The organism is Pseudomonas sp. BRG-100 (assembly GCF_000737955.1).
Classification (GTDB): domain Bacteria; phylum Pseudomonadota; class Gammaproteobacteria; order Pseudomonadales; family Pseudomonadaceae; genus Aquipseudomonas; species Aquipseudomonas synxantha_A.
In genome coordinates, this window is sequence record NZ_JPRX01000001.1 from 992,197 (window position 1) to 1,049,867 (window position 57,671).

The following is a 57,671-nucleotide window of genomic DNA, read 5'->3' on the forward strand; positions in this document are numbered from 1 at the left end:
CGAACGACACCGGGCGTTTTTTATGCTTGCCGGTTTAGAACGCGCCCATGTAATCGCGCTTGCCCACTTCCACACCGTTATGACGCAGCAGAGCGTAAGCGGTGGTGACGTGGAAGAAGAACTGCGGCAGGCCGTAGGTCAGCAGGTAGGACTGGCCGCTGAAGCGCTTCTCTTTCGGGGTGCCTGGGCGGGTGACGATCTCGATACCTTCCTTGCCGTCGATCTGCTCGGGCTTGATGGTGTCGACAAACGCCAGGACCTTGGCAATCAGCGCTTGCAGGTCGGCGAAGGTGACTTCAGTGTCTTCGTACTTGGGCACTTCGATCTCGGCCAGGCGTGCCGACACGCCTTTGGCGAAGTCGACGGCGATCTGTACCTGGCGCACCAGTGGGAACATATCCGGGAACAGGCGCGCTTGCAGCAGGGCATTGGGCTCGATGTTCTTTGCAGTAGCGTGGGCTTCGGCTTTGTTCAGCACATCGCTCAATGCGTTGAGCATTTGCTTGAAGACTGGGATAGAAGCGGCGTACAGGGAAATAGTCATGTCAGTCTCACGATAATGGCAGGGTTGGAACCAGCGGCGATTATAGCCATGCCCGGCGCTTGTCTTTTATTTTTTGAGGATTACGCTGGTGACCTTCACTGCATAGGGAACGCGCGATGACCGCCGAACATGACACCGACACCCCTGAGCCGCGCCTGAACAGCACGGAAATCCGCATCCTCGGCTGCCTGATCGAAAAACAGGCGACCCACCCGGAAACCTACCCCCTGACGCTCAACGCTCTGGTGCTGGCCTGCAATCAGAAAACCAGCCGTGAGCCGGTGATGAACCTCAGCCAGGGCCAGGTCGGCCAAAGCCTGCGCGCGCTGGAGGGCCAAGGCTTTACCCGCCTGGTGATGGGTAGCCGTGCCGACCGCTGGGAACACCGTGTGGACAAGGCGTTGGAACTGGTGCCGGCCCAAGTGATCTTGACCGGGTTGCTGTTTCTGCGGGGGCCGCAGACGGTCAACGAGTTGCTGACCCGTAGCGGGCGTATGCATGACTTTGAAGATGCCGAGCAGGTCGTTCACCAGCTGGAACGCCTGATTGCCCGAGGGTTGGCGGTATTGGTGCCGCGCCAGGCGGGCCAGCGGGAAGATCGGTATACCCACGCGCTGGGGGATCCGGCGGATATTGAAGCGATCATGACCGCGCGAGGCAATCCAGTAGAGCGTAGCGCGGGGGCTGTTTCGGTGGAACGGATCGAAGAGCTGGAAGCGCGGATTGCCGCACTGGAAGAACGGCTGGCGCAGTTGGAACAGGCATAACGCAGATAAACATGTGGGAGCTGGCTTGCCTGCGATAGTGGTGCATCAGTTAAGAATCCATTGACTGACACACCTTATTCGCGAGCAAGCCCCACAGTGGATTTGTGTAAGTCTTTAGCTTCGGGCGAAGGCCACTGCCGCCTGGAACTGCTCCTGCGTTGGGCGCACGCCTGTATAAAGCACAAACTGCTCCAACGCCTGGATCGCGATCACTTCCAACCCGGTAATCACCCGCTTGCCCTTGGCACGCCCATGCACGATCAGGGGCGTTTCAGCCGGGATCGCCACCACATCAAAAACAGTTTCTGCCTGATCAATCGCGTCGGCATCGAACGCCAATGCATCCGCCTCGGCCCCGCCTGTCATACCAATGGGCGTCACATTGATCAGCATTTGTGGACGCAGGTCGCCCAGGTCCGCCTGCCACTCATACCCCAGGTTGCTGGCCAATGCCCGGCCCGCCACCTCATTGCGCGCTACGATCACACCGTTGGCATAACCGCCATCACGCAAGGCGCTGGCCACCGCCTTGGCCATGCCGCCGCTGCCACGCAGGGCGAAGGTGGAATCTTTCGGCACGGCGTGCTTCTTCAGCAGTTGCTCGACAGCAATGTAATCGGTGTTGTAAGCCTTGAGATGACCGTTGGTGTTGACGATGGTGTTCAGCGAGTCAATGGCTTGAACCGAATCGTCGAGTTCGTCCACCAGCGCGATGGCCGCCTCCTTGAACGGCATGGAAACCCCACAACCCCGCACGCCCAAGGCTCGGATGCCACCGATCGCGCCGGCTAAATCCTGGCTGCTGAAGGCTTTATAGTAGAAATTCAGCCCCAGCTGTTCATACAGATGGTTATGAAAACGCAGGCCAAAGTTCCCAGGGCGCGCCGACAGCGACATGCACAGCTGGGTGTCCTTGTTGGGATGCATCTGCATGGGTAACTCCTTTAAGTAAGCAAATCGGTACAGACCTTACACAACCTTTACCTACTGGCCGTGCTGTTTTTTTGAAATACGTTGTCTTAAAAGTATCCCCGCGACAATCCTTGGGTCTATTGATTGCAGACCACAAGCGCAGGGGCTAACCGAGGAATGACCATGATGCGTAAAATCCCCAGAATCGCCTTGCTTATCGGCGCACTTGCGATGGCCGGCCAAGCCTCCGCCCACGGTGGTGGTTGGGGTGGCCCGGCAGTGTTGGGTGCACTTGTGGGCGCGGCAGTCGTCGGCTCCGTGGTTGCCAGCCAGCCTCGTGAGGTCTATGTGCAACAGCCGGTGTATGTGCAACCGCAGCCAGTGTATGCCGCCCCACCGCCGGTCTATTACGCGCCGCCACCACCGGTGTACGTGCAGCAGCAGGTTTACTATCGCCCGGCGCCGGTCTACTACGGGCCTCCCCGTGGCTATTATGGCCCGCCTCGCGGCTACTACGGCCCTCCCCACGGCTACTACCGGCACGGTTGGTAAGTTTCAATTGACTTGAGTGGAACAGGCCTCGCCCACATGCGGGGCCTTTTTTTGCCTGGAACGTCCGGTTTAATCCTGCCAATGTCGCTATGACGACAATCCCACAGTACAAGAGTCGCATATCCTCTTGATCGGCCCAGGCGTGCGCTGTCATGGTTGCGTCATAAAACAGTCTCACTATCGACCCGGTCCACCAATAACAATTAAGGACGAACGAACATGCCCACCCAGAATCCGCACCGCACCGCCGGCCTCTGCACGTCCAGCAAGGTCTACAGCGCCTTGACCGAGCTCAAGCACCTTGAAGGCCATCGCAGCGCGAAGTTCCTGGCGCTGTTGGCTGAAAACCTGGTGCGCAAGGGGCTGCTCAGTGAACACGAAGTGGTGAACATGCTCGACCAGGTGGTGGATTAACGCCTGGCGTTGATGTCGACTATCGAGCCAGGTGATTTTTCCTGTATAGCGACACCCCTTAAGGTGACCTCCATAGCGATTGGAGGTCCTTATGCCCACTGTTCAAATCATGTCTGTCATCGGTAGCGCCGTTCCCACCCCTCTGCGCAAGCTCGGCTTGCTTGCCTGCTGGTACGTGGTACGTGATGGCGAGCCTATCAGCGGCCCGCTCACTTCGTTGTCTGACGCCGAAACACAACGCCGGCTGGCGACCGACTTCAGGCTCCAGGCCTGAGACCTAAGGCAAGGGCAACTTGACCCGCGGCTTGGTTTCGGCGAACAACGCCCAGCACGACATGAACAAGGCCGCCACCAGCGGCCCGATCACGAAGCCGTTGAGGCCAAACACCGACAAGCCGCCCAGGGTCGAGATCAGGATCAGGTAGTCCGGCATCTTGGTATCTTTGCCCACCAGGACCGGACGCAGCACGTTGTCCACCAGGCCAATCACGAATACGCCAAAAAGCCCCAGCACCACGCCCTGCCAGATGGCGCCGCTCAACAGGAAATAAACGGCCACTGGCGCCCAGACAATCCCTGCGCCCACCGCCGGCAGCAAGGACAGGAACGCCATCAGTACCGCCCAGAGCAACGCACTGGGGATATCCAGGAACCAGAAGATCAAACCACCCAGCGCACCCTGGGTCACGGCCACCAGTACGTTGCCCTTGACCGTGGCCCGCACCACCCGGTTGAACTTGAGTTGCAGGCGGCGCTTTTGCGGCTCGGCCAATGGCACCGCGGTGCGCACCTTGCGCACCAGCTCGGGGCCATCGCGCAGCAGGAAGAACAGCAGGTACAGCATGATGAAAAAGCTCACCAGGAAATCAAAGGTGCCCTGGCCGAAGCTGAACGCCTGGGAAGCGAAGAACTGACTGCCCTGCATCGCCCCCTTGACCACCTTTTCGCGCAGCCCTTCCAGGTTGCCCATGCCAAAGCGATCGAGCAGTTGCTGGAAGTACGGCGGCAGGAAGTTCTTGAATTGCTCGATATAACCGGCCACGTCGAGCTTGCCGCTTTCGACGTTTTTATACAGCGTGGCCCCCTCTTGAACCAGCAACGCACTGGTAATGATCACGGGCAGAATCGCGATCACCAGGCACACCATCAAAGTGGTCAGGGAGGTCAGGTTGCGGTTCCAACTGAAGCGCTGCTGCAGGCGGCGCTGCATCGGCGCGAAGATGATGCCGAGGATCACTGCCCAGAACACCGCGCCATAGAACGGCAGCAATATCCAGATAAAGGCGATGGTCACCAGCGCCAGCAATAGCAGCAGGGTTTTGAATTGCAGGTTGGTTTGATTCATGTCCGGTCCATATGAGAAAAGCCGGGCCGGTGTCAGCCCTGTTGCTTAGTCCGCGGCGAAACCTGGGAGTGCCCTTGTTTATCGAACAAGCATAGATCGGCTTGTTTAGACCTGGGTCAATAAACCGTGACCGCCCGTGCACTACCCTCGCGCCTTTTTGCGACCCACGCCCATGCCCCCGATGATTGCCCCCGAACTGCTCGCTCCCGCCGGCACCCTGAAAAACATGCGCTACGCCTTCGCCTACGGTGCCGATGCGGTTTACGCCGGCCAGCCACGCTACAGCCTGCGCGTGCGCAACAACGAATTCGACCACGCCAACCTCGCCCTCGGCATCCAGGAAGCCCATGCGCAAGGCAAGCGTTTCTATGTGGTGGTGAACATTGCGCCACACAACGCCAAGCTCAAGACCTTCCTCAAGGACCTGGCGCCGGTGATCGCCATGGGCCCGGATGCGCTGATCATGTCCGACCCTGGGCTAATCATGCTGGTGCGCCAGCATTTCGCGCAGATGCCGATTCATCTGTCGGTACAAGCCAACACGGTGAACTGGGCCAGCGTGCAATTCTGGCAGCAACAAGGCATTGGCCGGGTGATCCTGTCGCGGGAACTGTCCCTGGAAGAAATCGGCGAGATCCGCCAGCACGTACCGACCATGGAACTGGAGGTGTTCGTACATGGCGCCCTGTGCATGGCCTATTCCGGGCGCTGCCTGCTGTCGGGCTACATGAACAAGCGCGACGCCAACCAAGGCACCTGCACCAATGCCTGCCGCTGGAAATACCAGGCAACGCCGGCAGTGGAGAACGCGACCGGCGACATCGTCCAGCACCATCAGCCGACGCTGGGGGTCGGCACACCCACCGACCAGGTATTCCTGTTACAGGAAGCCAACCGTCCCGATGAGCAAATGCCGGCCTTTGAAGACGAACATGGCACGTACATCATGAACGCCAAAGACTTGCGCGCCGTGCAGCACGTGGAGCGCCTGGCGCAGATGGGCGTGCACTCATTGAAGATCGAGGGCCGCACCAAATCCCATTTCTATTGCGCACGCACCACCCAGGTGTATCGCCAGGCGATCGACGACGCGGTGGCCGGGCGCGCGTTTGATCGCGGCTTGATGACCAATCTGGAGTCCCTGGCCCAGCGCGGCTACACCGAAGGTTTCCTGCGTCGGCATGTGCACGACGAATACCAGAACTACCAGAACGGCAGCTCGGTGTCCGAGCGCCAGCAGTTTGTTGGGGAATTGACCGGCGAACGCCGCGGGGAGTTGGCCGAGGTCAAGGTGAAGAATCGCTTTGCCGCGGGCGATCACCTGGAATTGATGACGCCCGCCGGCAACTTTCACTTTGACTTGGCCACCTTGCACAACGCCAAGGGGCAAGCCATTGAGGTGGCGCCGGGGGATGGGCACACGGTGTATGTGCCCTTGCCGGTCGAGATGGACCTGCGTTTTGGCCTACTGATGCGCGATTTGTAGAACCTCAGATCCTGAATTGACCGACCAATTGCCCCAACCGCTGGCCCAGGTCCGCGAGGCTGCGCGAGGTCTGGGCGCCGAGCTGGGTTTCATCCGCTACGCTGTCCACCGCCACGGCAATCTGATGCACGCTGCGGTTGATCTCTTCGGCCACAGCAGTCTGCTCTTCGGCGGCGCTGGCGATCTGCGCGTTCATCGAGTTAATGGTACCGATCAGCTGGGCCATGGTATCGAGGGACGCCCCGGCTTCGTTGGCTTGGGCCGAGGTGCCTTCGCCCGCATCGCTGGAGCGGCGCATCGCGTCAACGGCGGCTTCGGTGCCCTTTTGCAGGCGATCGATCATGCCCTGGATTTCCTGGGTGCTGCTTTGCGTACGGCTGGCCAGGGCGCGCACTTCATCGGCGACCACGGCAAACCCACGGCCGGCCTCCCCGGCCCGCGCAGCCTCGATGGCCGCATTGAGCGCCAGCAGGTTGGTTTGTTCGGCAATCGAGCGAATCACACCGAGCACACTGACAATCGACGACACATCCTGCTGCAGGCTGTCCAGGGACACACCGCTGCTGCGGATATCGTTCACCAGCGCGTGAATCTGCGCGATGCTGCCGTCCACCACGCGTTTGGCGGCCTGGCCCTCGGCGTCGGTCTGTTGCGCGGCGACCGCAGCGCCCTGGGCACTGCGCGCCACTTCATGGGCCGCGGACGACATCTGGTTGATCGCGGTGGCCACCTGGTCGGTCTCGTGACGCTGGCGTTCCATGGCCTGCTCGGAGCGCTGGGCCTGGTCGGACACCTGGCTCACCAGCCCGGTGAGCTGGGCGGTCATTTCGGTGATCTGGCGCACCAGGCCGTGGATTTTAACGACAAATCGGTTGAACGCGCCGGCCAGGTCGCCCAGTTCATCCTGGCTGGTGATGGCCAGGCGGCGGGTCAGGTCGCCTTCACCGGCAGCGATGTCGTCGAGGTTGGCTTTCATCAGGCTCAGCGGGCGCAGGATGGTATTGGCGACTAACATGCCCACCGCCGCAATCACCAGCAACACCACCACAGCCACGCCAAGGATGCTCAGCAGCACGCCTTGCATACGCTGCTCGACCTTGTCCTGGACCACCGCCACCTGGGCCTCGATACCGTCCAGGTTCACAGAGGTGCCGATAACCATGTCCCATTTGGGCAGGTATTCGGTGTAGCCGAGCTTGGGTACCAGTTCGGTCTGGCCGGGTTGGGTCGAGCTGTATTGCAAGTAGTGGGTGCCGTCCTTGCCGACCTTGACCAGGTCGCGATTGACGTAGACACCGTTGGGGTCACGGTTGTCCTTGAAGCTTTTGCCTACGCCGTCCGGGCTGTTGCCCTTGAACAGGCGGATGGTTTCGGAGTCGTAGCCGAAGAAATAACCGTCTTTGCCGTAGCGGGTGTTGGACAGCAACTTGACCACCTGCGCCCGCGCCGTGCTCTCGCCGGGAGCAGCTGCGTCGTAGAGCGGCTTGATGGTGGTCATGGCCACTTCGACATAACCTTGCAAAGTGGCCTTGGCGTCGTCGAGCAGGCGCTGGCGGGTTTCATCCACTTCGTTGCGGGCCTGGCCCTGCAGAATCCACACGGTGGTGAGGCTGATGACCACGGCAAACAGCAACACCGGCACAACGGCAAGGGCCAGGACTTTGGCCTTCAAACTCAGACGCATGGCTTTTCTCTCTTGTTAGTGGCGACTTGAGAGGTTAACGGCCAAGTAAGTGATTTCTGTAGGAGCGAGCTTGTGTGGCGAGGGAGCTTGCTCACTCGCCACAGTGGAGGTGTGCAGTGCTTGCGTCAGAGCGTCATTGCAGCCAGCCAGCCAAACGCCAGCAACGGGATGTTGTAGTGCAGGAAAGTCGGCACCACGGTGTCCCAGATATGGTGGTGCTGACCGTCGATATTCAGGCCGGAGGTGGGGCCGAGGGTGGAGTCCGAGGCGGGCGAGCCGGCATCGCCCAATGCACCGGCGGTGCCGACGATGCACACGATGGCCAACGGGCTGAAGCCCAGTTGTACGCACAGCGGCACGAAAATCGCGGCAAGGATCGGCACCGTGGAAAACGACGAGCCGATGCCCATGGTGACCAACAGCCCCACCAACAACATCAGCAACGCCCCTACCCCGCGGCTATGGCCGATAAACGCCGCCGAGGCTTCCACCAGTGAGCGTACGTCACCGGTGGCCTTGAGCACTTCGGCAAAGCCTGACGAGGCGATCATGATGAAGCCGATCATCGCCATCATCTTCATGCCTTCGGTGAACAGGTCATCGGTGTCGCTCCAGCGCACGATGCCCGACACCGAGAAGATCAAAAACCCGGCCAGGGCGCCGATAATCATCGAGTCCAGCCACAGCTGAATGATGAACGCCGCGGCAATCGCCAGGCCTGCCACCAGCAGGGTCAGCGGGTTGTACTGCACCGCCACTTGCTCGACGCGCTCGATTTTTTCCAGGTCGTACACGCGCTTTTTGCGGTAGCTGACAAACACCGCCACCAGCAGGCCGACCACCATGCCCAGTGCCGGCAGGCCCATGGCATGGGTGACGTTGACCTGGCTGATATCCACGCCACTCTTGGCCACGTTGGCCAACAGGATCTGGTTGAGGAAGATATTGCCGAAGCCCACCGGCAGGAACATGTACGGCGTGATCAGGCCGAAGGTCATCACGCAGGCAATCAGGCGGCGGTCCAGTTGCAGCTTGGTCAGCACGTACAACAGCGGCGGTACCAGCAACGGAATGAACGCAATATGGATCGGCAGGATGTTCTGCGAGGCAATCGCCACCACCCACAACAGGCCGATCAACAGCCATTTGACGTGGCTGCCGCCGCTGGCTTCCTGGCGGTCCACCAGCAGCAAGGCTTTGTCTGCCAGCGCATGGGCCAGGCCGGACTTGGCAATGGCCACCGCGAAAGCGCCCAGCAGTGCGTAAGACAAGGCGACGGTTGCACCACCGCCCAGACCGCCGTTGAAGGCTTTGAGCGTGGCGTCGATCCCCAGGCCACCGGTCAAGCCGCCCACCAGGGCACCAACGATGATGGCGATGACCACATGCACGCGGGACAGGCTGAGCACCAGCATGGTGCCGACCGCGGCGATGACTGCGTTAATCATGGTTACCTCAAGCAAAAACATAAAAGACAGGCATGCCCGCGCACGGCCCATGGGAACAGCTGCCGGCGTGCAGGCTTGAAAGAGGTCTTATTAGAGGGCGCGCACTTTGCAGCAGGCAGGCGCTCATGTCAAAAAACGACGCCGCTTTGAGGTTTAAATGGGGCGTTTGAATAAAGAACCACGGGCGCCGGCCGATAAACTGTTTCCATGTGCTTTCAGGTAAGGATGTCCCGATGTCGCTCAGGCAGCTCTCCATTCAATGGAAAATCACCCTGCTGGCGGGCCTGTGCCTGCTTGGGATCGTGACCCTGCTGGTGGGTCTGTCGCTGTATCGCATGGCGCAGAGCTCGGAGCAGGTCAAGGCGTCCAGCATGAAGATGCTCGACGAAGCCGCCCAGGCGCGCATTGAGGCCCAAGGTGAAGTGCAGGCGCTGGGCATTCGCCAGCAGTTCATGGATGCCTACCAATACGGCCATGGGTTTTCCCGCCAGGTACTGTTTTTGCGCGAACAGGCGGAGAAACGCTTTCTCGATGCCTTCGACACCCGTGAAGACCTGACCCGCCAGGTCAAGGCCGCCTTACAGGCCAACCCCGACCTGCTGGGTTTGTCCCTGGTATTCGAAGCCAATGCGCTGGATGGCAAAGACGAGCTATTCGCCAACCAGGCGGAACTGGGCAGTAATGACAAAGGCCGGTTCGCCCTGTATTGGTCGCAACCAACGCCGGGCAAGATCACCTCAATGGCGCTGCCTGAAAGCGACATGACCGACACCTCCATTAGCCCAAGCGGTGAAAAAGCCAACGCCTGGTTCACCTGCCCGCGCACGACCCTCAAGCCGTGTGTGATCGAACCCTATTTCTATGTGATCGACGGCCAGAACGTGCTGATGACCAGCATCGTGTTCCCGCTGATGGTCAATGGCAAAGTCATTGCGTCACTGTCGGTGGACATCAACCTCAACAGCTTGCAGGCCGTGAGCCAACAGGCCAGCCAGAAGCTGTACGACGGCCAGACCCAAGTCAGCATCCTCAGCCCCACCGGCTTGCTGGCCGGCTACAGCCCGGATGCCAGCAAACTCAGCCAGCGCCTGGAGCAGGTCGACACCGCCAGCGGTGCGCAGTTGGTCAGTGCCTTGGCCAACAGCACCCAGACCCACAGCCTGCGCACCGACCAGCAACTCAAGGTGCTGGCGCCGTTTGCGCCGATCCCAGGGGGCAAGTCGTGGGGCGTATTGCTGGATGTACCGGGAAAAGTTCTGGTAGCCCCCGCCGAGGCGCTGAAAACCCAGCTGGACGCTGACAATGCCAAGGGCACCCTGCTGGAACTGGGCCTGGGCCTGCTGGCCGCTGTGGTTGGCTTGGTGCTGGTGTGGCTGATGGCGCGCAGTGTGACTCGGCCGATCCTTGGCGTGGCGCATATGCTCGAAGACATCGCCAGCGGCGAAGGCGACCTGACCCGGCGCCTGGCTTACAGCAAACAGGACGAACTGGGCCAATTGGCTGGCTGGTTCAACCGTTTCCTCGACAAGCTGCAACCGATCATTGCCGAGGTAAAGCGCTCGGTGCAGGACGCCCGCGGCACCGCCGACCAGTCCGCCGAGATTGCTACGCAGACCAGTGCCGGCATGGAACAGCAGTATCGCCAGGTGGATCAGGTGGCCACCGCGTCCCATGAAATGAGTGCCACTGCCCAGGACGTCGCCCGCAGTGCCGCTCAGGCGGCCCAAGCTGCGAAGGATGCCGACCAGGCGACGCGCGAAGGCTTGACCGTCATAGACCGCACCACCGCCAACATTGGTGACCTGGCCGCCGATATGAGCACCGCCATGACCCAGGTGGAAGGCTTGGCCGCTAACAGCGAGAAGATCGGCTCGGTGCTCGAAGTGATTCGTGGCATCGCCGAGCAGACCAACCTGTTGGCGCTCAACGCCGCTATCGAAGCCGCCCGTGCCGGCGAGGCCGGGCGAGGTTTTGCGGTGGTCGCCGACGAAGTGCGCAACCTGGCACGACGCACCCAGGAGTCGGTGGAAGAAACCCGCCTGGTGATCGAACAATTGCAAAACGGTACTACCGACGTGGTCAGCTCCATGGGCAACAGCTATCGCCAGGCCCAAGGCAGCGTCGAACAAGTCGGCCAGGCCGTCACGGCCTTGCGCCAGATTGGCGACGCCGTCACGGTGATCAGCGACATGAACCTGCAAATCGCCAGCGCCGCCGAAGAGCAAAGCGCGGTGGCCGAAGAGATCAACAACAACGTGGCGACCATTCGCGATGTAACCGAGTCGCTGTCGGAACAGGCCAATGAATCGGCGCGGGTCAGCCAGGCGTTGAACAGCCTGGCCAACCAGCAGCAGGGGTTGATGGATCAGTTTCGGGTCTGAATGCAGCCAGGCTTTTCTGTGGGAGCCGGGCTTGCCCGCGATGCAACACCTCGGTATTTCAGGCAAACCGAGTCGATGCTATCGCAGGCAAGCCAGCTCCCACATTTTTGAACTGGGGTGGGTCAGTGCTAGCGGCGTGGTAGCTCGATCAATACCTTGAGCCCACCCAGCTCACTTTCCTGCAACTGCAACACCCCGCCCCACACCTCAACGATGTCCCGCACGATCCCCAATCCCAGGCCATGGCCGACCCTCTGCTCATCCAGGCGTGCGCCGCGACTGAATACCTGGTCGCGCTGGGCCTGAGGAATGCCCGGACCGTCGTCCTCCACCGCTAACACGTAGCCCCGGGGCGTCTCGCTGACGCTCAAGCGCACCTCGGCATCCGCCCACTTGCAGGCGTTGTCCAACAGGTTGCCCAGCAGTTCCAACAGGTCTTCACGGTCCCAGGGCAAATGCAGACCCGGCGCGACATGATAGGCGAGGTCCAAGTGCTCACCATGGATCATGCGCAGGGTGGCCAACAAACCGGGTAGTTCTTTTTCACAGTCAAACAGTGCACCCGGCAGCGCATCGCCCGCCAGGCGGGCACGGTTAAGCTCGCGATTGAGGCGCTGCTGCACCTGTTCCAACTGCTCGCGCAACAACTGGCTCAACTGCGGATGATCCTTGAGCGCATCACTGGAGGCTGCGCTCAACAGCACCGCCATAGGGGTTTTCAGCGCATGGCCCAGGTTGCCGAGGGCATTGCGTGAGCGCTTGAGGCTGTCTTCAGTGTGGGCCAGCAAATGGTTGATTTGCGCTACCAGCGGTTCCAGTTCCTGCGGCACCTGAGTGTCGAGTTGGGAGCGCTGGCCTTGCTGCAGTTGGGCGATCTGGTTGCGCGCCGTCTCCAGCGGGCGCAAGGCGCGACGCACGGTGACCCGTTGCAGCACCAGCACCAGCAGCAGCGCCACCACCCCCACCACCAGGCCCACCTGACGCATCAGGCGAAAGCTTTCCCGCACGGGTGTGTAGTCCTGCGCCACGCTGATGGAAATCAACTTGCCAAAGCGCTTGTAGTCCGAGCGCAACACCAACAACTGTTGACCTTCCGGGCCCAATTGCAGGTTGCCCTTGAGCCCCGCCTCCGGGAGCCTGGGCAGCTCCTGATCCCACAGTGAACGGGAGCGCCAATGGACATCGGCAAAGTCGATACGAAAATAATGCCCGGAGAACGGCCGCTGATAAGCCGGCGACAGGCGCTGTTCATCCAACTGGACGCCGTTGGGCCCGCGCACCAGCGCCACCAGCAGGTTCTCGCTGTCGTTGCGCAAGCCCGCCTCCAGGTAGCGCTGCAAGCCTGCTTCGAACAGCAAGAGGCTGGTCTGCGCCAGTACCACGCCGACGATCACCATCACGCTGATCAACCCCAGGCTCAGGCGCCGCTGGATCGACTTCATGCCGGGGTGGCGCCAAACCGGTAGCCCTGGCCGCGCCGGGTTTCGATCACACTGCGCCCCAGTTTGCGGCGCAGATGGTTGACATGGACCTCCAGTACATTGGAGTCACGCTCGGTCTCGCCGTCATATAAATGCTCGGCCAGATGGCTTTTGGACAGAATCTGTTCGGGGTGCAGCATGAAATAGCGCAGCAAGCGAAACTCAGCGGCCGTCAGTTGGATCTCGGCGCCATCGCGCAGTACACACTGGCGACCTTCATCCAGATGCAGGCCGGCGGCTTGCAGCGTTGGCTGGTTGGCTTGGCCGTGGGAGCGGCGTAACAGCGCCTGGATGCGCAAGTACAGTTCTTCGGGGTGAAAGGGTTTGCTCAGGTAATCATCGGCTCCGGCCTTGAGCCCTTCGATACGCTCGGCCCAGGAATCGCGGGCGGTGAGGATCAGTACCGGGATGGCCAGCGCGGCGGCGCGCCATTGCGCCAGCACCTCAAGCCCGGGCAAGCCAGGCAGGCCAAGGTCGAGGATGATCAGGTCATACGGCTCGCTGCGCCCTTGATACACGGCGTCGCGGCCATCGGCCAGCCAGTCGACCGCATAGCCCTGGCGCTGCAGGCCGGCCAGCAGTTCGTCGGCCAGGGGCACGTTGTCTTCCACCAGAAGCAGGCGCATCAGTCTTCCTCATCTTTGATCAACACACCATTGGTCGCGTCCAGCTTGATCTCGCGTACCACGCCTTCGGTAGTCACCAATTCCACTTCATAGGCGTATTGCCCGTGTTTCTTTTCCAGCTCGGCCTCCAGCAGCCGCGAGCCGGGATAACGCGCCATGGCTTGGTGCAGCAGCTGTTCCAGCGGCAGAATCACGCCCTGCTGGCGCAGGGCCAGGGCTTCATCCTGGTTGAGGTCGCGGGCCGCCAGGCTGGAGCAAAAAATCATGAGCACCAGCGCCACTCGACTGCCGACGCGTAAATTTACCTTCATTACGTATCCTGATGATTCTTGAGAACCTGCCCGGTGAGCGCGTTCAATTCAACGTCCCATTCAATGCCGTCGGCATCTTGCAGCTCCACTTCGTAGACGTACTTGCCGTATTCCTCATCCAGGTCGGTGTCCAGTAGCGTCGAACCGGGGTGAAGGGCCAGGGCCGTGGCTTCCAATTGATCGAAAGCGACAATAGTAACAGTGGCGGGCACGATCAGTGGCTTGTCAGGGTCCGCCGCGGCGGCCTGGGTCGCCGTAACGATGATGATAGCGGCGGCGCCCAGAACAGTGAGGCGCTTCATGATAAGTCTCCGTTACATGATGTTTTCCTACGCCGGTCACGGTACCTGTCGCAACTTAACTGAAACTGAATTGCCACCATGGCAATTTCCAAGCGGACCGTTTTCCCCACTGCCAGCGAGATTTTCTATAATGCTCCGCTTGCCTCAACAGAGACCGGTATGACTGCCATCCATATCAAGTTCCCTGCCTTGACCCTCAAGGCAGGCAAACGTGCGTTCAGCCACATTCGCGAACAGGGACTTGCGCCTGCCGACGTGGGTATCCTCCCCGGTGCGGCCGGTGGCCCCAAGGCCCTGGGTATCCAAGGGCTGGACTTGGCGCTGTTCGGTGACTGGTTGCCGCGCGCACCAAGGGAACGCGCGCTGATCGGCGCCTCCATTGGTTCGTGGCGGTTTGCCAGCGCCTGCCTGCCCGACCCGGTGCAAGGCTTGCTGGACCTGGGCCGCTTGTATAACGAGCAGCGCTTTGCCAAGGGCGTGACCATGGCCGAAGTCAGTCAGAGCTGCCAACGGATGCTCGATGACCTGCTGGCCGGCCGTGATGCGCGGGTGCTGGACAACCCCGACTACCGGCTGAACATCATGGTGGTCAAGAGCCACGGGCTGCTTGCCGATGACCACCGTGGGCGGCTGGGGCTGGGCTTGTCGTCGGTAATTGCCGATAACCTGCGGGGCCGCGCCCGGCTGTCGCGGCATTTCGAGCGGCTGATCATCCACGACCCGCGCCAGGCGCCGCCGGTACATCCGCTCAAGGACTTTGCCTCGCGCTTCATCGACCTGGAACTGGGCAACCTGCGCCAGGCGCTACTGGCATCCGGCTCAATCCCCATGGTCATGCAAGGCGTGCGCGACCTGCCCGGCGCCGGGGCCGGCACCTACCGCGACGGCGGCCTGCTGGACTACCACCTCGACCTGCCCTATCACGGCGATGACATCGTGCTGTACCCGCACTTCACCGACCGAGTCATCCCCGGCTGGTTTGATAAGGGCCTGCCGTGGCGACGCAGCAACCCGCAAGGCTTGCAGGATGTATTGTTGCTGGCGCCATCCAGGGACTATCTGGCCCGCCTGCCCCACGGCAAACTGCCAGACCGCAGTGACTTCAAGCGCTTTATGGGCGACGACCTGAGCCGCAACAAATATTGGCAAACCGCGATGAGCGAGAGCCGGCGGCTGGGGGATGAGTTCCTGGCATTGGCAGATAACGGTAAATTGGGCGAACACTTGCAAGCCCTTTGACCCCATGGGGCCTGCTGGCGAGGGGCGGTATGCGCAAGGGTTGATCAAACTGTTAAACTCGCCGCCTGCCAGACACCTGACCGAGCTGAAAACACTGTGGAAATCTTCAAGGAATTTACATTCGAATCCGCCCACCGCCTGCCCCACGTACCGGAAGGCCATAAATGCGGGCGCCTGCATGGGCATTCGTTCAAGGTGGCCATCCACCTGAGCGGCGACCTGGATCCCCATACCGGCTGGATTCGCGACTTCTCGGAGATCAAGGCGATTTTCAAGCCGCTCTATGAGCGCCTCGACCACAACTACCTCAATGACATCCCCGGCCTGGAAAACCCCACCAGCGAAGTGCTGGCCAAGTGGATCTGGAATGAATTGAAACCTCTGCTGCCGGAGCTCAGTGCAATCCGCATCCATGAGACTTGCACCAGCGGCTGCATCTATCGCGGCGAGTAAGCGGTAGCGTGTCGAAAACCACCTGCGGGTGGTTTTTTTTGGAAATGCCTACAGGAGAACGTGATGGAAAACACCTGGCTGGCCCACGCCAAGCGCTTGCAGGCACTGGCTTCCACGGGGCTGCATTTCTGCACCGACGATTTCGAGCGCGAACGTCTGGAAGAAATTGCCCTGATCGCCCACACCATGCTGGCGCAATTGGGCAACGTGCCGCTGGAGCGTATCAACGGCCTGGTCTCGGATTTTGCCCAGAGATATTCGACGCCGATGATCGATGTACGCGGTGCAGTGATCGAAGGTGAGCGGATTTTGCTGGTACGGGAGTCGACGGATGGCTGCTGGGCATTACCTGGTGGTTATGCCGACATCGGTTTGTCGGCGGCCGAGAACATTGTCAAGGAAATCCGCGAAGAAGCCGGGCTGACGGTCACCGCAAGGGCGTTATACAGCGTGACGCACAAAGCCAAGGGCTTGTACCGGCCGGATGTGAGGGATTTCTACAAGTTGTACTTCCTGTGTGACCGGGTAGACCAACTCGCGCCCATGGCAGGTTTTGAAACCACCGAAGTCGGTTTTTTCACACTGGATGATCTGCCGCCCCTGTCTCGCGGGCGCACGATTGAAAGTGATCTTGAGGCGGCCTTTGCGTTTCATCGGGGTGAGACCACGCAGACGCTGTTCGACTGAGCCAGTTTGGCTCACCGCTGCACTGCTTCTGCACCGGATTGGGCTGGGGTAACTTGAAGGGGCTTGCTTGCGCTAGCTGATATCTACCCGCCTCTGCGTTGGCACGCACGATGCAAACGAGCTGCGTCACTACTCAGGGAGCAGCCCCCATGACGCAGCAACCACCTGGCAACGATTACCCCCTCAGCGAAGTCCCCCTGCATGCGCGCAAAGGCCTTGCGTCCACGGCCATGGTGTTGCTGGGTTTTACCTTTTTTACCGCAACCATGTTTGCCGGCGGCAAGCTGGGGGTGGCGTTCAGTTTCATCGACATGCTCGGCGTCGTGGCCCTGGGTAACCTGTTGTTGGGTATCTATGCCGCAGGCCTGGGTTACATCGCGTTCAAGAGCGGCCTGAATTCGGTGTTGATGGGGCGTTTCTGTTTTGGCGAAGTGGGCAGCAAGCTCAGCGACTTGATCCTCGGTTTTACCCAGATCGGCTGGTATGCCTGGGGCACTGCCACGGCGGCCGTAGTATTGGGCAAATATTTCCAACTGAGCTCAGGCAGTGTGCTGGGGCTGATGATGGTGTTTGGCTTATTGTTCTGCGCCACCGCCTATGTGGGGTATCGCGGGCTGGAAATCCTGTCCTGGATCGCAGTGCCTGCAATGGGGTTATTGTTGATCCTGTCGATGTGGGTCGCCACGGTGAAGGTCGGCGGGCTACCGGGGCTGCTGGCGGTGGTGCCGACCGCAGAGTTGGACTTGTCCACGGCGATTACCCTGGTGTTCGGCACCTTCGTCAGCGGTGCGACCCAGGCCACCAACTGGACGCGGTTTTCGCGCTCGGCCAAGGTCGCGGTGCTGGCCAGCCTGATCGGCTTTTTTATCGGCAATGGCCTGATGGTGCTGATCGGCGCCTATGGCGCCATCGTCTATCAGCAACCGGATGTGGTAGAGGTTTTACTGTTGCAAGGTTTCGCCATGGCCGCGATGGCGATGTTGCTGCTCAATATCTGGAGCACCCAGGACAACACCATCTACAACTTCGCCGTCGCCGGTTGCAACCTGCTGCGCACCCAGCGCCGCAAAACGGTGACCCTGGCCGGTGCAGTAATCGGCACCCTGCTCGCCTTGCTTGGCATGTACGACCTGCTGGTGCCCTACCTGATCCTGCTGGGCACCGTGATCCCGCCCATTGGCGGGGTGATCATGGCGGACTTCTTCTATCGTTATGGGGGCCAATACCCGCGCCTGGCGGATGCTCGCCTGCCGGCATTCAACTGGCCGGGCCTGGTAGCGTATGGGGTGGGTACCGTACTGGCGTTCAATTCGCCATGGGTCGCGCCGCTGGTGGGAATTATTGCCGCATCGCTGACCTACGTGTTGCTCAGCGCCATACTACGCATCATGACCGCCGGGGCATCGATATCGCCTTGAGGATCCGGCGGCTGCCTGCCTGATTGTTTTTAGCCAAGAGGAACTTGACCATGCACATCATCAATGCCCGCCTGCGCAACCGTGAAGGCTTGCATGATCTGCACCTGGAACACGGCCGGATCGCCAGTATTACTGCGCAAACCAGCGTTCCCACGCTCGCGGCCGGCGATCTGGACGCCGCCGGCAACCTGGTGATACCGCCTTTCGTCGAACCCCACATCCACCTTGATGCCACGCTCACTGCCGGCGAACCGCGCTGGAACATGAGCGGTACGCTGTTCGAGGGGATCGAGTGCTGGGGGGAACGCAAGGCCACCATTACCCAGGAAGACACCAAGGCCCGGGCCAAAAAAACCATCCAGGCCCTCGCCGCCCACGGTATCCAGCATGTGCGCACGCATGTCGACGTCACCGACCCGGACCTCACCGCGCTCAAAGCCATGCTGCAAGTGCGTGAAGAAAGCACGCACCTGATCGACCTGCAAATTGTTGCGTTCCCCCAGGAGGGCATCGAGTCGTTCCGCAATGGCCGCGAGTTGATGGAGGAAGCCATTCGCCTGGGCGCCGACGTAATCGGCGGCATCCCCCACTTCGAATACACCCGCGATCAAGGGGTCAGTTCGGTGAAGTTCCTCATGGACCTGGCCGAACGCACCGGTTGCCTGGTGGACGTGCATTGTGACGAAACCGATGACCCTCACTCACGCTTTCTCGAAGTACTTGCCGAAGAAGCCCGCAGCCGCGACATGGGCACCCGCGTCACCGCCAGCCACACCACGGCCATGGGCTCCTACGACAACGCGTACTGCGCCAAACTGTTTCGCCTGCTGGGGCATTCCGGCATCAGCTTTGTGTCTTGCCCCACCGAAAGCATCCACCTGCAAGGCCGCTTCGACAGCTTCCCGAAACGCCGCGGCGTCACCCGTGTCAACGAGTTGCTCGAAGCCGGCATGAACGTGTGTTTCGGCCAGGACTCCATCGTCGACCCCTGGTACCCGTTGGGTAATGGCAACATCCTGCGCGTGCTGGAAGCCGGCCTGCACATCTGCCATATGCTCGGCTACCGCAACCTGCAAAGCGCGCTGGACCTGGTCACCGACAACAGTGCCAAGGCCATGGCCCTGGGTGACCGCTACGGTCTGGAAGCCGGCCGCCCTGCCAACCTGCTGATCCTGTCGGCCGACAGCGACTACGAAGTCATTCGTAGCCAGGGCCTGCCGCTGTACTCGATCCGCAATGGCAAGGTGCTGATGAAGCGGCAACCGGCACAGGTGGAGTTTATGTAACCCGGTGGCTAGACGATGGAGTCGATATCCAGTGTTTGCGCCCTTGCCAGATCATCGTGGGAAGGCGGTGGGATGCTGGCAAATTGAGCAGGCTCGCGATTCTCACGGTGGCTGAACCAGCGTTTGAGGCTGGCGTGTAGGTGCGTAGCCTCCGCATGACTGCCGTAGACATCGCGGGCTTGAAGGCGACGCCAGCGCAGGCTGGCCAGACGCTCACGGCTGGTGTGCAAACGGTCGATCTCGGCGTTCAAGGCATCGTTGGTTTCATGGCTGCGATCATTGGCAGGGCGTAGACGGGCGAGGTCACGCCGTTTGGCCCGCAGTTGCGCGCGCATGTCCTCAAGAGCCTGGTCGAGCAGCTCAAACTCCCTTGGAGTCACCAAGGGGCCTTGGCTATCCAGGGTTTGTTGCCAGCGCCGCAATGTAGCCCAGGCCGCAGGGATGTAGCTGGTGGTCATGAAGTGTTGACCGGCCTGAAAAAGCTGCCTCAATAGATTGTCGCGGTCGGGCATGTCGCCCTGCAGTTGCAATGCGCGATTACAACCCGCCTCTTCGATGGACTCACAGCCCGGCTTCCATAACACCGAAGAATGGGTGCCATCCGGGAGCGTGATCGGCATGAAGTGATGTTGTTCACCATGATGTTGATAGGGGTTGCCCCCCATGCGCACCAACCCGGCGGCGAACAACAGGCCACCGGGTACAGGAGCACTGAATAAGGTGATGGCACCGGGTATCCAGAGTTTGGCGGTGGTGTTCATCCACGGGGCGGGGACACTAGGCACGGGGTCGTTGTGATTGACGATGCGGTGGTGGACCAGTGATGAAGCGCCGGCAGTGAATTCGGAGTCAGCGGCACGGGGCGCCCCATAGGTGTAAAGGAGGATGTTGTAGTGGGCGTCCGGCGTTCGGCGCAGTCCTTCGGCCAACAGCAATGCAATGGCGCCGCCGAGGCTGTGGCCGCAAATTACAATGCGTTGGCCGGTGTGAAACTGATCAAGGTATCGCAATACGAAATCACGCATAGCCCGGTAGGCTTGATAAAATCCGTCATGCACTTTTCCAACGCCTTCGGCAAACGCTACCTGATGGGCGTCTGCGTCACGTAGCACATCGGCACGGCTGACGGTTCCTCGCACAGCGATCAGGATTACCTCATCGTGGTGAGTGATGAAAGCCTGGGTGTCGGTGCCGAATTTTTCGTCATCGAAAAAGTGCAAGCGCGCAGGGTGCTCCTGTTCTTCCTTCAGTTCCGGTCGGTTTTGGGGATACAACTCAGGATCGAATGGCAGGATTTCGAAACGGCTGGAATAAGGGACCTCTTCATAGAGCGGATAAAAACGCTGCACTTGCTTCGGGTCAATTCGCCAGGCTTCGTGATACAACGAAAGCTGTTCAGCGAATAAATTTCCAACGCTTGGATCCAGCGGAAACCGGACTTCATGCAAAGGCCTTTCTGAGGGTTCCTGCCCAAAATCGCAATAACTCAACGCGGCAAACAATGCGAGCTGGTACAGGTTCAGGGCACTGAATCTGTCTTCAATACATAGCATTGGGCGCAACGCCCGTAGTGGTCGTACTTCGAGGACAGTGTGGTTGTTGGGGAACAGTACGATACCTGACAACATTGGCTCGGGTGGGCCGAATCCAAGGTCGGCCATCATTTTCAGTACATGACGTTTGGGACTATGGGCACGAGGCGTTATCGCAGGTAAGTGGGCAACATGGCGTACTAGATCCCTGACTTCGACTTGGTAGAATTGGTTGGCTTGTTGTTGTGCAGGATTAGCCTCAACGCGACGCCCATCGGCCATAGCAAATCCAGTCTGCTCAGCACGAACTTGAAGCTCGGTAACTGGAAGCTGATAGGTCGGTCGCATCATTAACCGACGATATGGCTGCCCTGCTCCTGAATACAGGTCATCAAAAACAAGGATGACGGGGCCGCTATTAATATTTTCCAGCTTGGCAAAGCCTTCTCCATTCAATCTACCCTTGTACTGCTGTCCTACACTGTCGCGGACGGTATATGGCAGGCCGCCATACGTCGCGCCAACCCCGAGCTCATCGACCAGGCAAAAGCTGACCCAGTGCCCTCGCAATGAACAAGCTGGCGCACTGTCGCTGAAAAAGGATCGCGTCCTTGCGTCCAAATACATGGCTTAACTCCTTATCACTCACACGTTGGATAAATATTGCAGATGCGGCCATCCGGCATTTTTATTGGCTTGAAATCGGTGTTATTGCCATTGCAGTAAGCATCCAGATCGGCAAAATCTATACCCTTGCAGCGTTTCCACCCTCCTGGAACAGCGACCCAGTTATCGCCAAAAGCGGGGCGTTCCTCATCAGTCATCTTTAGCATCACCCTGAGGGTTCTCCCCCGCAGTTGATCGCGCTGTGCAGTTCCACCAACGCGTGTTGTCTGCAACTGTCCTAGCGAATTAACCGAACGGCACTGGAGGATTTTCCTGATTGCATGAAAGGGACCTACTGTCCGAAACAACCATTGACACTGACCTGATAGCTCCTTCACTCCTTTCTCCTGCATCCCAGGTATATCCAGATGATCGCTAATAGAGATATAGGCATCATCCCCCCCCACATCTGTATCCCGCGCGCCCCACTTCGCATAAAAACCAAACTCCACACTGCGCAGTACCAACGGGCAACCCTCTACCGTTTCAGCCAGCGGCAGTTCATAGCTAATCCTGCTCGCTACCGGTTTGTATTCCGTGAAAAAGACTTTTCGCTCTGGTCTCTTACCTCGACGCCTGGGTAAAACGCAGCGTTCACCCGTCGCAGGTCGGTAATTGGCAGCAGTTTTAAGTTCAAACTGGGCCGGCAAATCCACCTCCAATGTAAAACTATCCACCACCCGCCCCGCGCACCCCGGAATCCCCGCGCCCCCAAGAACAAGCAACACCACTGCCATCCACCTACTCACCGTTTCCCACCTCCCTGTGCCACTGCTCCACGACCCGTTCAAAATGCACTTCAGGTGTTTCCCCAGCCCGAGGCGGCCAATGAATAACGCTGCTTCGGATCGTCTCTTCCAACCGGCGCACCACCAGGAACGCCAACTGCTCGGGGCTGCGCCATTGCCAGGTCCGCGCCTGTTCCAGTATTTGGCTGAGCCAGACCTTGGGGTCCTGGAATTCGACCAATGCCGCCAGGTCCTCACTGTGCTCCGCGAGCAGATAACGCAGGATATTGGCGTGCAGGATGGCTTCGGCCTGTGGGTTTGGCGTATCCAGCCAGGGCGCTGGATCCGGTGCCGAATAATCGCCCGGAGCAGGGTTTTCGCTTTGGTGCCAGCGCCCTTCATGCCAATAGCACACGCTGACCAGCGGCCCGAGATAGACCGGCCAGTGCTCCTTTGATAGATGGAGCAAGGCGCGGGCCAGGGTGCGGTTGTCGTGAATACGATAGAGCGCCCGCTGCCCCGTCGGCCCCACCAGCAGCCTGTCGCGCCAATGTCGCGTTGCACCCGCCAAGTCGGCAGCGGATAGGCTAAAGAGCCATCCCCAGTTCGACTCGGGATGTTGCAGCAGGTCGATCAGTGCAGGCTCATTCATTTGTTCCAGCAATAGGATCAGCGGGCCAGAACTCGCCAACTGCGCCGCATCGGTCTCGCTGTAGAGCTTGCAATAACGCGACAGGTCGCGCCCTGCCAGCAGCGGTTGGCTAGCCTCATGACTCCCCTCAAGCATCAGGCATAGGTGGTAGCCTTGTTGCTGTTGTCGGGCCATCCATCGAGTGACCAGGCTGTCCATCAAGCTGCCCTCCCCGCAATATCGCACTGACCTTCGCGGCAGCATTCGCACAGGGGGCAAAAGTCCGCACCCAGTTTTTTAGCCAAATCCATGATGACGCCTTGCGCTGCAGAAACTTGCGCGCGGGCAACTGGCGGGGGCGTTACCGAGCGCGTTGCGGACGGTGAACCGCCCAGGATGATGGGCCGGCTGCTGAAAATACCTCCGGCCTGAATCAGCAGGTGCTCTCCGCCAGCCTTCAGGCTCAGTTGCGCACCCGCCTCAATCACCAGGTTGGCACCAGCCTTGAGATGAACCTGTTGCCCGGCTTCGATCACCAGGGTCTGAGCAACACGGGTCAGGCTATCGCCCTGTACGTCGAGGTGGTCATGCGCCTCGAGCACGACCTTGCGAGCACCGAGAATATGGCGACGCTCCTCACTCTCCAATCGAACCGTACTGGTTCCCCGAATGACTTCATGCCGTTCCCCTGCCACTTCCAGGCGGCTGTCATGCCCCACCCGTTGTTCCAGGTCACGCTGGGCGCGCAGGTAGATGAGCTCTTCGCCACTGCGGTCTTCCAGATGCAGCTCATTGCCACCGCTACCGCCTGGGGAGCTGCGGCTGCGCAGTACCGTGCGTGTCTTGTGCTGTGGCAAGGGGTAAGCCGGCAAGTGCGACGCATTGGGCAGGCAGCCGTTGACCAAAGGTTGGTCCGGGTCGCCTTCCAGGAAGCTCACCAGCACTTCCATGCCTACCCGGGGAATGACCAGCGCGCCAAATCCGTCACCGGCCCAGCCCGACGCCACCCGCAGCCAACAGCTGCTCGTATCGTCGTTTTTGTCCAGGCGATCCCAATGAAAGCGCACCTTCACCCGGCCATAGGCATCGCAATGCACGTCCTCTCCAACGGGCCCGGTTACCGTTGCGGTCTGGCTGCTACTGATCGTCGGCTTGGGGTGCTTGAGGGCCGGGCGATGCACTGCGCGCCAGGGGGTTGCAGTGAATCGGTTGCGATAGCCCTGAAACCCGCCGGCCTCGAATGCCGACTCTTCCAACACCTGCGGCTGGTAGCCCTCATGACGCACCGACGTCAGCAACCATAAGTCATTGCACGCTGGATCCGGGTGACCGCACAGTTCAAGAAAGTGACCACTGCTTAACGCGGGTTGATCGCTTTTGCCCAACACCCGATGGCGATCACGCTGATGGCGCTCCAGGCCACGCCGCGCCAGTTGCGCCCCCCGGGCACGGCCGGTGAAACCACCGGGGCATTCATAGTCTTCCCATGGTTCTGCCGTTTTGGCACCGGCCTGTTCTTGCAGGCAAAACGAAGGATGCTCAAAGTCATAGTCTCGACGCACGGTTCGCTGACTGCGTGCCTGCAAACGCCGGTCGAAGCGCTGGACCACCCGGGTCTCGAGCGCCGGATCACCCGACGAGCAATAACGCTGCACCGCCAGCCGTCGAAATACCGTCTGGTCGTCACCGAATACCAGCAGATGGTTATCCACGCTGTGGCGAAAATGGTAGTGAATACCCTCCTCTTCACACAGCCGCTGGATAAAGTGCAGGTCGGATTCCCTGTACTGCACGCAAAACACTCGCGGTGGATACACCACCGGTCCAAGCTCGAAGGCATAGGCGTCGGCAAGGATCCCGTGGTGTTCAAGGACCGTTGCAATGATCTGCGGCACGCTGCGTTGCTGGAATATCCGCTGGTCGCGACGATGGGCAAGGCAGGCCAGGCGCGGGGCGAGGGTCAGGTGATAACGGGTGAGCCGCACGCCAGGGTCACCTCGACCGATGGCGTAGACCTGCCCATGCAGCCCCTGCTCCGCTTCGCCAAAGTCCAGATAGGCGGGTTGATGAAGCAGCGCCTCCAAATCGAAGGAAGGGTCTTCGCTGACCAGTTGCACATGTATGAAGTAAGGCTGATCGAGGGCTTCAGTGCCTTTGAATGCCACTACCTGAAAGTCTGTAGTTATGCCTGAAAGAACTAATTTGAAACGTGACGAAACAAACGCGTTAACCATCCTTTGTTACCCGCCATCAACTTTTCAACCGAACGACTCTCCCTCGCCAATACCGGATGGATTGCGAAAAAAAGCACCTGAACAGACTAAAGCTTAGCGATTTCCCGCGCTTTTCGGCGCTTACCCAATAAAAAAGAAGTTTCGTACACCGAGGATGGAAGTGTCGCTTATAAAGCAAGACATACAGCCAATAAGACATCTAAGAACAACAAGAAAATTCTTACGCGATTTTATATCTGAATAACCAAGTTCCGAAGAAACAGCTGACATCTGCCCACCAACGTTATCGGACAGGGGAAGCGTATTACAGAACCTCCAACCTGTGGGAGGTGGTCTGGAAGGTGGTAATCCGTCGCAAGAAACCTGGGGTTCAGCCACCCTCACGAGGATTACACACCTTCCAGACCACCGCCTACAGGCTCGATCACTCCTGTGTGGTTATCAGCCACCAAAGCGTTCCGGCTTTGTAAAAATAATTTTCTCGATCCGTATTTTTGATTCCGAACGCGAAGGGAACCCGGCTCGCTCCAGAGGGCCTGATGTGCAAGGATGTGACACTGAACATCGCTCGATGAACGCAAAACCAAGGACTTTTCATGACTGCCATCCCCACCCCTGCGCCCGTAATTCCCGGGCGGCTGGAGCAGATGTCGACGCGCATCGCTTTCTTTATCGCCGGCTTCGGTATCGCCGCCTGGGCGCCCTTGGTGCCGTATGCCAAAGCGCGCGCAGATCTGAATGAAGGCACGCTTGGCCTGCTGCTGTTGTGCCTGGGAGTTGGCTCGATCATCGCGATGCCGGCAGCAGGCGCCTTGGCATCGCGCTACGGCTGCCGTCGCGTACTGACCGCAGGGACGCTCATGATCTGCCTGGCCCTGCCGATGCTGGCCACTGTCAGTTCGATCCCGTTGTTGATCGCAGGGTTGTTCCTGTTCGGCGCGGGCCTGGGCACCGTGGATTCCACCGTCAATCTGCAAGCGGTGATTGTCGAGCGCGCCAGTGGTAAAACCATGATGTCGGGCTTCCATGGTTTATTCAGCCTGGGGGGCATCGTCGGCGCAGCGGGGGTTGCCGGGTTGCTGGGCCTGGGCCTGTCGCCACTGCAGGCGACGCTGGTAGTGGTGGCTATCATGGTTGTGGCGCTGCTCAAGGCCGCACCGCACCTCCTGCCTTATGGCAGTGAAAGCTCCGGCCCGGCTTTTGCGGTGCCACATGGTGTGGTGTTGTTTATCGGTTGCCTGTGTTTCATCGTGTTCCTGGCCGAAGGTGCCGTGCTGGATTGGAGTGCTGTATTCCTCAGTGCCGAGCGCGGCCTGGATGAAGCTTACGCCGGCCTTGGCTACGCGGCATTTGCCTTGACCATGACCGCTGGGCGTTTGACCGGTGATGCCATTGTCCGACGCCTGGGGGCAACGCGAGTAATCGTGATCGGGGGCACCTTGGCGTGTGTCGGCCTGCTCATCGCGACGCTATTACCAGCCTGGGAAACTGCATTGCTTGGATACGCATTGGTGGGTGCCGGGTGTTCGAATATCGTGCCGGTGCTGTACACCGCCGTCGGCAAACAAAAGGTCATGCCGGAGCATATTGCGGTGCCGGCCATCACCACGCTCGGTTATGCCGGCATTCTCGCCGGCCCTGCGGTAATCGGCTTTATCGCCCATGGCAGCAGCCTGAGTACCGCCTTTGTATTGATTGCGGTGTTGCTGGCGGCCGTGGCCATCAGCGGCAAAATCCTCAAGGTATAGGCCCGGCAGTCAGCGCGCTTTGCGAGCATCGTCCTGCTCCCGCCAGCGCTCGAGGCTTTTGTTGCTCAACCACCCCTCTTTGTGGGGTGGGCCAAACAGTCGTGTGCCGTTGGCACGTTCCAATGAAGGCAGCAAACCTGGGCGTTCGATAATGTTCTTCGCCGTGTAGACACACAACTCACTGTATTGGGGCCTGGGCATGCCGGTAGACGTGTCCAGTACAGGGCTGCCCTTCTGATCAACTTCGTAAGGGTCCTGCATGACCGCCTTGAGCTTGGCAATCTCAACGTACTGGTGTTGTTCGAACAGGAAGGTGCGGTCCATTGTCTTGTCTCTCAACTGTTCAAACTGGCTTTGCAGCGCTTGCACCACTTGCGCGTTGCCATGGGTATGAAACGGATCCTGGCTGAACACACTCGCCGAGCTGTTGCCATGCAAAGCCTGGGCTGCCGCACTGAGGCTGTCACGCGTGATATCGCCGTCGCGGCTGAAGATGGTGTCGCTTAACCGCGCACGCTTGAGAATTTCCCTGACGACCTGAATGGCGCCGTCCAGTGCCTCGTTTTCACCCATGGGTTGAGCGGCGATCCGCTGCAATGACATCCAGGTCAAGCGCCCCTCATTAAGGAAGGGGTGCAACAGGCCAAAGGCTTTTTCAAGGGCCTTTGCCAATTGCTTGTCCGTTGAAGTTTCACCCGGCAGGGAACTGCTCGCCCGTTCAGCGGGGAAGTTCTGTAGGTCTCGATGACTTAGAGCGGATAACGTTCCGCGCAAAAGAGTGGGCTGGCGAGAGATCCCTCGCTCCGGCACGGAAGAAGCTTCCTGCCAAGTGACCGGTGATAGCGTCGTTGCTCGCGCAGCTGACCCGCCAGGGGCGAGAGGCCGACCGGGAGGTAGTACACCCTCGATTTTCATGGGTTTTCTCCAACTCTATTCAGATGCATATCCGCTTGGTGACCTGTGTCGGAATGACAAGATCAACGAATGGATTCCACTCGGACAAGCACCTCATGTGTGGTTGGAGGGAGACGGCAGTTCCGGATGAGCAGCGAATACCAATGACAATATGTAAAAGCCCAGGCAAGGCAGCATCAACCTGACTTTCGACTACGCCACCACGTCGCCAGGCTATTGATCAGCCCGGTGCTTTTCAGTGAATCAGCGCGGGCCACTGGGACCTGGCGGTCAGCCAACATGCCCCGGGAAAAATCATCCGCAACGGGCGCCTGAAATTTTCGCTCGCCGGCAAACGCTTTCATGCGGCGGGCTTGGGCCACATATTCCTGCGCGGCAGTGGGCATACCTTCTGATACTCCGCCCTTCTCGGACAGCGCAGGGTTTACTTGCTGGGTGTTTTGCAGAAGTTCAAGGCGGCAGGATTGGGAGGAATTAAACGAAGTTGAAGTCATGTGTTTTCCCTCAGGCGAAATCTGAAAAGCAGTGGGCCAATGCACCACCGCAGTTACCACCTATGTGGCAAATAAGCGTAAGCCGTTCCTTAAATGATTGAATCAGGCGCCGTTTTCGCAGCACAGCGCCTGAAGGCGGGTTATTGCGACAGTAAGGCCAATGCTTTGCGACGGATCTTTCCATCACCGTCGGCACTGACGAGGTTATCCAACAGTTTGAGCAGGTCGCCCCGTTTCATGACTGCCTGGGCCAATTGGATCAGGTGATCCTTGGCTGCATCGCCTGTGAGCTCCTGACTTGCGAGTTTCCTCAAGTCTTTGAATTTCAGGTGTGGCCCGCCGCTCCCATCCTTGAGTTCATCGAAATGCTCGAGCATTTCAGCGGCCAATTCCTTGTCAGTCTTGTACTTGAAGTAGTTATCTCCCTGGATAACCGCGTTCAGGCTTTTCCAATCAATAAGATCATTCAACGCACCGGTGCGACCGTCCCGGTCAAGCGCCGCCATCAGCTCCGGACGTCGCAGCAGCTCATTGGCCAAGCGGGCGTTTTCCCTCATGACCGGGTTAGGTGACCATCCTCGTTTCGCCATCGCAAGAATGCTGTCAACGCTGATAGACCCAGGGTTATTTGGATCTCTAAACGCGTTGAAGCTGTCGCGCAATTGCTGCGCCAACTCTTCGTTACTCTTTAATGAGTATTGCGGATCCGGCCTGCCGGGGGCGACCGGATAAGGCCTACCCCCTGCAGTAGGGTCGGGGCGCGGCGGTGGATTGCTTGCCCCGGGGTTGGGCCTTGGCGGCGGGTTGCTGCAGCCCGGATGCATGGGCGGCCGATGCCCCAGGAACCAATGACTGAGCCAGCGCTTGAGTTGGCTCAGTAAGTGATGCAGCCCGGGAGGGTTGTGTTGATGGCCAAGCACATCAGCCGCGGTTGTTGCCGGCTGATGGTGATCGAACACCGGCCCGGCCTTGTTTTGCGTGGTCGGGAAGTTGACATGGGCAGCACGCTGATCATTGAAAGAAGGCGCAGCAGGTGCCTCGCGAGTGTGTTTGACGACGGCCTTGCCAGTGACTTGTGAAAGGTCTGGCGTTGTTGAAGCAGAGACGGATGTATCCATCGATACCGACATAGGTTTCTCCATTGCAGTAGGCGCGATTTCAGCTTGTCGCTCCAACGCAGTGTCGAAGCCCATCAGCTTTCCCATGTGTGGTTTTGTGTCGGAAACAGTTCCTGACGCAGCAACAATACGTGCTTTGACGGTGTAGGAAACAGATCAGGCAGGCTTGCATTACGCCTGGCGCGGGCAAAAAAAATCGCAACCCTTGGGCTGCGATTATTGCCATCAACCGAAGATCAGAATCCAACGCTTGCCTGTACGAAGAACGTGCGCGGCTCGCCCAGGTATATCCCGGCGTTATTGTCGCTGGAGCGTGTGTAATGTTGCTGGTCGAAGAGGTTTTTCATCCCCACGCCAAGTTTCAGGTTCGACAGTTGCGCACCGAAGTCATAACCGCTGCGCACGTTGACCGAAACATAACCCGGAATATCACCGTACTGGCCGTCAGCGGTGCCTTGGGTGATATAGGTGGTGCCGGTGCCTGGCGCACGCTGGCCAGACTGAGCATAGACGTCCAGGTTGTGCGTCCAGTGATTGACATCGTAACGCAGGCCCAGGGTCGCCACTTCACGGGAATACAGCGGCAGATCGCGGCCCTTGAACGGTACGTCGCCCTCGGAGGTGGCCTTGGTGTAGGTAAAGCCGGCGTTGGCGGTCAGACCGTCGAGGCGCGGGTCAAGATTGGACAGGTCGTAGTGGGCCGACGCTTCGATACCGGCGTGCTTGGTGGCGCCGAGGTTGGTCCAGCCTACGTCATTGCTGACGTATTGCAGTTCATCCGAGAAGTCGATGTAGAACAGCGTCACTTCGCCGCCCCAGATGCTGTCGTTGTAGCGCGTCCCGATCTCGTAGGTCTTGGCTTTTTCCGGGTTCAGACCGTTGGCGGTCTGGTTGCCGGTACCACCCTGCCCCAACTGGAAATACTGCAAGCTGCCGAAGGAGGTTTCGTAGTTGGCGAACAGTTTCCATGCGTCGCTGACGTGGTACATCACGCTCAGGGCCGGTAGCGGTTCATTGTTGTGAATCTCGCGGCGTTTTTCCTCGGTACGCTTGCCGTTCAAGGCCACTACCGGGCGGTCATGCCATTCGGTGCGGATGTCTTCAAAGCGGATGCCCGGCGTGATGGTCCACTGGCCGATGTCGATTTTGTTGTCGATGTAGAAAGCGCTGGCTTCGGTGCCGCCGGTGCGGTCTTGATAAACGTGGCCGTCGCTCTGCCCACCTGGCGTGGGTACGTTGTTGACCAGGTTAAGGCTGGTGGCCTGCTCGTGCATGCCTTCCTTCAAGTAGCGGTAGCCAACGCTGACTTCCTGCGTGCTGGGGCCCACATCGAACACATGGGACACCCGTGGCTCGATGCCGAAGGTGTAGTAGGTGCGTGGGTAGGAACTGAGGGTTTTCAGATCGCGGTTGGCGATGTTGCTGCCTCGGAAGCTGTCGGAATAGTAGGTCAGCACTTCAGCCTGGGTACGGTCGTCAATCTGGCGGATGTACTTGAAGGACACGTCCTTGCGGCGACCGCTGAAGTTGTCCCAGTCGCGCACCGACTGGTACGGGTTGGCGTCAAACTGCTCCTGGGTCAGGCCGCCGGGCATGTCGGCGCTGGCATCGTAATAGTGGAAGTTCAGCGAGAAGTCGTCTTGATCGGTCGGCGCCCAGTGGGTCTTGAAGATTACATCGTCAATGTCGTTGGAATTGTTGCTGTTGCGATAGCCGTTGCCATTGACCCCGGAGTACAGCAGCGCGGCGCCGATGCCGTTGTCGGCGGTGCCGCCGATAAACGCATTTTCGACGTGCTTCCAGCCACCGTGGGCGGACGTTTGCAGGGTAGTGCCGACTTCCCCGGAGAATTTTTCCGGGATGGCGCGGGTCACGAAATTGATCACGCCGCCGACGTTCTGCGGGCCATAGCGCACGGACCCGGCACCACGCACGACGTCGATGCTGTCAAGGTTACCGGCGGAAATGGGCGCCATCGACAGTTGCGGCTGGCCGTACGGGGCGAAGGCTGCCGGTACGCCGTCAATCAGCACGGTGGAGCGTGGCGACAGGCGTGAGGTCAAGCCGCGTACGCCGACGTTGAGAGAAATATCGCTGCCCCCGGTACCATTGGATTCCTGTACCTGCACGCCAGGCACGCGGCGCAATACGTCGCCGACGTTCATCGCGCCCTGCTCCACCATGGCTTCGCGGCGCACCACCGTGCGTGCACCCGCATGGTTTTGCACCACGGCGGCATCGGCATCGCCGAGCCAGTCGCCCACCACCTTGATGTCGGTGACGCCCAGTTCCAGCGGCGAGCCAGCTTCGCCAGTGCCGGAGCTCAGCGTGCGCAAGGTTACGGAGCCTGCGTCGATCTGGTAATCCAGCCCACTGCCTTCCAGCAATTGGCGCAGGGCTTGTTCAGGCGAGAAGTTGCCATCCACTGCTGGGGCTTGCTTGCCGGCGACCATGTCGGGGCTGAAGAACACTTGCAGGGAGGTCTGCTGGCCCAGTTGGCTCAAGGCTGCACCCAGGGGCTGGGCGCGAATATGAACGCCTTCGCCAGCCTGTGCGGCAGGCAGCGCGATGCTGACTGCGATAGCCAGGGCGAGAGGCGCCCAGCGGGAGGTTTTATTGTTGTGGAGGGCGAGTTTTTTCACGTCGAACCTAGTCCTGTGATCGCAAAAGTGTGCGTCTGTTAATGCAAACCAGTTGCAGTTGCAGGAGAAGACGAACAATGCGAAAAAAACCTGAATGTCAGCGTGAAATAATTTCCTGGCTGCCGTCCGGCAAGGTGCGCAAGGCAACCGGCAGAATATGTGGCAAGGCTTTGAGCAAGGCGTCGGTGTCACTGGCGTTGAACACGCTGGTCAGACGCAGGTTGCCCACCGCTGCCGTGGTGATGCGCAACGGTTGCTCGCGATAGCGCGACACTTCCCGCGCCACTTCGGCCAGGCTAGCGTTGTTGAACACCAGTTTGCCGGTGCGCCATGCGGTCAGCTCTTCAGGGTTTACGGCATAGGCCGCAGCCACTTCGCCCTGAGTATCGACATGAGTGCCCCGGCCGGCGGTGAGCGTCACGACTTGAGCCGACGCTCGTCCCTGCACCTTGACGGTGCCGGTCTCGACCACCACGCGGGTGCGGTCGTCATCGCGACGCACATCGAAGCATGTGCCGGTGACCGTCACCTGCCCTGCCCCGGCGGCCACCACGAACGGGCGACTGGCGTCGTGCTCGACACTGAACATCGCCTCACCCTGCTTGAGCTCAATGCCCCGCCGACCTTTTTCGTAGTGAACCGCAACCACACTGCGGCTGTTGAGGTCCATCACAGAGCCGTCTGGCAAGGCCACCTGGCGCTGCTCGCCCACCCGGGTAGTGAACTCGGCGCTGTAGAGCTTGGACTGGCCCAGCCCGCTGAACAAACCCAGGCCCACGGCAATGGCAACCACACCGGCCGCTACCGCATAGCGCAACACCGCCCCACCCCTGGGGCGCTCGGCCGGCGCATCGCACAAAGCCTGCAAACGGGGTTGGGGCAGCAGATCCGTGGCGCTCCACAGCCCTTGCAGCACATCGAACTCATATTGGTGTTCGGGCTGCTCGGCACGCCAGGCCTCGAAACGTTGCCGTTCTTCGGCGTTCAACGGGCCGTCTTGCAGGCGCACAAACCATTGCGCCGCTTCGTCACGGACACGCTTATCCATCGTGGAAGATCCTGTTTCAAAGCGGGTCATGGCGCCATTGCATCCAGGTGGTCACGCAGATGCCGCAGGGTGCGGATCATATACTTCTCCACCATGTTTTTAGACAGCCCCAGGCGCACGGCGATTTCCTGCTGGGTGAGCCCCTCGATTTTCTGCCAGATAAAAATCTTGCGACAGTTGAGCGGCAACTCGACCAGGGCCCGCTCGATGGAGTCGGCCAACTGAATCGCGTGCATGTAATGCTCCGGATCACCGCTGTGGGGGGCGTGATCAACGGCCTGCAACGTCAACGCCTCGCGGCGTTCTGCGCGCCGGTAAGCGTCCACCGCGATATTGCGCGCGGTTTGATGCAGGTAGGCGCGCGGTTGTGCAACCTCGCTGGCGTCGGACTCAAGCACTCGCACAAAAGTGTCGTGGGTCAGGTCCTCGGCTTGCTGACGGTTCCTCAAGCGGCGCGTCCAGGTGCCGATCAACTCTTCGTAGTGCTCGAAAAAGCCTGTTCTGCGGGGCGGCTGAGGAATCATCGCGAAGGCACTGAGGAGGCGGGGCGTGAATAGTAATGCTTCCTATTAAGTGGGGCAATTGCTGTCCATCGCCGGTACGCCCGCCGCACTCAAACCCCTCAACTTTTTGAAATCACGCTACTCATGTATTGATGCAGATCGCGGAAGTCCTGAACGCTCCACGCGTGCGGCGCTATCTTCACACCGTTGTCCTTCAACGTCTTTGGAATCAGGTTGCCATTTGGGCGAAGTATTATCGACGAGACGATCACGCCCGGATAATCATGCAGCCGCTGTTTGAACGCGGCGGTTGTAAGGTCAGGCGTGGGGGGATTGCTTTTTTTAGCCAATGGCCCGGTGGCCTTTATATCGGGTCCATGGCACACGCCGCATCGCTGTAGATAGAGCGTTTTTCCATTGCTGTTTTCCGCAACAGCCAATGATGTCTGAGCCAGTGATAAAACGGCTGATAAGCCAATGAGTAAACTTTTCATCCTTGGGGTGCGTGTCGACATACACATTCCTTTGCTCCATCCCTTACCTTTTGTTTTCAGCATATTACGATAAACCTTTGCCTTGCGCCCCGGCGCTACACCTGCGGCCCGCGGTCTAGGCGTACAAGCCGTGCGGTGAACTTCCGCTCTGCGCCGCCAGTCAGCTGAAAGGACTTGGATAAACACAGTGGGTGGGCGATGCAGATTTCCTTGCAGCAACAAGTAGCTCTGGTCACCGGCGCCAGTTCCGGCATCGGTGCTGGCGCAGCCAAAGCCCTGGCCGACGCGGGCGCGGCAGTGGTGCTTAACTACAACTCCCAGGCGGCCCCCGCCGAGGCCCTTGCCGCACAGATCAATGCCAACGGCGGTCGGGCGCTTGCCATCGGTGGCGACGTGTCCAAGGAGGCTGATGTCGAGCGCCTGTTCGCGCAGACCCTCGATGCCTTCGGCCACCTGGATATTCTGGTGGCCAACTCCGGCCTGCAAAAAGACGCCAACCTGGTCGACATGACCTTTGATGACTGGAACACCGTGATCGGTGTCAACCTCACCGGGCAGTTCCTTTGTGCCCGAGCGGCGGTGCGTATCTTCAATCGTCAGGGCGTTCGTGAGGGCGTGTCACGAGCGGCCGGCAAAATCATCCATATGAGTTCGGTGCATCAAGTCATTCCGTGGGCCGGGCATGTGAATTATGCAGCGTCCAAGGGCGGCGTGGAGATGCTGATGCGCACCCTCGCCCAGGAAGTCAGCGAGCAACGTATCCGCATCAACGGCGTTGCGCCGGGGGCGATTCGCACGGCGATCAACCGCGCAGCCACTGAAGGCGCTGCGGAGAAAGAGTTACTCAAATTGATTCCTTACGGTCGCGTCGGCGATGTAGAAGATGTGGCCAATGCAGTGGTGTGGCTGGCCAGTGATGCTTCTGATTATGTGGTCGGCAGTACGCTGTTCATCGATGGTGGCATGAGCCTTTATCCGGAGTTTCGCGGCAATGGTTGATCTAAAAAAAGAACCCCAAAGCGCCATCGATGCCCACGGCATCATCGGCGATATGCGCAGTGCCGCACTGGTAAACGACCGTGGCAGCATCGATTTTTTCTGCTGGCCGGAATTCGACAGCCCGTCGATCTTCTGCGCACTGCTCGACACGCCCGACGCCGGCACCTTCCAGCTTACCCCGGACCTGCCCAACGCCCGCCGCGAACAGATCTACCTGCCCGACACCAACGTACTGCAAACACGCTGGCTCAGCGACGCGGCGGTGGTAGAAGTCACCGACCTGCTGGCGGTCAGCGAAGAGGTCGACGAGCTGCCTTTGCTGATTCGCCGAGTACGGGTGGTCAGCGGCCAGGCCAACCTGCACCTGCGTTGCGCCGTGCGCCACGACTACGCCCGCGCCAAGACCCACACCACAGCCGATGACAGCGGCGTGCTGTTCAGCGCCGACGGTCAGCCCGGCCTGCGCCTGGTAGGCAGCCACCCGCTGACCCTCGAAGAAAATGCAGTCGTATCCCGCTTCACCCTGGCCCAGGACGAGGGCGCCGAATTTGTGCTCGGCGGCCAGGATGATCCGCGGGTGGTCAACAACTGCACGGACCTGTACCTGGAACGCACCCTCAAGTTCTGGCGCGGCTGGATCTCCCAGTCCAATTACCGTGGGCGCTGGCGCGAAATGGTCAACCGCTCGGCCTTGGCGTTGAAGCTTTTGACCTCGCGCAAGCACGGCGCAATCATCGCCGCCGCCACCTTCGGCCTGCCGGAAAGCCCCGGCGGCGAGCGCAACTGGGATTACCGCTATACCTGGATACGCGATGCGTCGTTTACCGTCTACGCGTTCATGCGCCTGGGGTTTGTCGAGGAAGCCAACGCCTATATGCGCTGGCTCAAAGGCAGAGTCAGCGACTGCTGCGGCCAGCCGACCAAAATCAATATTCTCTACGGCATCGACGGTCGCCAGGAGTTGCCGGAAACCACCCTCGATCATTTGCGCGGCCACGGCGGCGCCCAACCGGTGCGCGTGGGCAACGAAGCGTTCGACCAGATCCAGCTGGATATCTACGGCGAACTGATGGACGCGGTGTATCTGGTCAACAAGTACGGCGAAGCCATTTCCCACGAAGGCTGGAAACATACGGTGGAAGTGGTCGACCAAGTGTGTGAGATCTGGAACCGCAAAGACGTAGGCATCTGGGAAATGCGCGGCGAGCAACACCACTTTCTGCACTCGCGCCTGATGTGCTGGGTGGCTTTGGACCGAGCTATTCGCCTCGCCTCCAAACGCTCTCTGCCCGCCCCGTTCGCGCGCTGGGACCAGACACGCCAGGCAATCTACGCCGACATCTGGAGCAACTTCTGGAACGAAGAACGCGGGCATTTCGTCCAGCATATCGGCAGTACGGCGCTGGACGGCTCGATGCTGTTGATGCCGCTGGTGCGCTTCGTTGCGGCCACCGACCCGCGCTGGCTGGCGACGCTGGAAGCGATCCAGAAAAGCCTGGTGCGCGACGGCATGGTCTACCGCTACCGCAATGACGACAGCCAGATCGACGGGCTGCAAGGCACAGAAGGCGCATTTGCCGCCTGCTCGTTCTGGTACGTGGAATGCTTGGCCCGCGCCGGGCAAGTGGAGAAGGCCCACCTGGAATTCGAACAGCTGCTGCGCTACGCCAACCCGCTGGGACTGTACGCCGAAGAATTCGACAGCCAGGCTCGGCACTTGGGCAACACACCTCAGGCGTTGAGCCACTTGGCATTGATCAGTGCGGCAACGTTCCTGGACCGCAAACTCAGCGGGGAGAAGACTGTATGGCAACCCTGACGACCCCTGCCCCGCTGTTGTATGTGCGCACGTCCATGCTAGACGTGGCTTATGAAACCCACGGCCCCATCGCAGGCGAGCCGGTGATCCTGCTGCATGGCTTCCCTTATGACCCTCGCGGTTATGACGAAATCGCGCCGGTGCTGGCCGAGCGTGGTTATCGGGTGTTGGTCCCCTATTTGCGCGGTTATGGCCCGACGCGGTTTATCAACAACCAGGTCATGCGCTCCGGCCAACAGGCGGCGTTGGCCAAGGACCTGCTGGATTTCATGGATGCGCTGTCCATTAAGCAGGCCACGCTCGCCGGGTATGACTGGGGTGGGCGCGCGGCGTGTATTGTCGCGGCGCTATGGCCCGAGCGGGTACGCGGCTTGGTGACGGGGGACGGTTACAACATCCAGGACATCGCCAAGTCCCTTGAGCCTCGGGCACCGGAAACCGAGCATCGATTGTGGTACCAGTATTACTTCCACACCCAGCGTGGGGTCGACGGTTTGACCGCCAATCGACAAGAGCTGTGTGAGTTGTTATGGCGGCTTTGGTCGCCGACCTGGCGTGAAGGGCCAAGTCTGTATGGCAAGACTGCGCCGTCATTTGATAACCCGGACTTTGTCGCGGTGGTGATTCACTCTTACCGCCATCGTTTCATGTATGCGCCGGGTGATCCCGCGCTGGAATCCATTGAGCAGGCATTGGTGCAGCAACCGGCGATAACGGTGCCCAGCATTTCGTTATGCGGGGCCGACGACGGTGTGGGCCCGCCGTCGCTTGAGGATGACGATGTGGAGCACTTCAGTGGTTTTTATCGCCGACAGGTTTTGCCAGGCATTGGTCATAATGTTTTCCAGGAAGCGCCCCGGGTCACGCTTGAAGCATTGCTGGAACTACTGGAGCGCTGAAAAACGCTCCCGGTAAGCTTGAGGCGTCACTGACAAGGCCCGCACAAAGCTGCGGCGCAAAGTCTCTTCACAGCCAAAACCGCACTGCATGGCGATACGTTTGATGGAGGTCGTGCTGTCTGCCAATTGCCGGCGCGCAGTTTCGACACGGATCAGTTCCACGGCCCGGGCCGGGGTCTGGCCGGTCTCGGCGCGGTAATGGCGCACAAAGCTACGCTCGCTCATGCCAGCCTGGGCCGCCAGGGTGGCGATGTTCAGATCCAGCGTCAGATGGTCGGCGATCCAAGCGTGCAGGTCGGCAAAGCGGCTGTCGCTCCTTTGCAGGGATAACGTCACGCTAAATTGCGACTGACCGCCAGGGCGCTTGAGGAATACCACCAAGTGGCGCGCCACTTCCAAGGCAATGGCGCGACCCAGGTCATCCTCTACCAGGGCCAGGCACAGGTCGATCCCGGCGGTCACACCAGCAGACGTCCACACGGCGCCCTGCTGGATGAAAATCGGATTGGCCTCCACCGTGAGTGCGGGAAACTTGCGCGCCAGTTCTTCACACCGCGTCCAGTGCGTGGCCACTCGGCAACCATCGAGCAAACCGCTGGCGGCCAGCAGAAAGGCCCCGGTGCACACCGAAGCCATGCGCCGGGTGTGCCGGGATTTATCGCGCACCCATTGCACCAGTGTCGGGTCTTCGGCGGCAGCGTACACGCCCCAGCCACCGGCGATCAGCAGGGTATCGCAAGGCGCGTCGATGGCGGGCAGCGGTTCAGCCAGCAGCGCCAGGCCGGCAGAAGTCCTCACCGGTTCAGGCTGAGCGGCGATCACGTTCACCGCGTAGGGCAACGGTAAACCACGTTGGCGCAACAGGTCATTAGCCGACGCAAACACTTGCAGAGGCCCGGTGACATCGAGCACCTGGGCATTTTCAAAAGCGAGTACATGAATAATCTTGGGCATGATTGGCGTGATTAGTGGGCTCAATGGCGTACACGCCAAAGCCTAGGCTTCTACAGTGCGGTCGTCCATTTCTTTCGGAGCTTGCACCATGACCTTGCAGATCGGCTTTCTGTTGTTCCCCGGCATCCAGCAACTGGACCTGACCGGCCCCTATGATGTCCTCGGTTCGCTGCCAGACGTGAAGCTGCACCTTGTATGGAAAGACCTCACGCCGATCACCTCCAGCACTGGCTTGGTGTTCACGCCGACCATTACTTACGCCGACTGCCCGAACCTGGATGTGCTCTGCGTACCCGGTGGCGCCGGTGTGGGCCCGTTGATGGAAGACCCGCAAACCCTGGATTTTCTCAAGGCCCAGGCACAGACAGTGCGCTACATGACCTCGGTGTGCACCGGCTCATTGGTATTGGGCGCGGCAGGGTTGCTGCGCGGTCGCAAGGCCACCACCCACTGGGCCTACCACCACCTGCTCGCCCCGCTCGGTGCTGTTCCCGTGCAGGAGCGCGTGGTGCGTGACGGCAACCTGTTTACCGGCGGCGGGATCACCGCCGGCATCGACTTTGCCCTGACCCTGGCCGCAGAGTTGTACAGCGAAGCGGCGGCGCAACTGGTGCAACTGCAGATCGAATATGCGCCGGCCCCACCGTTTGACTCCGGCCGCCCGGAGACTGCGCCCCGATATGTACTGGAGGAAGCCAACAAGCGCACGGTGGAGTCACGCAGAGTGCGTGGGGAGATTGTTGCGCGGGCGGCTGCACGGTTGGGTTGAATGTTCATCCGTGGCGAGGGAGCAAGCTCCCTCGCCACAGTACAGCGCTGCTTCTTAACTGACAGGCATCGCCGTTACTGCGCTCGCGTCTCGCCGCCTCCCTCTACTACCCGATCAACCAGCAACTGAACGCCCTCTACCATCCGGCAAATCCCCAACACCACACTGCGTTGCGAACCTTCAACCTGTACGGACCGGACACGCTGTTCAAAAGTGAGCCGCCGTCAGGGCGGAACCCTGAGTGGCCGTTACCGCAGGAATGGATATGTACTCGGTATGACTGTGTCGGCTGTCAGGCCGCCTTCGCGAGCAAGCCCGCTCCACATTTGGATCGCGGGGTGTCAGGTAGAGAAGCATCGCCTGTCAGGCCGCCATCGCAGGCAAGCCAGCTCCCACAATTGGATTGTGAGGTGTCAGATAAATGAGCATCGACTGGCAGGCCGTTACGGGAGCAAGCTCCCTCGCCACACAGAAACCTGCTTGGCTTCCCGCGTGTCGTCAGGCAGGACGCGACATCACCGCCAAGCGCACGGCCAACGCCATCAGCACCGCCGCCAAACCCCACTTCTGCAGCCAGGCGCTTTTGGTGCGTTTGGCGAAGAAGCGGCTGAGCACCCCGCCAAACATGCCCAGCAGCACGTGAAACACACTCGCGATCAGCGTCAGCACGGCGCTCGCAGGCTCTACAAAAATTGTGCTGGATACATTACTGACGCAGCAAACCAGTGATTGCTGAATGCCACAACCAACGTCTAGAATGCGAAACATTATCAATTAAGCCTGCTGCGCCAGGATGACCATGTCGAGCGATCACCCACTGGACCATGCCGCCATCGGCCAGCTATACCAAGCCCACCACTCCTGGCTGCGCGGCTGGTTGAGCCGACGCACCGGCTGCCGTGAACACGCCGCTGACCTGGCGCAGGAAACCTTTGTGCGCCTGCTCAACGCGCGCAAGCAACAAACCCTGCAGCAGCCGCGTGCTTACTTGAGCAGCATCGCGCGCAGTTTGATGATCGACCAATACCGACGCCGCGAACTGGAACGTGCCTACCTGGAAAGCCTGGCGCACTTTCCTCAAGTCGAGGTGCCGAGCGAAGAAACCCGCCTGCTGATCCTCGACAGCCTGGCGCGCATCGACCGCTTGCTCGACCAGCTCAAGCCACGGGTGCGCGAGGCGTTTCTGTTGGCCCAACTGGACGGCCTGACCTGCGCGCAAATCGCCCTGCGCCTGGGCGTGTCCAAGGCCACGGTGGAGCGTGACCTGTCCAAGGCACTGCACGCCTGCTATCGGTTACGTTATGCCGAATGCTGATCCGCGCCTGGTGGACCAGGCCATCCAGTGGATGATCAAGCTGCGCTTCAACACCGCTGACGACGCCAGCACGGCGGCCTTTGAGCAGTGGCTGCACACCAGCGCCGCGCATCAACTGGCGTGGCAGCGCGTGGCGACCATGAATGACGACTTCACCCAACTGCCGGCGCATGTCAGTCGCCATGCCCTCGATGGCGCGCGCCAACGTATCAGTCGGCGTGAAGGCTTGAAGCTGCTGGGCTTGTTTGCCGGCGCCGCCGGGTTGGCCTGGCTGGGTCGCGACTACACGCCCCTGCCCGCCCTGATGGCCGACTACCGCACGGCCACCGGCGAGCGGCGCTGGGTGGCGTTGAACGATGGCAGCAAGGTCCAGCTCAACAGCGCCAGTGCCATCGATATCACCCTGAATGCCGAGCGGCGTCTGGTGAACCTGCGTCAGGGTGAAGTGTTGGTCAATACCGGCGCTGACAACCGTCCGTTCTGGGTGCACACCCGCGATGGTTACCTGCGCACCCTCGGCACGCGCTTTGTGGTACGTGAAGAAGCCCAAGGCACGCTGCTGGCTGTGCAGCAGGGTGCGGTCGCGGTGTATGCCGACAGCCATGACGCCAGCGCACGCCAAATGATCAAGCCGGGCGAACAGGTGCTGTTCAACCGTAGCGGCATTCGCCCTTCTCCCACCAATGGCCTGGATCCCTGGGCCTGGAGCGACGGCGTCATCAGCGCCCACAATATGCGCCTTGACGACTTCCTGGCCGAACTGGGCCGCTACCGCAACGGCTTGCTCCGTTGCAGCGAAGCCGTCGCGGGGCTGCGGGTTTCGGGCACCTATCAACTGGAAGACACCGATCAGGTACTCAAGCTGGTGGCGCAATCGTTGTCGATCAATGTGACCTACCGCAGCCCCTATTGGGTGACCGTCTCCGCTCGGGTTTGAGCGGCCGAAAATAAATGAGGTGAATTCTCATTGCCATTCGACCTGTAAGGAAAGGCCGATCAACAGGCCGGTGTTGTCCACTTCCTTCAGGAGCATCCCGCGGTCATGCAAGCGTTCCCCTCCAAGCGTTCCCCCCTCAGACACGCCCTCAATGCCACTCTTCTTGGCGCGTGCGTGGCAGCCAGCGCTTTGCCGTATACCGCAACAGCCCAGGAACCCGGCAGCGAGCGCCAGGCCCGCGCCTGGAATATTGCGCCCGGGCCTCTGGCCGGCGCCCTTGATCAGTTTGCGCGGCAGGCCGGTATCAGCCTGTCGTATGACGCAGGCAGCGTGGCCGGCAAAAGCAGCCCGGGGCTGAGCGGCACCCTGGCCCCACAACAGGCCCTGAGCCAGTTGCTCCAGGGCCAGGGTTTGCAGGCGCAAAGCCAGGGCCAGAACGCCTGGTTACTGCTACCTCAGCAGCAAGCCGGCTCGGCGCTGAGCCTGGGCGCCACCACCATCACTGGTGATCGTCTAGGCGCCACCACCGAAGGCAGCGGTTCCTACACCACCGGTGCGGTGACCATCGGCAAGGGTGAACACAGCCTGCGACGCACGCCGCAATCGGTGAGCGTGATGACCCGCAAGCTGATGGATGACCAGAACATCACCACCATCGACCAATTGCTGGAGCGCACGCCGGGGATCACCAGCTACGAGTCGCCCATGGGCGGCAAGTATTTTTACTCCCGGGGCTTCAAGATGCTCGGTCAGTACCAGTTCGATGGTGTGCCGCTGGACATCGGCAAGGACTACATACAGGCCGACAGTTTCAGCGCGAATATGGCGATTTATGACCGGGTAGAGGTGCTAAAAGGCGCCGCCGGTATGCTCAAGGGCGCCGGCACCGCCAGCGGTGCAGTGAACTTCGTGCGCAAGCGGCCCCAAGCCACCCCGACCACCAGCCTCGGGCTGTCGGCGGGCACTTGGGATAACTACCACGCCGAACTCGACACCGGCGGCCCGTTGAACGACAGCGGCACGGTGCGCGGCCGTGCGTCGGTCAGCCAGCAGAATCGTGGCTCCTACATGGACCTTGCCAAGCGCCAGGACCAGGCGTTTTACGCGGCGCTGGACATGGATGTCAGCCCTGACACCACCCTAGGCTTCGGCGCCAGCTATGAGGATGTCGACGCCACACCGTGCTGGAGCGGCCTGCCGCGCTACCGCGACGGCAAAAGCCTCGGCCTGAGCCGCTCCACCTGCCTGGGCCAGGCCTGGAACGATTGGCAAAGCCAGCGCACCACGCTGTTCGCCGATCTGACCCATCACTTCAACGACGACTGGAAGCTCAAAGTCAGCGCCGTGCATAGCCGCAACCTGCAAAACATCAAATACGCCGCCAGCGAAAGCACCGTGGACTATGGCAACCCGGCCCCTACGCTCACCAGCTACGCCGCGCTGCTGGATTACGATCACAAGGACTACGGCCTGGATGCCTACATTGATGGTCAATTCGAAGCGTTTGGCCTGCAACATGAGTTGATCCTCGGCGCCAATGGCAGTCGTGGCACCCAGGACGATGTCTACGCGATCCGCAACCTGCCCCAGCGCCAAAGCGTTTTCAACCCCAACCACCACTTCCCGGAACCTGCCGACGATACCTTCTGGCCCAACATGTACCGTGGCGGCACGGTCAAGGAAACCGCCACCCAATACGGCGCCTACGCCACCTTACGCCTGCGCCTGGCCGAACCATTGATGCTGGTTCTCGGCAGTCGCGTCAGTTGGTATGAAAACCGCCGTGAGTCCTTGAACCTGGCTTGGGGCGAGTGGGCCGACCAGGATGCACGCACCAAGGAAACCGGCGTGGTCACGCCGTTTGCCGCGCTGATCTACGACCTCAATGACAACCTTTCGGTGTACGCCAGCTACGCCGATATCTTCCAGCCACAAAGCTCCTACGCCACGGTCAGCGGTTCGGCGCTCAAGCCGAAAATGGGTGAGAACTATGAGCTGGGTATCAAGGGCGAATGGTTTGACGGGCGCCTCAACAGCTCCCTGGCGCTGTTTCGCGCCATCGAAAAAAACGCCGCCCAAACCGATTTCGAGACCCGCTGCGGCAGTTCCTCCGACGGCTACTGCTACACCGACACGGGCAAAGTTCGCGCCCAAGGGGTCGAGGCCGAGCTGAGCGGCGAATTGCTTGAACGCCTGCAAGTGTTTGGCGGCTACACCTACACGCAAACCAAGAACCTGAAGAACATCGACAGCGCAGCCGAAGGCGCGGTGTCCAACACCTACGTACCAAGGCATATGCTGCGTTTGTGGGGCGACTACCAGTTGGACGGTGCACTGTCAAAATGGACAGTCGGCGCAGGGGTCAACGCCCAAAGCAGCAACTACCGGTTGCAAACTATCAAACTGGAACAGGCCGGGTATGCGTTGTGGAATGCGCGCATTGCGTATCAGGTGGACGACACCTGGACTGTGGCGCTCAACGGCAACAACCTGTTCGATAAAAACTACTACCAGACCGTGGGTACCTCAGGCTGGGGTAATCTTTATGGAGAGCCGCGCAACCTCACGCTGAGCCTCAAAGGCAACTTCTAAACATCAGCAGTCCTTGCACCAGAGCCGGCAAGCCGGCTCTGGTTCGACAACCCCCCTTCCCCCGCCCTGCTTCTGTCAAAAAAAGCTTTTTTCGCTGGCAGGCAAATCCCCACGTTTGTTCCTACACTCCAAAAAGCCATCATCGATTCTCGATTTTTCTGAAAGCACGGCCTCTCATGTCAATAAATCGTCATATCATGGGAGCCTCATGAGAGCCATTGAAGGCAACGGCAAAAAAAGCCAAATCATTGACACGGAACCTCAAGGAAGCCACTATTTAGCCATCACTCCGTAAATTCCTGCGTCTGAACAGGCATTACGTATTACCCAGCAACTGCAGTTGTTCGATTTGCACCACTTGTAAAGCAAACCTGCCTTATGGATGAGCAAAACGAATAGGAACGTTCTGGTGGTGTATTGAGGATCTGATCTATGCGCGGTAAATCGTCGGTCGATAGCCTGTTTTTGACTCGTCCCGGTTTCGTTGAGTTTTTTGTCGTCTTCGTAAAACTGATCCACGGCCTCACTGCTGTAGTGCCGGCAATTATCCTGTTGTTCTACCCGGAACCCGTCGCCGAGCACATGCGCAACCACTACCTTGGCCTGCTGGTATTCTTTGCGCTCTTGACCATCATTCTGTTCCAGGCCCTGGGGGTGTACTCCGAGGATCTGTTCAGCAATCGCCTGCGTTTTCGCGTGATGCTGGTGGCCTGGGTCTCGGCGTTTTGCATCCTGCTGTTCATGTACCAGATTCTGCTGCTGTTCCCACAGTTGAGCCCACGCAACCTGGCGGCTTGGTTCTCCATGAGCCTGGTGCTGTTTGGCGTGGAGCGGATATTGATGCTGCGCCTGTATCGCCATTTGATGAAGAACGGCAAATTCTTGCAGCGTACGGTGATCCTGGGTTTTACCGAGACGGCGGTGCATGTGGCTGAACACCTGTCGCGCAACAGCGATATCCGTTCCGGCCTGATCGGCTTTATCGACGACCGTACCGAGCGCATTCCCAAGGAATTGAGCCGCCTGCCCTTGCTGGGCAATACCCGCGACCTGGAAAAGCTGATCCGCTCCGAACAGGTCAACCAGGTCATGATCACCCTGCCCTGGGCTGCCGAGCAGCGTATCAACGGGCTGGTCAAACGCCTGCGGCAGATGTCGGTGAACGTCATGCTGGTGCCCGACATGGCTGCCTTGCGTTATGGGCATAACCGCATCACCGATGTGGGCGGCATCCTGATGTTCAACACCTCGCAGTTGCCGCTGCGCGGCTGGTCACCCTTTATCAAGCGTTGCGAAGACCTGCTGCTGGCCAGCCTCGGCCTGTTGTTGCTGTCACCGGTGATGCTGGCGACGGCCATCGCGATCAAACTCGATTCCAAGGGCCCGGTGCTGTTTCGCCAGAAGCGCTTTGGCTACAACGACAACCTGATCCGAGTGTTCAAGTTCCGCTCGATGTACGTGGAACAGACCGACCTCAACGCCGAGAACCAGACCACACGCCAGGACCCGCGCATCACCCGGGTAGGCAGGATCATTCGCAAGACCAGCATTGATGAGCTGCCACAACTGTTCAACGTGCTGCTGGGCAATATGTCGATGGTCGGCCCGCGCCCCCACGCCACGGCCACCAAGGCCGCCGGGATTCCGTTCGAGCAAGCGGTCAGCGAATACAGCTCACGCCACCGGGTCAAGCCAGGCATCACCGGCTGGGCACAGATCAATGGCTACCGTGGCGAGACCGACACCCTATTCAAAATCCAGAAGCGCGTCGAATACGACCTGGAATACATCGCCAAATGGTCGGTGTGGCTGGATCTGTACATCGTTTTCATGACGGTTCCGGCCGTCCTTTCCACCAAGGAAGTCTATTGATGAACCCTCTTAACGGATTGATCCCGTGCATCATCTCCGGTGGTTCGGGCACGCGGCTGTGGCCGGTTTCGCGGCAGAACATGCCCAAACCCTTCATGCGCATGCGTGACGACCAGAGCCTGTTGCAGAAGACCTTCCTGCGCGCCAGTCACTTGCCGGGGGTGGACAGCATCCTGACGGTAACCAACCGCGACCTGCTGTTTCGCACCCTCGACGACTACCGCGCGGTGAACACCCAGCGATTGGCCCTGGAGCTGCTACTGGAGCCGTTTGGCCGTAACACCGCCGCCGCCATCGCCGTGGCCGCCTTGCATGTGCAGGAGCATTTCGGCGCTGAAGCGCAGTTGCTGGTGATGCCCGCCGATCACCTGATCCTGGATGAAACGGCCTTCGCCCAAGCGGTGGAAAAAGCCCGTGCGCTGGCCGAGGCCGGTTACCTGGTGACCTTTGGCATTCAGCCTGACCGTGCCGAAACCGGCTTTGGCTATATAGAACAAGGCGCAGCGTTGGGGGCCGGGTTTCAGGTCCGGTGCTTTGTCGAGAAGCCCGATCTGGCCACCGCCCAAGGCTATCTGGACGGCGGCAAGCACCTGTGGAATGCCGGCATGTTCTGCTTCAAGGCGGCCAGCCTATTGGAAGAATTGGCCAGCCACGCCCCGGCAGTGCTGGACGCAGCCAAGGCCGCACTCGAGCACAGCCAGAGCCTGCAGAACAGCAGCAGTCGCCAGCGTGAGCTGAGCCCGGAAGGTTTCGGTACCGCGCCGGACATCTCCATCGACGTGGCCCTGATGGAAAAATCCGCAAAGGTCGCGGTCGTGCCCTGCAACATTGGCTGGAGCGATATCGGTTCCTGGGAAGCGCTGCGCCAACTCACCCCCAGTGATGACAATGGCAACCAGATCAATGGCGAGGCGATCCTGCACGACGTGCATAACTGCTACATCGACTCGCCCAAGCGGGTACTCGGTGCAGTGGGCGTGCGCGATCTGATCATCGTCGACACCCCGGACGCACTGTTGATCGCCGACGCGCACCGCAGCCAGGACGTGCGCTATATCGTCGCCGAACTCAAGCGCCAGAATCACCCGGCGTTCAGTCTGCATCGCACAGTCACCCGCCCGTGGGGCACCTACACGGTGCTGGAAGAAAGCACGCGCTTCAAAATCAAGCGCATTGTGGTCAAGCCAAAAGGCTCGCTGTCCCTGCAAATGCACCATCACCGCAGCGAGCATTGGGTGGTGGTCAGCGGCGCAGCGATGATCACCAATGGCGAGCGCGAAATCCTGCTCAATATGAACGAGTCCACCTATATTCCCGCCGGCCACAAACACCGCCTGACCAACCCCGGCATCATCGATCTGGTGATGATTGAGGTACAGAGCGGTGAGTACCTGGGCGAAGACGACATCGTGCGTTATGACGACATCTACGGCCGCGCGCCGGTGGAAGAGAAACCCTGATGCGCACGTCCCTGATCATCCCCACCCGCAACGCGGCCAGCCATCTGGACCGCTTACTGCCGGCGCTGCGCATGCAAACCCTGCAACCGGACGAGATGCTGGTGGTCGACAGCGCATCGAGCGATGACACCGTGGCGCGCTTTCGCGAGTTTGGCGCGCGCGTGGAGGTGATTGATGCCCGCGACTTCAACCACGGCGGCACTCGGCGCTGGGCCAGTGAACAGGTGGGCGGCGACGCTTTGATCGTCATGACTCAGGACGCAATCCCCGCCACGGCCGAGACGTTCGCCAACCTGATCGCCGAATTGCAACTGGAGCCGCTCAATGGCGTGGCCTATGGACGGCAGCTGCCGCACCCCGGTGCAGGGGTGCTGGGGGCACAGTCGCGGCACTTCAATTACCCGGCGGCCAGCCGCAGCAAAAGCCTGGCCGATGCACCGCAGCTAGGGATCAAGACCTGCTTCAGCTCCGACTCGTTTTCGGTGTACCGACGCAGCGCCCTGCAGACGGTGGGTGGTTTTCCCCAGGATGTGATTGGCAGCGAAGACGCCTACGTCGCCGCACGCATGTTGCTGGCCGGCTACCAGGTGCGCTACGCCGCCAGTGCGCAGGTTTATCACTCCCACGATTACCGCTTGCTGGACGAGTTCAAGCGCTACTTCGATATCGGTGTGTTCTACGGCCGCGAGGCGTGGATTCGCCAGGCGTTCGGCGACGCCGGCGGCGAAGGTAAGCGTTATGTGCTGGCCGAACTGCGCGCATTGCGCGAGGCGAACGCGCTGCACCGTGCGCCAGAAGTAGTAATGCGCAGCGCCTTTAAATTGCTGGGTTATCGCCTCGGCCACCTTGAACGCCACTTGCCCAACTCGCTTAAACGGCGTCTGGGCATGTTTTCCACCTACTGGACTTGAGCCGTCATGAAGACTACCAACCGACGTTCCCGTCTTACCCTGCTCAGCCTCTTGAGTGCCTCAATCTGGCTGGCGGGCTGTTCGACCCCCGCGCGGGTGCCGCTTCCTGACAACAATACGCTCAAGGCCGGCCATCAAGCGGCGCTGACCCTGGCCGACCTGCCACCACCCCAGGTGCTGATCCAGACCGGCGACTCGCTGCGGATCGTGCGCGACGCCCAGGAACCGGCGGCGGCCGATGACATGACCGTATTCGTCGTGCGCCCCGACGGCGTGATCTCGGTACCCAATATTGGCCGGGTCAAGGCCGCCCTGCGCACGCCCGAAGACCTGGGCAAGGAAATCACCGAGAAGTACAAGCGCATCTACCGCGAACCCGCGGTGACGGTGAACATCGCCAGCGCACCGAGCAACAAGGTGTTTATCGGCGGTGCGGTGTCTAACCCGGCGTTTTTCGACCTGGCCGGCAACGTCAGCGTCGAGCAGGCACTGCTCAGTTCCGGTGGCGTATTGCCCTCGGCGGATGCCTCCAACGTGGCCTTGCTGCGCACCGGGCCAGATGGCAAGTACAGGACGTACTTCATCAGCCTGGAGAGCATGTTGACCAACCCCAATCACCCGCGGGTGGCGTTGCAGCGCGGCGATTTGATCTTCGTGCCGCAGTCGGGCATCGGCGCGACGGTGGAGGCCGTGGATATGTACTTCACCAAGCTGTTTCCGATCAACAAGGGCATTGGCATTGGCTTGAATTACGACCTGAACAAGAGCGACGTGAAAAACAGCGGCAATACCATCTACAACAACCCAACCATCAACGCAGGCCAAGGATTATGAAGCGGGCGTCGTATCACTCGAACCAAGCGTTCCCGTCTTTCGTAAACCCCATATGCAATGGAGTGATCCTGTGATCGAAATCCGCTCTCTTCGCGACCTGCTGCGGCTGTTTTTCATCTACCGCCGCGAATTCAAACTGGCAGTGATCACCACGATCGTCGTCGCGGTGCTGGGTGCCTTCCTGTTGCCGGCTCGCTACGAGTCCGACGCGCGCTTGCTGGTCAAGCCGGGGCGGGACAACACCACCTTGCCGATCGAAGCCGCCAACCGCCAGACGCTGATTGCCCCGAGCACCCAGCACGACCCGATTGTCGACGAAGAAAAAATGCTCACGGGCCGGCCCATCGTGCATATCGTTGCCGAGCGCTATATGGCGATGACCTCCGAGCCGCCGCAGGGCTTCTGGAAGGTCACCAAGTTCTACATCAAGAAGGGCCTTGGCGAAGTCATCAACGGCGTGCGCAGCGTGCTGCAGTTCGTAGGCCTTGCCGAGAAGCAAAGCCCGCTGGAGCGCCTGGCGACCTCGCTGGAGAAGAACTTCAAAGCCGGTCACGAGCCGGGTTCTTCAGTGATCGAGATTTCCTTCACCTGGGACGACCCGGCGGTGGCGCAAAAAATCGTCGAGGAATGGGTCAACGCCTACCTTGAGGAACGTGCGCGGATTCTCGGGCGCAAGAGCCTGCATACCTTCTACGAAACCGAACGCGCCAAGGTGGCGGAAAATATCCAAAGCCTGAAGGACCAACTACAAGGCCGTTTGAAGCAGATCGATTCGATCAGTGTCGATGCGCGCCTGAAGAACCTCACCAGTCAGATCGACCGTGTCACCGACGCCAAGGTCAGCGCACAAAACCAGATCTCGGGCATTCGCAGCCTCCTGGCCAACGCCAGCCAGCAGATCAAGAGCCAGCCGGCAGACGTGGTGACGATGCGCGAAACCAGCCTCAACCCCACCCAACTGGACCTCAAGCGCCAGCTCAATGCGCTGCAAGTGGAACGCGCACGCCTGTTGCGCACCTACCTGCCGGGCACGCCGCAGGTCAATCAGATCGAGCAGAACATCCGCGACATCGAAGCCCTCAGCGCTCAGGAAGCCACGCGCCTGGAACGCTCGCAAAACACTGCGCCCAACAGCTTGGTGATCAACGTTAAGCAGCAAGTGATCGACGCACAATTGCAAGAGCGCAAACTGGCCGGGGAGATCGAGAACTACGACAAGACCCTCGCCGAACTGCGTGACCAGCGTGACAAGGCGATGACCGATGAGCCGGAACTCAACAAGCTGAGCCAACAACTGCGCGCCGCCGAAAAAAGCTACGCCTTGTACTCGGACAATCTTGAACAGGCGCGTATCGACCACGAACTGGACAACAGCCAGATCAGCAACATCGCGCTGATCGAACACGCCACCCTGAACCCGTCACGTGTGTTTCCCAAAAGCCTGCTGATTCTGTTGTTCGCCATTCCCGCCGGCGTAGCCGTGGGCTTTTTGACCATTTATGTGCTGTACCTGCTGGACCAACGCATCCACGATGGCACCCGCTTGCAGGAGATGTTCCAGGTGCCGCTGTGGAGCAGCATCCCCGACGTGCAAGACGCCACGCCGGCCGCCGTCACCGCCAGCCTCTATCGCCTGTACAGCCTGCTGCCCCTGGAGCGCATCGCCAGTGAAGGCTTTGCCCTGGGCCTGACCTCGGCGCGGCATGGCGAGGGCGTGACGTTTATCATCGAGCAGCTCAAGCGCCTGCTGGAAGAGCGTGGCCACCGCGTCTCGGTCGACGGGGCGAACGCGCCCACGGCGGGTGAAGTGCTGTTGCTGGACGCCTCGGCCTTGTCGTCCAACCCGCAGGCCTTTTTGACGCTACGCCGTGCCGACCAGATCGTGCTGGTGATCGAAGCCCGCACCAGTACCGTACCGACCATCGAAAACGCGGTGTCGCTGCTGACCACCGCGTTCGGCAAAGTCGATGGCATGATCCTCAACCGCCGCCGCTTCGAAGTACCGGCCAAGGTCCTGGCGCGAATCAACAGCTGGCGCGGTGAGGCCTGATGCGTATTGCATTGCTGGCACCTCTGCCGCCGGAGCAGACCGGGATCGCCGATTACGCCGCGCATTTGCGCAACGCGTTGATCGAACTGGGCCTTGAAGTGGTGACCCCCCTCGCGGGTTGCCAGGACCTGGCTGAACAGTTGCGGCGCTTGCAAGCCTTTGACTGGCACGGTGTGGACCTGGTCCATGCCGAATTGGGAGGTGGGCGCTTCGGTGAGTTCCAGGCGCTTGACTACCTGCGTCGGGCACACCCACAACTGCCGTTGACCGCCACGGTGCATGACCCGGAGCGCTTGATCTGGCGCCGGGCCAAGCTGTTTTTCCCCTTGACCCTGCTCGAACGCCTGCCCCACCCGCTGCCCCAGGCGGCGGCGCTGCTGGCCGACCCGCTGACCTTGCACGAAGAACGACGCCTGGCCAAAGGTATGCGCCGGCTGATCACCCTCACCCGCCAGGGAGGCGACTGCCTGCGCCAACGCATGGGCCTGCGCCCGCAGCAAGTGGCGGTGATTGCTCACGGCAACCTGCCCATCGCGCCCCAGGACTTGCCGCCGCTTGCGCCGCTGCGTCTGTTGTATTTCGGCTTTATCTATCGCGGCAAGGGCATTGAAGATCTGCTCCAGGCCCTGGCCCAGTCACTGGCCGCTCACCCGCAATGCCGAGGCCAGGTACGCCTGACCCTGGCCGGCGGCACCGCCCCGGAAATGACCTTCGACCCGGCCGGCAACTACCTCGACGGCCTGCGCCAACAGATCAGCGCGCTGCACCTGGAGGATGTGGTGGACTGGCAGCTGGACCTGCCATCGGCGCAGATCGCCGCTACGATCCAGGCGCACCATGTGATGGTGCTGCCCTACCGCGAATCGAAAAAACTCGGTTTCCTGGGACAGATGCGTGGCACCAGTGGCGCGCTGTCGTGGGCCAATGCCTGCGGGCGCGGGGTGATCACCTCCAATGCGCGTGCCTTTGCTGAAGAGGTGGCCGGCGGCAATGGCATCACCTATCAGCAGGGCGATATCGATTCCTTGAGCAACGCCTTGAACCGCTTGATCCTCGACCCGCAGCAGGCCCGGCAATGGGCTGCCCGGGCAGCGGAAATCGGCCACCAACGCCAGTGGGCCACCACGGCCCAACGTTTTGCCGAATTATTTCGGGATGCTTGTGAGGAGCCGTTGCGATGAATATTTCATCTGTTCGCCCGATGTGGCGCTATCTGCCGCTGGTGCTGGCAATCGCCGTGGGTGGCGCCCTGCTGTCGAGTGAAAAAGTCGATGCGCAGCCGGTGAATCTGGCCCCGGAGCGCACTGTGGTATGGAAGGACTTCCTTGGCGTGAACGCGCACTTTCTGTGGTTCACGCCCGAGCAGTACCGCCAGCAGATCAAGCAATACAAGAAACTTGGGTTGCAATGGGTGCGGGTCGACCTGCACTGGGATCGCCTGGAGCCCACAGAAGACGGTTATCAACTCAGCACCTTCGATGAACTGGACCGCACCCTGAGCGCTGAAAAAATCCGCTCGGTGTTTTACCTGGTGGGCTCGGCGCCCTTTATCACCACCGCCCCCAAGGGCGCGCAGTTCCAGGACCAGTATCGCCCGCGGGACCCCGAAATCTACGCGCTGCGCCTGGCACTCCTGGCCAAGCGCTACCCCAATATTGATGCCTGGCAGGTGTGGAACGAGCAGAACCTGCCGAACAACTGGCGCCCCAAAGTCAACGCCAAGGAGTACGGGCAATTGTTATTGGCCAGTCACCAGGCGTTGAATATTGCTGCGCCCGGCAAACTGCAGGTCATGGGCGGCATGGCGTACTACAGCCAGATGCCGCCGCGGGGCAAAACCCTGATGTTCGAAGCGCTCGGCGCACTGGGCGTGCAAAACCTGGACATGGTCGCGGCCTATCACCCTTATTCGATGACCCCGGAAACCGATGAACCGGGCAAGAACGAAGTGCTGCTGCGCGGCGATCAACTCAATACCATGCTGCACAGCGCCGGGATCAAGAACGTATGGGCTACCGAGTGGGGCTGGTCCAGCTATGCCGGCCCCAAGGAGATGCAGGACCTGATCGGTATCGACGGGCAGGCCGACTACACCTTGCGCCGCCTGGCGTTGATGGCGTCCCAGGACTATCAGAAGATTTTCCTGTTCGCGCTGTCCGACCTCGACCAACGCGCCTCGCCACGCGACCAGCATTACGGCCTGCTGAACCTGGACGGCGAACCCAAGCCGGTCTACACCGCCCTCGCCCGCTTCCTTGAGATCACCGGCCCCTCCCTTAAACCCGGCACCACGCCCAAGCTTGAGGATGTGCCGGACAGTTTCTACAGCGTGGCCTGGACTCGGCCTGACGGAAAACACTTGTTGATGTACTGGAGTGCCAAAGGCAACAGCATCAGCCTGCCGGACATCAAACACGCAGAACTGCTGGACCCGCTGACCGGAGCCCGGCAGCCCCTGAACGACGACAACGGTATTCGCCCAGCGGTGAAGCCGAGTTTGCAGATACTGGTGTGGTAGCCCCGGGCATGGAGAGCTGTACATGAGAATCCTATGGATTGTGCCCTATCTGCCGTGGCCGACCACCAGCGGCGGCAAGACCCGGCAGTATCATTTGCTGCGCACCTTGAGTGAGCGCGGGCATCGCATCACGCTGCTGGCGCAATCGAAGACACCGGCCGATGACGCGGTGCACGCAGCCCTTGAACCGTTGCTCGAACGCCTGATCGTGGTGCCGCGCCGGCCACTGAAACACCCGATGACCCTGCTCGCAGGTGTATTCGCACCGTGGCCGCTGTTGACCACGGTCAATGGCCTGTCGGCACCGTTGCAGGCCCAATTTGCGCAACTGTTGAACGAGCGCTGGGACGTGATTCAAGTGGAACACAGCTACAGCCTGCAACCGTTTCTGCGCACCTTGCAGCAGCGCCAGCGCGAGTTTGTGCTGACCGAGCACAACCTGGAGTCAAGCCTGGGCGGCGCCACTTATGACCGTTTCCCCAAGTGGGCTGCGCCGTTCGTGCAGTACGACCAATGGCGCTGCCGGCAATGGGAGCGCAAGGCGTTCGATGCCGCCGCCCATGTGATCGCGGTGACCGACGCGGACGCCCAGGCCATGCGGCCGTTGACTGCAACGCCGGTAAGCGTGGTAGTCAATGGCGTCGACAGCCGTGCCTTCGCCCAGGTCAGTGCCGATGCGCAGAGCCAGCGTTTGTTGTTTGTCGGCAATTACGAATACGCACCGAACCTGGACGCTGTGCAGTGGTTGCTTGAGGAGATATTCCCCCGGGTCTGGCTGCAGTGTCCGAACGCGCGCCTGGCAGTGGCCGGTTACGGCTTGCCCGAACACTGGCGCGACCGTTGGCCTGATGAACGTGTCGAGTGGCTGGGGTTTGTTCCTGATCTGTGCGCCCTGCAACGGCGCTGCGCCGGTTTTGTCGCCGCGTTGCGCCATGGCGGCGGCTCCAAGCTCAAGGTGCTGGAGGCAATGGCCGCCGGCTTGCCGCTGGTCAGCACGGCCCAGGGTGTTTCCGGTTTGGCGGTGCAATCCCAGGCGCATTACCTCGCGGGCGAAAGCGCCGAGGCCCTGGCCGATGCCATCGTGCGTCTGCTGGATCAGCCGCTGCTGGCCCGGCAACTGGCCGATGCGGCACGCGATTATGCGCGGCATTACCACGACTGGGCGGTGGCCGGTGACGAACTGGAGCACATCTACCGCACCTTGATCGCCTCTAAGGAGTCTCAGCCATGCGCGTAGCCCTGGACTATCGCCCCGCCACGGTTGCGCCCTCGTCGGGCATCGCCCGCCAGGTCCTGGCGCTGGAAGATGCCCTGCGCGCACGGGGCAACACCGAGGTGGTGCTGTTCACTGAGGCGCCCCTGGACCACCCGCAACGCCAGAACGCCATTTGCCCACCGTGGGCCAGCCCGCTGGATGGCCTGCAACGGCCGCAGGTACGCTTGCGGTTCGAGCGCAAATTTTTGCCCAGAGCCTTGCACGAGCAACAGATCGACCTGCACATCGCCACGGCCAATATGGGCTTGCCGCTGTGCCGCAAACCCGCCGGCACCCGTTATGTCCTGGTGCTGCATGATCTGTTTCAGCTGACTCAGCGTAACTTCCATCGCTCCAGGCTCAAGGCCCTGGCCTATCGCTTGATCGACAGCGCCTCGATTGCCTGGTCGGTGTGGCAGGCTGACCGGGTGTGGTGCCCTTCGCAGTTTTCCTGCAACGAAGCCGCCCGCGTATTCCCCTGGGCCCGGGCCAAGTTCCGGGTGTTGAGCAACCTGGTGCCCGAATTGAATGCAGCGCCAGAACCGCTGCCAGACAACCTGCCGGCGCGTTACTGGCTGGTGGTGGGCACACGGGAGCCGCGCAAGAACATGGCATTTTTCCTGCGCCAATGGCAGGCCTGCCGTGCGGCGAACCCTGAGGTGCCGGACCTGGTGCTGGTGGGCCATGCCAGCGATGTACCGTCCGCCCTTGGCGAACTGCCGGGCCTGCATTGGTGCAGCGGTTTATCCGACGGCCAACTGCAAGCCCTCTACCGTCATACCGACTGCCTATGGCAGCCGTCTTATGCCGAAGGCTTTGGCCTGCCGGTGGTGGAAGCCTTGAGTGTCGGCACGCCGGTGGCGGTGGCACGCGGTTCCGCCCTGGATGAAGTCGCGCCGCCCGGCGCCCCGCGCTTCGACCCACACGATGCCAGGCAATTGCAGAACGTCATGCAGCAACTGGCAACCGCGGGCGACAAGGCAGACGCCGAAACGCAGCGCGCCTGGGCCCGGCAATTTGCCGAACCGGCCTATCGCTCGCGCCTGGATACTTTGCTCAAGGAATTGGACCGCTAATGCTGCCAGGAAAACTCATCAGTCTGCTCCTGGGCCTGGTCTTCGGCATTTTGCTGTTGGCCCTGTCGCCGATCAAGGCCTTGCTGGTCGTGGCCGGCGCGGGTGTGGCCTTGACCCTGATCCGCTTTCCCCTGTGGGGCTTGCTGATTTTCGCGGTGTTGGCCACCAGCATTCCCTACACCACATTGGAACTGGGGATCCGCACCACCATCAGCGAAGCCGTGTTGGGGCTGACCTGGGTCGGGGTGTTCTGGCAATCGTTTATCGGCAAGACCCGCGGCTTGATCCTGTGGCGTCCGACCGAGCGCGCGCTGATGTGGTTGATGCTGTTCAGCACTATTCCGTTTATCTGGGGCATGGTCATCATCCATGCCGAAGGCAACGGGCCGGTGAACTGGGTACGCTGGCTGATGAACCTGTCGTTGCTGTTTATCGTGCCGTTGCTGCTGCGCACCGACGCCGACCGCGACAAGGTGGTGGTCGCCCTGCTGCTGGGCAACCTGGCGATGCTGTTGCTGTCGATTTTCATGTTTTTGAAAACGCGCAACGCCATGTCGATGATCGAGGTGCTTACCGACCTCAAGTACGCCCACCCGGAAGCGGTGAAGGATATTTTTTCCGCCAACTACACGCGCATGGCCTCGCCCTGGGTGCACCCAAACCTGACGGGTGGCGTGCTGGTGCTGTTTATCCCCCTGGCGCTGTTCTACGGCTGGACCCGCAGCGGCTGGCGCCGGGCGCTGGGCCTGGCGGTGGCGGTGCTGGGCTGCGCCGGCCTGCTGCTGAGTATTTCCCGTGGCGCCATCGTGGCCCTGGCGCTGGTGCTGATCTGGCTGACCTATAAGCGCGTACCTAACAGCGGGCGCATCATCGGTATCGGCGTGGCGTTTGGGGTTGCGCTGGTGATGTTCTATCCGCCGTTGCAGGAGCGCTTGCTGACTATCTTTTCGTCCACCAACGCCAGTACCGAAATCCGCTTCGACGAGTACGCAAGATTCCCCGAGGCCATGTCGACATACCCCCTGGGGATCGGCTTCAAGATCGACCCACCCGTACCCGGCACCAACCTGTTGGGCATCTCCAACCTGTGGCTGAACTTCATCTACAAGGTCGGCATTCCGGGGATGCTGTTGTTTATCACCGTCACGGTGTTGTGGTGGCGTGAAGTGCGGCCGCTGGGCCAGGTGCGCAAGGTCACCGCCGACAACGCCCTGTGGCTGGGGTGTATCTGCGGCGTGATGGCAGCGCTGTTGACGGGGATTTTCGACCACTATTTCAGCTTCACCTTTGTACTGATCGCGCTGTTCTGGCTGTTGATGGGC

General features: G+C 60.4%; 50 protein-coding genes and 4 pseudogenes (1 of these 54 running past the window's edge). 30 read left to right on the forward strand and 24 right to left on the reverse strand.

What is annotated here, in order from left to right:
• Positions 1-34: 34 nt before the first annotated feature.
• Complete coding sequence (locus tag JH25_RS22820; RefSeq protein WP_005786889.1) at positions 35-544, reverse strand: DUF1993 domain-containing protein; 510 nt, start codon at positions 542-544, stop codon at positions 35-37.
• A gap of 116 nt (positions 545-660) precedes the next feature.
• Here JH25_RS22820 and JH25_RS22815 point away from each other — a divergent pair, with 116 nt between their 5' ends.
• Positions 661-1,311, forward strand: a complete 651-nt coding sequence (locus JH25_RS22815) for a YceH family protein (protein ID WP_032876803.1) — start codon at positions 661-663, stop codon at positions 1,309-1,311.
• A 114-nt stretch (positions 1,312-1,425) separates the two neighbouring features.
• Here JH25_RS22815 and JH25_RS22810 read toward each other — a convergent pair whose 3' ends face one another.
• The gene (locus JH25_RS22810; RefSeq protein WP_032876805.1) at positions 1,426-2,244 is read right to left on the reverse strand and encodes a shikimate 5-dehydrogenase; all 819 of its coding nucleotides are present in this window, start codon (positions 2,242-2,244) and stop codon (positions 1,426-1,428) included.
• A gap of 156 nt (positions 2,245-2,400) precedes the next feature.
• On the opposite strand from JH25_RS22810, the gene JH25_RS22805 reads away from it, so the two are divergent.
• From JH25_RS22805 to JH25_RS22795, 3 genes are all read left to right on the forward strand, one after another.
• Entirely contained in the window at positions 2,401-2,775 is a 375-nt protein-coding gene (locus JH25_RS22805; RefSeq protein ID WP_078820851.1) for a hypothetical protein, read from the forward strand.
• Positions 2,776-2,994: 219 nt separating this feature from the next.
• Positions 2,995-3,189 (forward strand): hypothetical protein, encoded by a 195-nt coding sequence (locus tag JH25_RS22800; RefSeq protein ID WP_003190284.1) that lies wholly within the window; start codon positions 2,995-2,997, stop codon positions 3,187-3,189.
• A 91-nt stretch (positions 3,190-3,280) separates the two neighbouring features.
• Complete coding sequence (locus JH25_RS22795; RefSeq protein ID WP_032876808.1) at positions 3,281-3,463, forward strand: hypothetical protein; 183 nt, start codon at positions 3,281-3,283, stop codon at positions 3,461-3,463.
• A 3-nt stretch (positions 3,464-3,466) separates the two neighbouring features.
• On the opposite strand, the gene JH25_RS22790 is transcribed toward JH25_RS22795, so the two are convergent.
• Positions 3,467-4,534, reverse strand: coding sequence for an AI-2E family transporter (locus tag JH25_RS22790; protein ID WP_005786879.1), 1,068 nt, complete (start codon positions 4,532-4,534; stop codon positions 3,467-3,469).
• A 172-nt stretch (positions 4,535-4,706) separates the two neighbouring features.
• Here JH25_RS22790 and trhP point away from each other — a divergent pair, with 172 nt between their 5' ends.
• Positions 4,707-6,020, forward strand: a complete 1,314-nt coding sequence (gene trhP / locus JH25_RS22785) for a prephenate-dependent tRNA uridine(34) hydroxylase TrhP (protein WP_032876811.1) — start codon at positions 4,707-4,709, stop codon at positions 6,018-6,020.
• A 4-nt stretch (positions 6,021-6,024) separates the two neighbouring features.
• Here trhP and JH25_RS29305 read toward each other — a convergent pair whose 3' ends face one another.
• The 3 genes and pseudogenes from JH25_RS29305 to JH25_RS22775 form a co-directional block, all read right to left on the reverse strand.
• Positions 6,025-6,846 carry a methyl-accepting chemotaxis protein gene (locus tag JH25_RS29305; RefSeq protein WP_410457915.1) on the reverse strand — a complete coding sequence of 274 codons (822 nt, stop codon included), beginning with the start codon at positions 6,844-6,846 and terminating at the stop codon, positions 6,025-6,027.
• Between the two features lie 36 nt (positions 6,847-6,882).
• Positions 6,883-7,704, reverse strand: a pseudogene (locus JH25_RS29310) (cache domain-containing protein); the annotation flags it as partial.
• Between the two features lie 125 nt (positions 7,705-7,829).
• On the reverse strand, positions 7,830-9,149 hold the full coding sequence (locus JH25_RS22775; protein ID WP_164366002.1) for a Na+/H+ antiporter family protein: 1,320 nt from the start codon (positions 9,147-9,149) through the stop codon (positions 7,830-7,832).
• Positions 9,150-9,604: 455 nt separating this feature from the next.
• On the opposite strand from JH25_RS22775, the pseudogene JH25_RS29315 reads away from it, so the two are divergent.
• Together JH25_RS29315 and JH25_RS29320 are read left to right on the forward strand one after the other, a co-directional pair.
• Positions 9,605-10,675: pseudogene (locus tag JH25_RS29315) on the forward strand (HAMP domain-containing protein); the annotation flags it as partial.
• A 342-nt stretch (positions 10,676-11,017) separates the two neighbouring features.
• Positions 11,018-11,533: pseudogene (locus JH25_RS29320) on the forward strand (methyl-accepting chemotaxis protein); the annotation flags it as partial.
• A 128-nt stretch (positions 11,534-11,661) separates the two neighbouring features.
• Here the strand turns inward: JH25_RS29320 and JH25_RS22765 are convergent.
• Genes JH25_RS22765 through JH25_RS22750 form a run of 4 tightly spaced genes read right to left on the reverse strand, consistent with a single transcriptional unit; the run spans position 11,662 to position 14,253 of the window.
• Positions 11,662-12,975, reverse strand: a complete 1,314-nt coding sequence (locus JH25_RS22765; RefSeq protein WP_032876820.1) for a sensor histidine kinase — start codon at positions 12,973-12,975, stop codon at positions 11,662-11,664.
• Positions 12,972-13,640, reverse strand: coding sequence for a response regulator transcription factor (locus tag JH25_RS22760; RefSeq protein WP_005786867.1), 669 nt, complete (start codon positions 13,638-13,640; stop codon positions 12,972-12,974). The genes JH25_RS22765 and JH25_RS22760 overlap by 4 nt, the downstream gene beginning before the upstream one ends.
• Positions 13,640-13,951 (reverse strand): PepSY domain-containing protein, encoded by a 312-nt coding sequence (locus JH25_RS22755; RefSeq protein ID WP_005786865.1) that lies wholly within the window; start codon positions 13,949-13,951, stop codon positions 13,640-13,642. Before JH25_RS22755 ends, JH25_RS22760 begins: the two co-directional genes overlap by 1 nt.
• Complete coding sequence (locus JH25_RS22750) at positions 13,951-14,253, reverse strand: PepSY domain-containing protein (RefSeq protein WP_005786863.1); 303 nt, start codon at positions 14,251-14,253, stop codon at positions 13,951-13,953. The genes JH25_RS22755 and JH25_RS22750 overlap by 1 nt, the downstream gene beginning before the upstream one ends.
• Positions 14,254-14,412: 159 nt before the next feature.
• On the opposite strand from JH25_RS22750, the gene JH25_RS22745 reads away from it, so the two are divergent.
• From JH25_RS22745 to codA, 5 genes are all read left to right on the forward strand, one after another.
• The gene (locus JH25_RS22745; protein ID WP_032876824.1) at positions 14,413-15,492 is read left to right on the forward strand and encodes a hypothetical protein; all 1,080 of its coding nucleotides are present in this window, start codon (positions 14,413-14,415) and stop codon (positions 15,490-15,492) included.
• A gap of 96 nt (positions 15,493-15,588) precedes the next feature.
• Positions 15,589-15,945, forward strand: coding sequence for a 6-carboxytetrahydropterin synthase QueD (gene queD, locus JH25_RS22740; protein WP_003190259.1), 357 nt, complete (start codon positions 15,589-15,591; stop codon positions 15,943-15,945).
• Between the two features lie 63 nt (positions 15,946-16,008).
• On the forward strand, positions 16,009-16,632 hold the full coding sequence (locus tag JH25_RS22735; RefSeq protein WP_032876827.1) for an NUDIX hydrolase: 624 nt from the start codon (positions 16,009-16,011) through the stop codon (positions 16,630-16,632).
• Positions 16,633-16,781: 149 nt separating this feature from the next.
• Complete coding sequence (gene codB, locus JH25_RS22730; protein ID WP_032876829.1) at positions 16,782-18,050, forward strand: cytosine permease; 1,269 nt, start codon at positions 16,782-16,784, stop codon at positions 18,048-18,050.
• A 50-nt stretch (positions 18,051-18,100) separates the two neighbouring features.
• A complete protein-coding gene (gene codA / locus JH25_RS22725; protein WP_032876831.1) occupies positions 18,101-19,336 on the forward strand; it encodes a cytosine deaminase in 1,236 nt (411 codons plus the stop codon).
• A gap of 8 nt (positions 19,337-19,344) precedes the next feature.
• Here codA and JH25_RS22720 read toward each other — a convergent pair whose 3' ends face one another.
• From JH25_RS22720 to tssI, 4 genes are read right to left on the reverse strand one after another with little or no spacing between them, the layout of a single operon-like run.
• On the reverse strand, positions 19,345-21,495 hold the full coding sequence (locus JH25_RS22720) for a lipase family protein (protein WP_032876833.1): 2,151 nt from the start codon (positions 21,493-21,495) through the stop codon (positions 19,345-19,347).
• A 14-nt stretch (positions 21,496-21,509) separates the two neighbouring features.
• Positions 21,510-22,271: a hypothetical protein gene (locus JH25_RS22715; RefSeq protein WP_050549312.1), complete on the reverse strand. Its 762-nt coding sequence runs from the start codon at positions 22,269-22,271 to the stop codon at positions 21,510-21,512.
• A 4-nt stretch (positions 22,272-22,275) separates the two neighbouring features.
• Positions 22,276-23,112, reverse strand: a complete 837-nt coding sequence (locus JH25_RS22710) for a DUF4123 domain-containing protein (protein ID WP_032876835.1) — start codon at positions 23,110-23,112, stop codon at positions 22,276-22,278.
• Positions 23,112-25,127, reverse strand: a complete 2,016-nt coding sequence (gene tssI, locus JH25_RS22705) for a type VI secretion system tip protein TssI/VgrG (RefSeq protein ID WP_032876837.1) — start codon at positions 25,125-25,127, stop codon at positions 23,112-23,114. The genes JH25_RS22710 and tssI overlap by 1 nt, the downstream gene beginning before the upstream one ends.
• A 596-nt stretch (positions 25,128-25,723) precedes the next feature.
• On the opposite strand from tssI, the gene JH25_RS22700 reads away from it, so the two are divergent.
• A complete protein-coding gene (locus JH25_RS22700; protein ID WP_032876840.1) occupies positions 25,724-26,875 on the forward strand; it encodes an MFS transporter in 1,152 nt (383 codons plus the stop codon).
• Between the two features lie 9 nt (positions 26,876-26,884).
• Here the strand turns inward: JH25_RS22700 and JH25_RS28880 are convergent, their stop codons facing one another.
• The 7 genes from JH25_RS28880 to JH25_RS22675 all read right to left on the reverse strand — a co-directional run bounded on the left by JH25_RS28880 (position 26,885) and on the right by JH25_RS22675 (position 34,089).
• Complete coding sequence (locus tag JH25_RS28880; RefSeq protein WP_228309674.1) at positions 26,885-27,547, reverse strand: type III secretion effector protein; 663 nt, start codon at positions 27,545-27,547, stop codon at positions 26,885-26,887.
• 419 nt (positions 27,548-27,966) lie between these two features.
• Positions 27,967-28,284 carry a hypothetical protein gene (locus JH25_RS28965; protein WP_032876842.1) on the reverse strand — a complete coding sequence of 106 codons (318 nt, stop codon included), beginning with the start codon at positions 28,282-28,284 and terminating at the stop codon, positions 27,967-27,969.
• A 140-nt stretch (positions 28,285-28,424) separates the two neighbouring features.
• Entirely contained in the window at positions 28,425-29,477 is a 1,053-nt protein-coding gene (locus JH25_RS28885; protein ID WP_236648022.1) for a type III secretion effector protein, read from the reverse strand.
• Positions 29,478-29,638: 161 nt separating this feature from the next.
• A complete protein-coding gene (locus JH25_RS22690) occupies positions 29,639-32,044 on the reverse strand; it encodes a TonB-dependent siderophore receptor (RefSeq protein ID WP_032876851.1) in 2,406 nt (801 codons plus the stop codon).
• Between the two features lie 97 nt (positions 32,045-32,141).
• Positions 32,142-33,092: a FecR family protein gene (locus JH25_RS22685; protein ID WP_032876854.1), complete on the reverse strand. Its 951-nt coding sequence runs from the start codon at positions 33,090-33,092 to the stop codon at positions 32,142-32,144.
• A 26-nt stretch (positions 33,093-33,118) separates the two neighbouring features.
• A complete protein-coding gene (locus JH25_RS22680; RefSeq protein ID WP_032876856.1) occupies positions 33,119-33,616 on the reverse strand; it encodes a sigma-70 family RNA polymerase sigma factor in 498 nt (165 codons plus the stop codon).
• 98 nt (positions 33,617-33,714) lie between these two features.
• The gene (locus JH25_RS22675; RefSeq protein ID WP_164699550.1) at positions 33,715-34,089 is read right to left on the reverse strand and encodes a c-type cytochrome; all 375 of its coding nucleotides are present in this window, start codon (positions 34,087-34,089) and stop codon (positions 33,715-33,717) included.
• Between the two features lie 198 nt (positions 34,090-34,287).
• Between JH25_RS22675 and JH25_RS22670 the strand changes: the two genes are divergently transcribed.
• The 3 genes from JH25_RS22670 to JH25_RS22660 are packed head-to-tail and all read left to right on the forward strand — an operon-like array spanning position 34,288 to position 37,806.
• Positions 34,288-35,088, forward strand: coding sequence for a glucose 1-dehydrogenase (locus tag JH25_RS22670; RefSeq protein ID WP_032876863.1), 801 nt, complete (start codon positions 34,288-34,290; stop codon positions 35,086-35,088).
• Complete coding sequence (locus JH25_RS22665; RefSeq protein ID WP_032876865.1) at positions 35,081-36,907, forward strand: glycoside hydrolase family 15 protein; 1,827 nt, start codon at positions 35,081-35,083, stop codon at positions 36,905-36,907. The genes JH25_RS22670 and JH25_RS22665 overlap by 8 nt, the downstream gene beginning before the upstream one ends.
• Positions 36,895-37,806 carry an alpha/beta fold hydrolase gene (locus JH25_RS22660; protein WP_032876868.1) on the forward strand — a complete coding sequence of 304 codons (912 nt, stop codon included), beginning with the start codon at positions 36,895-36,897 and terminating at the stop codon, positions 37,804-37,806. The genes JH25_RS22665 and JH25_RS22660 overlap by 13 nt, the downstream gene beginning before the upstream one ends.
• Here the strand turns inward: JH25_RS22660 and JH25_RS22655 are convergent.
• The gene (locus JH25_RS22655) at positions 37,792-38,760 is read right to left on the reverse strand and encodes a GlxA family transcriptional regulator (protein ID WP_032876871.1); all 969 of its coding nucleotides are present in this window, start codon (positions 38,758-38,760) and stop codon (positions 37,792-37,794) included. The genes JH25_RS22660 and JH25_RS22655 overlap by 15 nt on opposite strands.
• Before the next feature lie 88 nt (positions 38,761-38,848).
• Between JH25_RS22655 and JH25_RS22650 the strand changes: the two genes are divergently transcribed.
• Positions 38,849-39,529, forward strand: a complete 681-nt coding sequence (locus JH25_RS22650; RefSeq protein ID WP_032876874.1) for a DJ-1/PfpI family protein — start codon at positions 38,849-38,851, stop codon at positions 39,527-39,529.
• Positions 39,530-39,603: 74 nt separating this feature from the next.
• Here the strand turns inward: JH25_RS22650 and JH25_RS29325 are convergent, their stop codons facing one another.
• Entirely contained in the window at positions 39,604-39,693 is a 90-nt protein-coding gene (locus tag JH25_RS29325; RefSeq protein WP_410457914.1) for a hypothetical protein, read from the reverse strand.
• Positions 39,694-40,027: 334 nt separating this feature from the next.
• Positions 40,028-40,198 (reverse strand): annotated as a pseudogene (locus tag JH25_RS27835) (LysE family translocator); the annotation flags it as partial.
• Between the two features lie 130 nt (positions 40,199-40,328).
• Between JH25_RS27835 and JH25_RS22645 the strand changes: the two are divergent.
• The 13 genes from JH25_RS22645 to JH25_RS22585 form a co-directional block, all read left to right on the forward strand.
• Positions 40,329-40,844 carry a sigma-70 family RNA polymerase sigma factor gene (locus JH25_RS22645; RefSeq protein WP_032876877.1) on the forward strand — a complete coding sequence of 172 codons (516 nt, stop codon included), beginning with the start codon at positions 40,329-40,331 and terminating at the stop codon, positions 40,842-40,844.
• Complete coding sequence (locus JH25_RS22640; protein ID WP_032876880.1) at positions 40,831-41,781, forward strand: FecR domain-containing protein; 951 nt, start codon at positions 40,831-40,833, stop codon at positions 41,779-41,781. The genes JH25_RS22645 and JH25_RS22640 overlap by 14 nt, the downstream gene beginning before the upstream one ends.
• A 105-nt stretch (positions 41,782-41,886) precedes the next feature.
• Complete coding sequence (locus JH25_RS22635) at positions 41,887-44,373, forward strand: TonB-dependent siderophore receptor (protein WP_032876883.1); 2,487 nt, start codon at positions 41,887-41,889, stop codon at positions 44,371-44,373.
• A gap of 432 nt (positions 44,374-44,805) precedes the next feature.
• Positions 44,806-46,245, forward strand: coding sequence for an undecaprenyl-phosphate glucose phosphotransferase (locus JH25_RS22630; protein WP_032876885.1), 1,440 nt, complete (start codon positions 44,806-44,808; stop codon positions 46,243-46,245).
• Positions 46,245-47,705, forward strand: coding sequence for a mannose-1-phosphate guanylyltransferase/mannose-6-phosphate isomerase (locus tag JH25_RS22625; RefSeq protein ID WP_032876888.1), 1,461 nt, complete (start codon positions 46,245-46,247; stop codon positions 47,703-47,705). The genes JH25_RS22630 and JH25_RS22625 overlap by 1 nt, the downstream gene beginning before the upstream one ends.
• Positions 47,705-48,616, forward strand: coding sequence for a glycosyltransferase family 2 protein (locus JH25_RS22620; protein ID WP_032876891.1), 912 nt, complete (start codon positions 47,705-47,707; stop codon positions 48,614-48,616). The genes JH25_RS22625 and JH25_RS22620 overlap by 1 nt, the downstream gene beginning before the upstream one ends.
• 6 nt (positions 48,617-48,622) lie before the next feature.
• Positions 48,623-49,450, forward strand: coding sequence for a polysaccharide biosynthesis/export family protein (locus JH25_RS22615; RefSeq protein ID WP_032876894.1), 828 nt, complete (start codon positions 48,623-48,625; stop codon positions 49,448-49,450).
• Positions 49,451-49,520: 70 nt separating this feature from the next.
• Positions 49,521-51,500, forward strand: coding sequence for a GumC family protein (locus tag JH25_RS22610; RefSeq protein WP_032876897.1), 1,980 nt, complete (start codon positions 49,521-49,523; stop codon positions 51,498-51,500).
• Positions 51,500-52,681, forward strand: coding sequence for a glycosyltransferase (locus JH25_RS22605; RefSeq protein ID WP_032876900.1), 1,182 nt, complete (start codon positions 51,500-51,502; stop codon positions 52,679-52,681). Before JH25_RS22610 ends, JH25_RS22605 begins: the two co-directional genes overlap by 1 nt.
• The gene (locus JH25_RS22600; protein WP_032876902.1) at positions 52,678-54,018 is read left to right on the forward strand and encodes a beta-xylosidase; all 1,341 of its coding nucleotides are present in this window, start codon (positions 52,678-52,680) and stop codon (positions 54,016-54,018) included. Before JH25_RS22605 ends, JH25_RS22600 begins: the two co-directional genes overlap by 4 nt.
• A 22-nt stretch (positions 54,019-54,040) precedes the next feature.
• On the forward strand, positions 54,041-55,255 hold the full coding sequence (locus tag JH25_RS22595; RefSeq protein WP_032876904.1) for a glycosyltransferase family 4 protein: 1,215 nt from the start codon (positions 54,041-54,043) through the stop codon (positions 55,253-55,255).
• Complete coding sequence (locus JH25_RS22590; RefSeq protein WP_032876906.1) at positions 55,246-56,349, forward strand: glycosyltransferase family 4 protein; 1,104 nt, start codon at positions 55,246-55,248, stop codon at positions 56,347-56,349. The genes JH25_RS22595 and JH25_RS22590 overlap by 10 nt, the downstream gene beginning before the upstream one ends.
• Positions 56,349-57,671, forward strand: partial view of an O-antigen ligase family protein gene (locus JH25_RS22585; RefSeq protein ID WP_005786790.1) — the 5' portion only. It continues 81 nt past the right edge of the window; 1,323 of the gene's 1,404 nt are visible here — the first part of the coding sequence; the start codon lies at positions 56,349-56,351; the stop codon falls past the right edge of the window. Before JH25_RS22590 ends, JH25_RS22585 begins: the two co-directional genes overlap by 1 nt.

Coding starts and splice junctions, on each gene's coding strand:
- JH25_RS22820 (WP_005786889.1), bottom strand. CDS start 544: ATGACTATTTCCCTGTACGCCGCTTCTATCCCAGTCTTCAAGCAAATG.
- JH25_RS22815 (WP_032876803.1), top strand. CDS start 661: ATGACCGCCGAACATGACACCGACACCCCTGAGCCGCGCCTGAACAGC.
- JH25_RS22810 (WP_032876805.1), bottom strand. CDS start 2,244: ATGCAGATGCATCCCAACAAGGACACCCAGCTGTGCATGTCGCTGTCG.
- JH25_RS22805 (WP_078820851.1), top strand. CDS start 2,401: ATGACCATGATGCGTAAAATCCCCAGAATCGCCTTGCTTATCGGCGCA.
- JH25_RS22800 (WP_003190284.1), top strand. CDS start 2,995: ATGCCCACCCAGAATCCGCACCGCACCGCCGGCCTCTGCACGTCCAGC.
- JH25_RS22795 (WP_032876808.1), top strand. CDS start 3,281: ATGCCCACTGTTCAAATCATGTCTGTCATCGGTAGCGCCGTTCCCACC.
- JH25_RS22790 (WP_005786879.1), bottom strand. CDS start 4,534: ATGAATCAAACCAACCTGCAATTCAAAACCCTGCTGCTATTGCTGGCG.
- trhP (WP_032876811.1), top strand. CDS start 4,707: ATGCCCCCGATGATTGCCCCCGAACTGCTCGCTCCCGCCGGCACCCTG.
- JH25_RS29305 (WP_410457915.1), bottom strand. CDS start 6,846: ATGACCGCCCAGCTCACCGGGCTGGTGAGCCAGGTGTCCGACCAGGCC.
- JH25_RS22765 (WP_032876820.1), bottom strand. CDS start 12,975: ATGAAGTCGATCCAGCGGCGCCTGAGCCTGGGGTTGATCAGCGTGATG.
- JH25_RS22760 (WP_005786867.1), bottom strand. CDS start 13,640: ATGCGCCTGCTTCTGGTGGAAGACAACGTGCCCCTGGCCGACGAACTG.
- JH25_RS22755 (WP_005786865.1), bottom strand. CDS start 13,951: ATGAAGGTAAATTTACGCGTCGGCAGTCGAGTGGCGCTGGTGCTCATG.
- JH25_RS22750 (WP_005786863.1), bottom strand. CDS start 14,253: ATGAAGCGCCTCACTGTTCTGGGCGCCGCCGCTATCATCATCGTTACG.
- JH25_RS22745 (WP_032876824.1), top strand. CDS start 14,413: ATGACTGCCATCCATATCAAGTTCCCTGCCTTGACCCTCAAGGCAGGC.
- JH25_RS22735 (WP_032876827.1), top strand. CDS start 16,009: ATGGAAAACACCTGGCTGGCCCACGCCAAGCGCTTGCAGGCACTGGCT.
- codB (WP_032876829.1), top strand. CDS start 16,782: ATGACGCAGCAACCACCTGGCAACGATTACCCCCTCAGCGAAGTCCCC.
- codA (WP_032876831.1), top strand. CDS start 18,101: ATGCACATCATCAATGCCCGCCTGCGCAACCGTGAAGGCTTGCATGAT.
- JH25_RS22720 (WP_032876833.1), bottom strand. CDS start 21,495: ATGTATTTGGACGCAAGGACGCGATCCTTTTTCAGCGACAGTGCGCCA.
- JH25_RS22715 (WP_050549312.1), bottom strand. CDS start 22,271: ATGGCAGTGGTGTTGCTTGTTCTTGGGGGCGCGGGGATTCCGGGGTGC.
- JH25_RS22710 (WP_032876835.1), bottom strand. CDS start 23,112: ATGGACAGCCTGGTCACTCGATGGATGGCCCGACAACAGCAACAAGGC.
- tssI (WP_032876837.1), bottom strand. CDS start 25,127: ATGGTTAACGCGTTTGTTTCGTCACGTTTCAAATTAGTTCTTTCAGGC.
- JH25_RS22700 (WP_032876840.1), top strand. CDS start 25,724: ATGACTGCCATCCCCACCCCTGCGCCCGTAATTCCCGGGCGGCTGGAG.
- JH25_RS28965 (WP_032876842.1), bottom strand. CDS start 28,284: ATGACTTCAACTTCGTTTAATTCCTCCCAATCCTGCCGCCTTGAACTT.
- JH25_RS28885 (WP_236648022.1), bottom strand. CDS start 29,477: ATGGGCTTCGACACTGCGTTGGAGCGACAAGCTGAAATCGCGCCTACT.
- JH25_RS22685 (WP_032876854.1), bottom strand. CDS start 33,092: ATGGATAAGCGTGTCCGTGACGAAGCGGCGCAATGGTTTGTGCGCCTG.
- JH25_RS22680 (WP_032876856.1), bottom strand. CDS start 33,616: ATGATTCCTCAGCCGCCCCGCAGAACAGGCTTTTTCGAGCACTACGAA.
- JH25_RS22675 (WP_164699550.1), bottom strand. CDS start 34,089: ATGAAAAGTTTACTCATTGGCTTATCAGCCGTTTTATCACTGGCTCAG.
- JH25_RS22670 (WP_032876863.1), top strand. CDS start 34,288: ATGCAGATTTCCTTGCAGCAACAAGTAGCTCTGGTCACCGGCGCCAGT.
- JH25_RS22665 (WP_032876865.1), top strand. CDS start 35,081: ATGGTTGATCTAAAAAAAGAACCCCAAAGCGCCATCGATGCCCACGGC.
- JH25_RS22660 (WP_032876868.1), top strand. CDS start 36,895: ATGGCAACCCTGACGACCCCTGCCCCGCTGTTGTATGTGCGCACGTCC.
- JH25_RS22655 (WP_032876871.1), bottom strand. CDS start 38,760: ATGCCCAAGATTATTCATGTACTCGCTTTTGAAAATGCCCAGGTGCTC.
- JH25_RS22650 (WP_032876874.1), top strand. CDS start 38,849: ATGACCTTGCAGATCGGCTTTCTGTTGTTCCCCGGCATCCAGCAACTG.
- JH25_RS22645 (WP_032876877.1), top strand. CDS start 40,329: ATGTCGAGCGATCACCCACTGGACCATGCCGCCATCGGCCAGCTATAC.
- JH25_RS22640 (WP_032876880.1), top strand. CDS start 40,831: ATGCCGAATGCTGATCCGCGCCTGGTGGACCAGGCCATCCAGTGGATG.
- JH25_RS22635 (WP_032876883.1), top strand. CDS start 41,887: ATGCAAGCGTTCCCCTCCAAGCGTTCCCCCCTCAGACACGCCCTCAAT.
- JH25_RS22630 (WP_032876885.1), top strand. CDS start 44,806: ATGCGCGGTAAATCGTCGGTCGATAGCCTGTTTTTGACTCGTCCCGGT.
- JH25_RS22625 (WP_032876888.1), top strand. CDS start 46,245: ATGAACCCTCTTAACGGATTGATCCCGTGCATCATCTCCGGTGGTTCG.
- JH25_RS22620 (WP_032876891.1), top strand. CDS start 47,705: ATGCGCACGTCCCTGATCATCCCCACCCGCAACGCGGCCAGCCATCTG.
- JH25_RS22615 (WP_032876894.1), top strand. CDS start 48,623: ATGAAGACTACCAACCGACGTTCCCGTCTTACCCTGCTCAGCCTCTTG.
- JH25_RS22605 (WP_032876900.1), top strand. CDS start 51,500: ATGCGTATTGCATTGCTGGCACCTCTGCCGCCGGAGCAGACCGGGATC.
- JH25_RS22600 (WP_032876902.1), top strand. CDS start 52,678: ATGAATATTTCATCTGTTCGCCCGATGTGGCGCTATCTGCCGCTGGTG.
- JH25_RS22595 (WP_032876904.1), top strand. CDS start 54,041: ATGAGAATCCTATGGATTGTGCCCTATCTGCCGTGGCCGACCACCAGC.
- JH25_RS22590 (WP_032876906.1), top strand. CDS start 55,246: ATGCGCGTAGCCCTGGACTATCGCCCCGCCACGGTTGCGCCCTCGTCG.